The sequence below is a fragment of the Ensifer sp. KUDG1 genome (assembly GCF_050434285.1).
Taxonomy (GTDB): Bacteria; Pseudomonadota; Alphaproteobacteria; order Rhizobiales; family Rhizobiaceae; genus Ensifer.
Genome location: NZ_JBNDIG010000009.1, coordinates 170,767 through 227,189, shown reverse-complemented (window position 1 = coordinate 227,189; position 56,423 = coordinate 170,767). Strand labels below are relative to the sequence as shown.

Genomic DNA, 56,423 nt, shown 5'->3' with positions numbered 1-56,423 from the left:
ATGCGGTGATCGTAGGAGAGCGCGAGGTACATCATCGGACGGATGACGACCTGGCCGCCGATGGCGACCGGACGCTCCTGGATCTTGTGCATGCCGAGGATGCCCGACTGCGGTGCGTTGAGGATCGGCGAGGACATCAGCGAGCCGTAGACGCCACCGTTGGAGATGGTGAAGGTGCCGCCCTGCATGTCGGCCATCGACAGTGCGCCGTCACGGGCAGCCTTGCCGAGGCGGCCGATGTCCTTTTCGACCTCGGCGATCGACATCTGGTCGGCATCGCGAACGATCGGAACGACAAGACCCTTGTCCGTGCCGACGGCGACGCCGATGTGGCAGTAGTTCTTGTAGATGATGTCGGTGCCGTCGATCTCGGCGTTGACAGCCGGGATTTCCTTCAGCGCGTGGGTCACGGCCTTGGTGAAGAAGCCCATGAAGCCGAGCTTCACGCCATGCTTCTTTTCAAAGATGTCCTTGTACTTGTTGCGCAGCGACATGACGGCGCTCATGTCCACCTCGTTGTAGGTGGTGAGCATGGCGGCGGTGTTCTGCGCGTCCTTGAGACGACGGGCGATCGTCTGGCGCAGGCGGGTCATCTTGACGCGCTCTTCGCGAACGACGTCTTCCGCCGTCGACGGTGCACGGGCCTGGACCTTGGCCGGCTCGGACGCGGCCGGGGTCGAGATGCCCTTGGCAACGGCAGCAAGCACGTCGCCCTTCAGCACCTGGCCACGCTTGCCGGAGCCGTCGACCTGGTCGGCCGAGAGGTTGTTTTCGGCAAGCAGCTTGCCGGCCGACGGTGCCGGCGGCATCGACGAGGCGGCAGGTGCTGCAACAGCAGCCGGGGCAGCCGGAGCGGCGGCAGCCGGCTCGGCCTTCTTTTCAGCGGCAGCAGCCGGAGCGGCTGCAGCAGCGCCGGCGGCACCAGCAGCGATCTGGCCGAGCAGCGCGCCGAGACCGACGGTCTCGCCGGCCTGCGCGACGATTTCCGACAGCGTGCCTGCGGCCGGCGCCGGAACTTCGATCGTCACCTTGTCGGTTTCGAGTTCGAGCAGGGGTTCATCGGCCTTGATGGCGTCGCCGACCTTCTTGAACCAGGTGCCGACGGTCGCTTCGCTGACGGATTCGCCAAGGGTGGGAACGCGGATTTCTGTTGCCATGATTTTTGTTCCGTTGATCAGATATCTGTTTCTATTGGCTCAGAGCGAGGGGAGCATCAGCCCCCCAGCGCGTCCTCGAGGAAGGCGGCAAGCTGCGCCTGGTGCTTCGACATCAGGCCCGTCGCCGGCGATGCAGCGGCCGGACGGCCGGTGTAGCGCACGCGCTGATACTTGGCGTCGATATGGGCGAGAACCCATTCCAGGTACGGGTCGATGAACGACCAGCCGCCCATGTTCTTCGGCTCTTCCTGGCACCAGACCATCTCCGCGTTGCGGAAGCGGCTGAGCTCGTTGATGAGCGCCTTGGCCGGGAACGGATAGAGCTGTTCGACGCGCAGCAGGTAGATGTCGTCGATGCCACGCTTTTCGCGTTCTTCGAGCAGGTCGTAGTAGACCTTGCCCGAGCAGAGCACGACGCGACGAATCTTGGAATCCTTCTGCAGCTTGATCGGGCCGTCCTTGATCACCTCGGCGTCGTCCCACAGCAGGCGGTGGAACGAGCTCTCGCCGGCCATTTCCGACAGGCTGGAGACCGCACGCTTGTGACGCAGCAACGACTTCGGCGTCATCAGGATCAGCGGCTTGCGGAAGTCGCGCTTCACCTGGCGGCGCAGGATGTGGAAGTAGTTCGCCGGCGTCGTGACGTTGGCGACCTGCATGTTGTCTTCGGCGCAAAGCTGCAGGAAGCGCTCGAGGCGGGCCGACGAGTGCTCCGGACCCTGGCCCTCATAGCCGTGCGGCAGCAGGCAGACGAGACCCGACATGCGCAGCCACTTGCGTTCGCCCGACGAGATGAACTGGTCGAAGACGACCTGCGCACCGTTGGCGAAGTCGCCGAACTGGGCTTCCCAGAGGGTCAGCGCGTTCGGACGGGCCAGCGAGTAGCCGTATTCGAAGCCGAGAACCGCCTCTTCCGAAAGCATCGAGTTGATGACTTCGTAACGCGCCTGGGTCGGCGACAGGTTGGCGAGCGGGATGTAGCGCTCTTCGGACTGCTGATCGTAGAGAACCGAGTGGCGCTGCGAGAAGGTACCGCGTTCGCAGTCCTGGCCCGACAGGCGGATCTTGGTGCCCTCGACGCAGAGCGTGCCGAAAGCGAGCGCTTCAGCCATGGCCCAGTCGACGCCTTCGCCGGTCTGGATCATGTTGGCGCGGTTTTCCATGAAGCGCTGGATCGTGCGGTGCGCGTTGAAGCCTGCCGGGATCTCGGAGATCTTGCGGCCGACTTCCTTCAGCTGCTTCATCGGTACCGAGGTCTTGCCGCGGCGCTGTTCGTCCTGGTTGTCGGCCGAGCGCAGACCAGACCAGGCACCATCGAGCCAGTCGGCCTTGTTCGGCTTGTAGGACTGGCCGGCCTCGAACTCCTGCTCGAGGTGGGCGCGCCAGTCGGCCTTCATCTTTTCGACTTCGCCTTCGGAGATCAGGCCTTCGGCGATCAGTCGGTCCGAATAGAGTTGGACGACCGTCTTGTGGCCGCGGATGACCTTGTACATCTTCGGCTGCGTGAACGCCGGCTCGTCGCCTTCGTTGTGGCCGAAGCGGCGGTAGCAGAACATGTCGATGACGACAGGCTTGTGGAACTTCATCCGGAATTCGGTGGCGATCTTGGCCGCGTAGACGACCGCTTCCGGATCGTCGCCGTTGACGTGGAAGATCGGCGCTTCGATCATCTTGGCGACGTCGGACGGATAGGGCGACGAGCGCGAGAAGGCCGGATTGGTGGTGAAGCCGATCTGGTTGTTGATGATGAAGTGAACCGTACCGGCAACGCGGTGGCCGCGCAGACCGGAAAGGCCGAGGATTTCGGCAATGACGCCCTGGCCGGCAAACGCCGCGTCACCGTGCAGCAGCAGCGGCATGACCTTGGAGCGTTCGCGCAGCGGAATGATGTCGCCTTCGAACACGGTCGCCATCTGGTCCTGCTTGGCGCGGGCCTTGCCCATCACCACAGGGTTGACGATTTCCAGGTGCGACGGGTTCGCCGTCAGCGACAGGTGAACCTTGTTGCCGTCGAATTCGCGGTCCGAGGACGCACCGAGGTGGTACTTCACGTCGCCCGAACCTTCGACGTCGTCAGGTGCGTAGGAGCCGCCCTTGAACTCGTGGAAGATGGCGCGGTGGGGCTTTGCCATGACCTGGGAAAGCACGTTCAGACGGCCGCGGTGAGCCATGCCGAGAACGATTTCCTTGAGGCCTTCCTGGCCGCCACGCTTGATGATCTGCTCGAGCGCCGGGATGAGCGATTCGCCGCCGTCGAGACCAAAGCGCTTGGTGCCCTTGTACTTGACGTCGATGAACTGCTCGAAGCCTTCCGACTCGATCAGCTTCTGCAGGATCGCCTTCTTGCCTTCGGGGGTGAAGTCGACGCCCTTGTCCGGACCTTCGATGCGCTCCTGGATCCAGCCCTTCTCTTCCGGGTTGGACATGTGCATGAACTCGACGCCGATCGTCGAGCAGTAGGTGCGCTCGAGGATTTCCACCATCTCGCGAACGGTCGCGTATTCGAGGCCGAGCACGTTGTCGATGAAGATCTTGCGGTCGAGATCCTTGTCCTCGAAACCGTAGTTCGACGGCGACAGCTCATTGTAGTCCTCAACCGCGGCAGCGAGGCCGAGCGGGTCAAGCTTGGCATGCAGGTGGCCGCGGGCGCGGTAGGCGCGGATCATCATGATGGCGCGGACGGAATCGCGCGTCGCCTGGTGGATGTCGGCGGCGCTGGCAACGGTACCGGCGGCGGCAGCCGTTTCCTCAACCTTCGCCTTGACCTTTTTCTCGATGACCTTTTCGACCGTGCCCCAGTCGCCATCCAGCGCCGAGACCAGTTCGCCATTGGCCGGGATCGGCCAGTTGTTCTTTTTCCAGGAGGCGCCCTTGGCTGCCTTCACCACATCTTCCGGCCGGTCGGCGAGCGCCTTGAAGAAGGCCTGCCATTCGGCCGACACGGACGCCGGGTCCGCCTCGTAGCGTGCATGGAGCTGCTCGATATAGGCGGCGTTGGCGCCGTCCAGAAACGAAGTGAGCTGGAATTGCTCGTTGGCCTCTTGCCTTGTCATGGTCTCACGCGGACTGATCTGTCCGCCTCCTGACTGAAGTTGGGTTGCCGGGTATCCCGGTCGTTCATGTTCGTTCGGCGCGTCCGGGCGCCGGGCCTTTTTCCTACGATGCCGCGCATCCTCGAGGACGCGCCGGGTCACCGTGGCACTTCATTGCCGCGTATCCTGATCTTCAATCAGCCAAGGAAACACGCGGGCTGCAGATTGACCGGGCCGGATCGCTCCGCCCCGGTCAGAAGTCTTGCGATCAGCCCTTGAGGACTTCGACGAGCGTCTTGCCGAGACGAGCCGGCGAAGGCGACACGCGGATGCCTGCCTGCTCCATCGCTGCAATCTTGGATTCCGCATCGCCCTTGCCGCCGGAAACGACAGCGCCGGCGTGACCCATGGTGCGGCCCTTCGGCGCGGTACGGCCCGCGATGAAGCCGGCCATCGGCTTCTTGCGGCCCTTCTTGGCTTCGTCGATGAGGAACTGTGCAGCATCCTCTTCGGCCGAGCCGCCGATTTCGCCGATCATGATGATCGAGGTCGTGGCTTCGTCGGCCAGGAACATCTCGAGCACGTCGATGAACTCGGTGCCCTTGACCGGGTCGCCGCCGATGCCGACAGCCGTCGTCTGGCCGAGGCCCTCGTTGGAGGTCTGGAACACGGCTTCATAGGTCAGTGTGCCGGAGCGCGAGACGATACCGACCGAACCCTTGCGGAAGATCGAGCCCGGCATGATGCCGATCTTGCATTCTTCCGGCGTCAGGATACCGGGGCAGTTCGGGCCGAGCAGGCGCGACTTGGAGCGGTCGAGGCGAGCCTTGACGCGCACCATGTCGGCGACCGGGATGCCTTCGGTGATGCAAGTGATGAACGGGATTTCCGCGTCGATCGCCTCGATGATCGCGTCCGCGGCGCCTGCCGGCGGAACGTAGATCACGGATGCGTCCGCACCGGTCTTCTCACGGCCTTCGGCAACCGAGGCGAAGATCGGCAGGGTTTCGCCCTTGGAACCGGTCCAGGTTTCGCCGCCCTTCTTCGGGTGGATACCGCCGACCATCTGCGTGCCGTAATAGGCAAGCGCCTGTTCGGTATGGAAGGTGCCGGTCTTGCCGGTCAGGCCCTGAACGAGGACCTTGGTGTTCTTGTTAACGAGAATCGACATGAGGTGGTCCTTCAGTTAGCCGTTGATCGCGGCGACGATCTTCTTGGCAGCATCGTCCAGATCGTCGGCGGCGGTGATCGCCAGGCCGGATTCGTTCAGGATCTTCTTGCCAAGCTCGACATTCGTGCCTTCGAGACGAACAACCAGCGGAACCTTGAGGCCGACTTCCTGCACGGCCGCAACGACGCCTTCAGCGATGACATCGCACTTCATGATGCCGCCGAAGATGTTGACGAGGATGCCCTCGACCTTCGGGTCGGCCGTGATGATCTTGAAGGCAGCCGCAACCTTCTCCTTGCCGGCGCCGCCGCCGACGTCGCAGAAGTTCGCCGGCTCCTTGCCGTAGAGCTTGATGATGTCCATCGTCGCCATGGCGAGGCCGGCGCCGTTGACCATGCAGCCGATGTTGCCGTCGAGCGCGACATAGGCGAGATCCCACTTCGAGGCCTCGATTTCCTTGGCGTCTTCTTCGGTTTCGTCGCGCAGCGCCTTGATGTCGTCGTGGCGGAACAGCGCGTTGCCGTCGAACGAAACCTTGGCGTCGAGAACGCGCATGCGGCCATTCTTCATGACGATCAGCGGGTTGATCTCGAGCAGGCTCATGTCCTTCTCGACAAAGGCCCTGTAAAGGATCGGGAAGAGCTTTTCGGCGTCAGCCTTGGCTTCGCCTTCGAGCTTCAGGGCCGCCGTGAGCTTGGAAAGATCAGCGGCAGTGACGCCGGCTTCCGGGTTGATCGCGACGTTGACGATCTTTTCCGGCGTGTCGTGCGCAACAGCCTCGATGTCCATGCCGCCTTCCGTCGAAACGACGAAGGCAACCTGGCCGACCGAGCGGTCGACGAGCAGCGACAGATAGAGTTCGCGTTCGATGTCGGCGCCGTCCTCGATGTAGAGGCGGTTCACCTGCTTGCCGGCCGGGCCGGTCTGGGCGGTGACGAGCGTGTTGCCGAGCATTTCCTTGGCATGAGCCTTGGCTTCGTCGATCGAGAAGGCAAGACGAACGCCGCCCTTGGCGTCGGCGGACAGTTCCTTGAACTTGCCCTTACCGCGGCCGCCGGCATGGATCTGGCTCTTGACCACGTAGAGCGGGCCCGGGAGCGACTTTGCAGCGGCTTCAGCTTCGTCAGCCGAGAAGATCGCGACACCTTCCGCGACCGGTGCGCCGTAGCTCTTCAGGAGAGCCTTGGCCTGGTATTCATGAATGTTCATGGTGTTTTTCCTGTCTGGAGCATTGTGCGGGCAGGTGGGGGCACCTACCCGCACCAATGCGGCAAAAACAAAGAGGCCGAGCGGCGACGGAGCGTCCGCTCAGCGGGACGCGATTACTGCTTCAGGCTCGGCGCAATGCCGATGCAGGCTTCGCAAAGACCGGCGACCGAAGCGACGGACTTGTCGAACGCTTCCTTCTCGGCCTTGTTGAGATCGATTTCGATGATGCGCTCGACGCCGCCGGCACCGATGACGGTCGGAACGCCGACATACATGTCCTTGACGCCGTACTGGCCGGTCAGGTGCGCAGCGCAAGGCAGAACGCGCTTCTTGTCCTTCAGGTAGGCCTCGGCCATTTCGATCGCCGAAGCGGCCGGTGCGTAGTAGGCCGAACCGGTCTTGAGCAGACCGACGATTTCGGCGCCGCCGTCACGGGTGCGCTGGATGATTTCTTCCAGGCGCTCCTTGGTGACCCAACCCATCTGCACGAGGTCGGTCAGCGGAATGCCGGCAACCGTCGAGTAACGGGCGAGCGGTACCATGGTGTCGCCGTGGCCGCCAAGAACGAAGGCGGTGACGTCCTGGACCGAAACGTTGAATTCCTGGGACAGGAACAGGCGGAAGCGCGAGCTGTCGAGAACGCCGGCCATGCCGACGACCTTGTTCTTCGGCAGGCCCGAGAACTTCTGCAGCGCCCACACCATGGCGTCGAGCGGGTTGGTGATGCAGATGACGAAGGCGTTCGGGGCATACTTCTTGATGCCGGCGCCGACCTGCTCCATGACCTTGAGGTTGATGCCGAGCAGGTCGTCGCGGCTCATGCCCGGCTTGCGGGCAACGCCGGCGGTGACGATGCAAACGTCGGCGCCTTCGATGGCGGAGTAGTCGCTGGCACCGGTCAGGTTCACGTCGAAGCCTTCGACCGGGGAGGACTGACCGATGTCGAGACCCTTGCCCTGCGGAATGCCGTCGGCGATGTCGAAGAGGACGATGTCGCCCAGTTCCTTCAGGCCGGCGAGATGTGCCAGCGTACCACCAATCATCCCTGAACCGATAAGTGCGATCTTGTTGCGCGCCATGAAAGTGCTTCCTTTGTGATCCCAAATCTGATCGAGGCCTGGAACGCGGCAAACGCCAAACCTTCGCCGCAAGCCATTAAACGGCAAACGTTAAAATATCAATCGATACTTTTTGGCGAAGTAATTTCAATCGGTTAGATCATAAAATTCTTACGTAAACGTAAGAGTTTTCGCCACGATCACGTCACGAAACAGCAATATTGGCGGGGTGCGCGGCGGCATATTCCTCGCTTTGCATCTCGATCAGCCGCGAAACCGTACGGTCGAATTCGAAGCCTTCCGTGCCCTTCTTCTGGGTCAGCAGATCCTGCGGTTGCGCCGCGGCCGAGGCAAAGAGCCGGGCACCGTTGTCGTAGAGCGTGTCGACCAAGAGGATGAACCGCTTGGTCTCGTTGCGCATGTGCGGACCGAGATGCGGCACATGGTCGACGAAGATCGTCGAATAGCGCTCGAGGATCGCCAGATAGTCCGCAGCCCCAAGCGGTTGCTGGCAGAGGTCGGCGAAATTGAAGCGCGCACTCTTTCCGGACGCGGCCGGCACGGGGATCTTGCGCCCCTTGCGCGGCACCTCCGCCGGAGCGGCCGGTGCATTGGCGGTCTCATGGGCCCAGGCCTTCGCCATCGCCGCATCGGCCTCGGGCCCGAGCGGCGAGAGCCACACCGGGCTGCCATCGGTCTTCGTCAGCCGGTAGTCGGTGTCCGTGTCCAGCGAGATGACCTCGGCATTCGCCTTCAGGAGATCGATGAAGGGCAGGAACAAGCCGCGGTTGAGGCCGTCGCGATAGAGATCGTCGGGCGCGACGTTCGAGGTCGCGACCAGCACGCAGCCCTTGGCGAAGAGTTCGCCGAACAGGCGGCCGAGGATCATCGCATCGGCGATATCGGTTACGGTGAACTCGTCGAAGCAGAGCAGCCGCGCTTCACCGAAGAGTTCCGAGGCGACCGGCGGGATCGGGTCGGCCTGCTTGGTCTCGCCGTTCTTCAGCTTTTGCCGGTGCTTGTAGATGCGCTCGTGCACATCGGCCATGAACTCGTGGAAATGCGCCCGGCGCTTGCGCTGGATCGGCACCGCGTCGAAGAACATGTCCATCAGCATGGTCTTGCCGCGCCCGACACCCCCGTGGATGTAGAGACCCTTGACCGGCGGATGGTCCTTCTTGCGCGAGGCAAACAGCCAGCCGAGCGCATTGGTCTTGCGCGACGGACGGCTGGCGAGCAGCTCGGCGGAGAGGTGATCGAACCGCCGGGCGATCGTAAACTGCGCGGGGTCACGCTTGCGCTCGCCGCTCGCGACGAGCGCTTCGAGCTTGCGGTAAATGCTGTCGTCAGGATTGAGCACGTCTCACCCGAGATGGGACGGAAAACAAAAGCCCGGCACGAGACCGGGCTGGAGAGGCCTCAGCGGCTGAGGCTGACCGGCTGGCCGCCATTGGTCGAGCCGTCGAAACGGGCGTCGGCCGTCTTGTAGAGGCGAGCGATGGCATTGCCGTTGCGATCCTTGAGGACCACCTGCTTGCCGGCCACTTCCCAGGAGCCCATGGTCGTCAGCTCGCCGGCGCAGCCGCGAGTGCCGCCGCGCGAACCGGAACCGAGATTGGTGAGCGTCAGGAACATGTCGCAGGAGCTGCCGGCGCTCGAAACACGCCAGTTGCCGACCATCGATTCCTTGGTGACGTCAAGTCCGCCGCCCGCCGCCGCAGCGACCTGCGTGCCGGGCTGCTGAACCGTACCGGGCATCGCCGTGCCGCTCGTCGGTGCAGCCGGGAATTGTGAGGTGTTTCCGGTCGGCGCCGGAAGCTGGTTCGACGAAACCGACGGAACCGGTGCTGCCTGGATGGGAGCGGGCGAGGCGTCCTGGGAGCTGAAACCGCCCATCGACGTCCGTTGGCATCCGGTCAGCGCAAGCACAACCGCCAGCCCCGCCGCCGCATGAATTACCCGCATATCCCTACTCCTGTTCGTGTCCGCGAACCATGATGCAACGCGATAATATAGGCCGAAATACAGCAAATCCACCTGACAAATCAAGGGACGACGATTCCTGGCGACCTGTTGCAGGATTGAAACGTCCGAACGGCCGGATCGCGCGGCCACGGCCTCGTCAGGTATCCTCACCTCCGACCGGCAACCCACCTCTCCCGCGCCGGCACAATCACGAATTGTCCGCCGCCCTGGAGAGGGGCAAAACAGAAAACGGCGAGCCATGGCCCGCCGTTTCCAAAACTTCATCTCCGGTCCGACCGATCAGACGCGACGCTCGACCAGCATCTTCTTGATCTCGCCGATCGCCTTGGCCGGGTTCAGGCCCTTCGGACAGGCCTGGGCGCAGTTCATGATCGTGTGGCAACGATAGAGGCGGAAGGGATCCTCGAGGTTGTCGAGGCGCTCACCGGTCGCTTCGTCGCGGCTATCGATCAGCCAGCGATAGGCCTGCAGCAGAACCGCCGGACCGAGGTAACGGTCGCCGTTCCACCAATAGCTCGGACAGGAAGTCGAGCAGCAGGCGCACAGAATGCACTCGTAGAGGCCGTCGAGCTTGAGGCGGTCCTCGTGGCTCTGCTTCCATTCCTTGGCCGGCGTCGGCGATACCGTCTTCAGCCAGGGCTCGATCGAGCGGTGCTGGGCGTAGAAGTTGGTGAGGTCGGGAACCAGGTCCTTCACAACCGGCATGTGCGGCAGCGGATAGACCTTCACTGCGCCCTTCACCTCGTCCATGCCCTTGGTGCAGGCGAGCGTGTTGGTGCCGTCGATGTTCATGGCGCAGGAGCCGCAGATGCCTTCGCGGCAGGAGCGGCGCAAGGTCAGCGTCGGGTCGATCTTGTTCTTGATGTAGAGCAGACCGTCGAGCACCATCGGGCCGCAATCGTCAACATCGATATAGAAGGTATCGATGCGCGGATTGGCGCCGTCATCCGGGTTCCAGCGATAGATGCGATATTCGCGAACGTTGGTCGCGCCGGCAGGCTTCGGCCAGACCTTGCCTTCCGTCATCTGCGAGTTCTTGGGGAGAGCGAGTTCAACCATGTGGCTTGTTCCTCAAGATCAATAGACGCGGGCCTTCGGCTCGATCTTCTTGGGATCGATGCCGTCGGCGATCAGGTCGGTATGGACGGGGCGGTAGTCGAGCTTGACGTCGCCGGCCTCGTTGACCCAGGCGAGCGTGTGCTTGCGCCAGTTGACGTCGTCGCGGCCGCCGAGCGGACCCTCGGTGTAGTCCTCGCGGGCGTGCGAACCACGGCTCTCCTTGCGCGCTTCGGCGCCGTAGATCGTCGTGATGGCGTTGGCCATGAGGTTTTCGAGTTCCAGCGTCTCGACGAGGTCCGAGTTCCAGATCATCGAGCGGTCGGTGACCTTGATGTCGGGCATCTCTTTCCAGATCGCCGAAATGCGCTTGCAGCCCGATTCCAGCGATTCCTGGGTACGGAACACGGCCGCGTCTTCCTGCATGGCGCGCTGCATCTTTTCGCGCAGCACTGCCGTCGGCGTCGAGCCGTTGGCGTTACGCAGGCGGTCGAAGCGGTCCATGATCCGGTCGCAGGCGGCCTTGTTGAGTTCCGGCACCGGCTCGTTGCGGTCGATGACCTGGCCGGCGCGGATGGCGGCGGCACGGCCGAAGACCACAAGGTCGATCAGCGAGTTGGAGCCGAGGCGATTGGCGCCGTGCACCGAGGCGCAGCCGGCTTCGCCGACGGCCATCAGGCCGGGCGCGATGCGCTCCGGGTTCTGGGCGTCGGCGTTGAGCACTTCGCCCCAGTAGTTGGTCGGCACGCCGCCCATGTTGTAGTGCACGGTCGGCAGAACCGGGATCGGCTCGCGGGTCACGTCGACACCGGCGAAGATCTTCGCCGATTCCGAGATGCCCGGCAGGCGCTCGTGCAGAACGGCCGGATCGAGGTGATCGAGGTGCAGGAAGATGTGGTCCTTGTTCTTGCCGACGCCGCGGCCTTCGCGGATTTCCATCGTCATGCAGCGCGAGACGACGTCGCGCGAGGCAAGGTCCTTGGCGGACGGCGCGTAGCGCTCCATGAAGCGCTCGCCTTCGGAGTTGACGAGATAGCCGCCTTCGCCGCGTGCGCCTTCGGTGATCAGGCAGCCCGCACCGTAGATGCCGGTCGGGTGGAACTGGACGAACTCCATGTCCTGCAGCGGCAGGCCGGCGCGTGCGATCATGCCGCCGCCGTCACCGGTGCAGGTGTGCGCCGAGGTCGCCGAGAAGTAGGCGCGGCCGTAGCCGCCGGTCGCAAGCACCACCATCTTGGCGGAGAAGCGATGGATCGTACCGTCGTCGAGGTTCCAGGCGACGACGCCGGTGCAGCGGCCGTCATCCGACATGATCAGGTCGAGCGCGAAATACTCGATGAAGAACTCGGCGTTGTTGCGCAGAGACTGACCATAGAGCGTGTGCAGGATGGCGTGGCCGGTACGGTCGGCAGCAGCACAGGTGCGCTGGACCGGCGGACCTTCGCCGTAGTTCTGCATGTGGCCGCCGAACGGCCGCTGGTAGATCTTGCCTTCGGCGTTACGCGAGAACGGCACGCCATAGTGCTCGAGCTCATAGACCGCCTTCGGCGCTTCCATGGCGAGATACTGCATGGCGTCGACGTCGCCGAGCCAGTCGGAGCCCTTGACGGTGTCGTAGAGGTGCCACTGCCAGCTGTCCGGCGTCATGTTCTGCAGCGAGGCGGCAATACCACCCTGGGCGGCAACCGTGTGCGAGCGGGTCGGGAAGACCTTGGTGATGCAGGCGGTCTTCAGACCCTGCTCGGCCATGCCGAGGGTCGCGCGCAAGCCCGCGCCGCCGGCGCCGACGACGACCACGTCGAAGGCGTGGTCGACATATTGATAGGCCTTGCCGTTTGCAGCGGGTGAACTGTTCGATGCCATGGCGAAATTACCCTGCAAAAGCGATCTTCAGGATGGCGAAGAGACAGAGCCCGCCAACCGCGATCGTGAAAAATGTATTGAGCATGAGAAGCACGATCTTCATGCCTTCGCCATGCACGTAGTCTTCGATGATCACCTGCATGCCGAGCCGCATGTGAACGAGACCCGAGAGCACGACGAGCGCCATGACGACGGCGACGAAGGGGTTCGCCAGCGCGGCAAGGACATCCGCGTAAGGGGCGCCTGCGTAGCGAACGAGGAAGATGACGAAGAAGATCAACAGCGGAACGTTGGCGACGGCCGTCAGGCGCTGGCGCCAGAAATGATCCGTGCCTTCCTTGGCCGAGCCAAGACCGCGAACCTTGCCGAGAGGAGTGCGCATATCCATAAGAATTCTCCCCTCAGTCAGCGAACGAGATAGCCGACCACCCAGATCAGCAGCGTCAGCGCCACCGAACCGATGATCGTTGCCTTGGCCATCTTGGTGGCGAAGTGCTTCTCGTAGCCGTAGCCGAGATCCCAGGCGAAGTGGCGCAAGCCACCGAGCATGTGGTGCACCAATGCCCAGGTATAGCCGAACAGCACAAGCTTGCCGATCAGCGTACCGAACAGCCAGCTGACCCAGTCGTAATAGGCAGCGCCCGACGCGGCGGCGATCAGCCACCAGGCAACGAGGATAGTCCCGAAGTAGAGCGCGCCACCAGTGATGCGGTGCACAATGGACATAACCATTGTCGGGATAGGTTTATAGATTTGAAGATGCGGCGAGAGTGGCCGGCTTCTTGTGACATTCGTCATCGGAACCTCACGGAATGCCCGGATTTCCGCCCAAAAAACTGGACGATTTTAGTCCGGTATCGCACCTGATTGTGCGCAATTCAGTCATTCGGACCTTTAATCACCATAAAGCTTAACGACAAGTGTGTTTGCGGTGCAAAATCAATTTAATCGATTAGACGAATTGCGCCATTTTCCTGCCAGCCGGAGACATGGGCCGGCGTTAACGATAGCGACAAAAAGCCAAGCAATTCCGTGACTTTCCCGCCGATGTGGCCCAGAGTGCCCTTAACGATTTGTTAAGCGTCACCCGGAGGGCGGGCAGAATGATTCTGTTCAGGGCAATCCATGCGACCAAAGTGCTAGCGCTTGCCGGCCTGGTCATCGCCACCAGCTACATTCCGATGGAAGCTCGAGACCGGGGCGGACTGCCGGAGGCGCAGACGCGAACACGCCATGTCAGGATGAATGCCGATCGTTTCTATCCTCGTCACGATTTCGATCGCATGGGTTATCGCAACGACTGGGACCGCCATCGCGGACCGCGCCGAGACTGGGCGTCCAACGGTGGCCCGCCGGAAGTGAACACGCGCACCCGGCACGTTCGCCTGCCGCGCTACCGCCCCTACCCCGGCGCTTATGCCGGACGGTCGGAGCAGCGTGGCGGATGGGTGCGCGACGGAGCCGGTCGCGACTACTGGACATCCGACGCCCGCAGGCACGACGGTCGCCCAGGCATCTATGACGTGCCGCCGCAAGTCTCGACCCGCACCCGCCATGTCCCCTTGCCGCAATATCGGGCCTATCCCGAGCGTTGGGGCAACGGCGGCGGATGGATGCGCGATCAGGCCGGGCGGGAGATCTGGACATCGAACAACCAGGGCCGTGACTATCGCCCGAACTATTACGGCGGCGATGAATATCCGGATGTCATTCCCGGTATCGGCACTTATGTCGGCGGGATTTCCGCCTATGTCGATGTCGGCAACGGCATCTATTTCAGCCAGGAAGGCGACTACGGCTATGCGGATGAGGCAGACTTTGCGCCTCAGCCCGAGGCGAGACGCGGCAAGATCATCGACGTCACGCCACAGACGATGAACAGCTCCTGCACCTACGAACACGGCGTCTGCGTCATCCGCCGGTAATCGCGGCGACGGGCCTTGTCAGGCTGTCAGGTCAGCGGCTTCGAAGATCGGGTGTATCGTCGGAGATGCGGGCACGATTATCATGTACGCCTGTGCCGAAGCGCCAGACGGTGGTGCGCTTGACCTCGCTGTCCTCCAGCGCCCGGGTGACGGGAACCTCGTAGGTGGCAAGGGACGTCATCATTTCGCGCGGGCAGTAGGAACGTCCGGGATCGCCGACGATCACGGAGGCGCCACTTGCGGCAAGCCCCGAAAACCACGGCTTCAACCGGTCGGCAAAAGCCTTGTCGTAAAAGACGTCGCCGGCGAGATAGACCTCGGCTTCAAGGTCGCGGCCGGTGATATCGTCGCCTGTATAGGAAAGGGTGACGTCGTTGAGTGCGGCATTGAGCCGGACGGCCGTTTCCGCCCAGGGGTCGATATCGGCGGCGAGCACCGATGCTGCGCCCGCCTTCATCGCCGCGATCGCCACCAGACCCGAACCGGAGGCAAAGTCGACGACACGGCGGCCGCGCACGACCTCGGGATGATCGAGGATGTAGCGGGAAAGCCCCTGCCCGCCAGCCCAGGCAAAGGCCCAGAACGGCGGCGGCAGGCCGATCTCCTGCAACTCTTCCTCGGTCTTCAGCCAGAGTTCATGCGCCTCCGTCGCCAGGTGCAGGCGGATCTCCGGCACATGCGGCGGCGTGAGCACGTCGGTGTTTTCGAGGATGAAGCTTTCCGGATCGGTCTTCACGAAACTCTCCGCGCCTGCCCGAGCGTCCCGGACAGGCGGAAAACAGGACTAGCGCGGCGGATTGTCGAGCCCGCCCATGCGGCAGACCTCGATCCACTCGTCCTCGGTCACCGGCTGCACCGACAGGCGCATGGAGGTGACGAGCGACATATTGGCGAGCTTCGGATTGTCCTTGATCTCCTTCAGCGTCACCGGCCGCGGCATGTCCATCACGGCGCGGATATCGACGCAGTCCCAGCGGGCGTCGCCCTCGGCAGTCGAATCCGGATGCGATAGCGCGCAGACTTCGGAGATGCCGACGATCTCCAACCCCTCATTCGAGTGGTAGAAGAAGCCTTTGTCGCCGATCTGCATCGCCCGCATGTTGTTGCGCGCCTGGTAGTTGCGCACGCCGGTCCATTCGGTGCCCTTGGCGCCTGCATCCTTCTGCATCTGCCAGGACCACTTGAAGGGTTCGGATTTGTAGAGCCAATGGGCCATCTTGGTCTCAAGCCTCCGGATTGTTGAAGACCCAGTTGAAGGCCTTGATCTCGACATTGGAAAAGAGCCCGGCCTTGGCATAGGGATCGGCTTCGGCAAGCGCACGGGCTTCATCGATCGTCTCGGCCTTGACGAGCACCAGGCTGCCGGTCGGCTTGCCGTCGTCGCCGAGGAAGGGGCCGGCCATTTTCAGGATACCCTTGGCATTGAGATCGTTGAGATAGGCGACGTGATCGGGACGGGTGTCGAGCCGAAGCTGCAGCGCGCCCGGCTTGTCGGTGCAATGAAGTGCGAAGAGCATGCTTCCTCCTAGAGTTTTCGTTGGCGCGGGTGCGAGCGAAAGTCCGCCGCTCCCTTCATTCCTGGGTGATCGGGCGGGTCATCAACTGTTCGAGCGCGGTGCGGACATCGAGCTTGCCGTCGATGATCGCCGCCACCGCTTCGGTGATCGGCATTTCGACGCCAAGATCATGGGCAACGCGGGCGGCGACCGATGCGGCGAACGCGCCTTCGACCAGCTCGCCCTTGCGCCCGCTGGCCCGACCATCCTTACCGAGCGCGATGCCGAAACGCAGGTTGCGCGACTGGTGGCTGGTCGCCGTCAACACGAGATCGCCAAGCCCGGAAAGACCACGCACCGTATCGGCCTCGCCGCCCTCGGCAGCAATGAAGCGCGACATCTCGGCAAGGCCGCGCGAGATCAGCGCGGCACGGGCGCTGTCGCCAAGGCCCGCGCCCTCGACGATGCCGCAGGCGATCGCCAGCACATTCTTCAGCGCGCCGCCGAGCTGCACGCCGATGCGATCCTCGGACGGATAAAGCCGGAAGGTCGGCCCCGAGAGTACCTCGGCCAGCATCGTCGCCGTCGCTGCATCGGCCGCTGCGATCACCATGGCGGTCGGCAGGCCTTTGGCGATATCAGCGGCAAAACCGGGACCGGAGAGCACGCCGATCGAGCGGCCGGGCAGTTCCTCCGCCAGCACGTCGGTCAGCAAGCGGCCGGTCGCCTGCTCCATGCCCTTGGCACAGGTGACGATCGTGGCTGCAGCGTTGATCTGAGGGCCATACTGCCGTGCCGCATCCCGGTGCGCCTGCGACGGCATGACGAAGAGCACGACTTCGGCGTCCGCGAGCACGGAGATATCGGCCGTATGCTTCAACGCCGCCGGCAGGTCGATACCCGGCAGGGCATCCTCATTGCGGCCGGTGTCGCGGCAGGCTTCGGCAATCTCCGGACGACGGGCCAGCAGCGTCACGTCGCTGCCTTCAGCCGAGGCGGCAACCGCGGCGAGCGCGGTGCCAAAGGCGCCAGCGCCGACCACGACGATCTTCGGCCCGTTCTTGGAAATGTCGTTCATGCTCTATCCGTATGCTCTAAATCTTGTCACGCCTTGGCGCCGCGTTTGCCGGAACCGAGCAGCGCCTGCGCCTGGGCGTCGAGCGGCCAGCGCGAGCGCGGCGCGACATCAAGGCCGTCGGCTGCGATGCCTGCCGCCAGCCGTTCGGCACCGGCCCAGGCGATCATCGCCGCGTTGTCGGTGCAGAGAGAAAGCGGCGGCGCGATGAACTCGAAGCCGTTCTTGTCACAAAGTTCCTGCAGTGTCGTCCGCAGCACCTGGTTGGCGGCAACGCCGCCGGCCACCACCAGCGCCGGGCGCGCAACACCGCCATGTTCCGCCTTGAAGCGCTTCAGGCCGCGACCGACGCGATCCTTGAGCGTGCGCGAGATCGCCCGCTGGAAAGAGGCGCAGATATCGGCGATGTCCTGCTCCGTGACCGGCTCCAGCGATTGCGCCGCCTGGCGCACTGCCGTCTTCAAACCGGAGAAGGAGAAGTCGAGCCTGGCATCGCCGACGAGCGGGCGCGGAAAATCGAAACGCTGCGGATCGCCCGCAAGCGCTGCCCTCTCCACCGCCGGACCACCCGGGTAGGGAAGGCCGAGCAGCTTGGCCGTCTTGTCGAACGCCTCGCCGAGTGCATCGTCGATCGTCGTGCCCCAGCGCTCGTAGTCGCCGACACCCTTGACGAGGATGAGCTGGGTGTGGCCGCCGGAGACGAGCAGCATCAGGTAGGGGAAGGAAAGCTCATCGGTCAGCCGCGCCGTCAGCGCATGGCCCTCGAGATGGTTGACGGCATAGAGCGGCTTGCCGGTTGCCCGCGCGATCGCCTTGCCGGTCATCAGCCCGACGATCAGGCCGCCGATCAGACCGGGACCACTTGTCGCAGCAATGGCGTCGATGTCGGAAAGCGTGACACCGGCCCTGAGCAGCGCTTCCTCGATCAGCGTGTCCAGCGCCTCCACATGGGCGCGCGCGGCGATCTCCGGAACCACGCCGCCATAGGCGCTGTGCTCTTCCAGCTGGCTTAAGACCACGTCGCCGAGGATATGGCCCTTGCCGTCGGAATCGCGCAAAATGACGGAAGCGGCGGTTTCGTCGCAGCTTGTTTCTATGCCGAGGATGCGCAGGGGCGGAGACATCAGGAACTACTCAAAGATTGCGGTCGCACCGAAAGGTGGGTACACGGAACTCCGGTAACAATGGATAGCCTTTGATGCAAACAAAACCTTTCCGGATCGGCACGCGCGGCAGCCCGCTGGCGCTCGCTCAAGCCCATGAAACGCGCGATCGCCTCGCAGCGGCGCATGGTCTTTCGCCGGAAATGTTCGAGGTCGTCATCCTCTCGACCAAGGGTGACCGGATCACCGACCGCTCGCTCGCCGAGATCGGCGGCAAGGGCCTGTTCACCGAAGAGATCGAGCAGCAATTGCTGTCGGGCGAACTCGATTTCGCCGTGCATTCGTCCAAGGACATGCCGACGAAACTGCCTGACGGGCTCTGTCTTTCCGCCTTCCTGCCGCGTGAGGACATTCGCGATGCCTTCATCGGCCGGACGGCAAAAAAACTGATGGAACTGCCACAGGGCGTGACCGTCGGCTCCTCGTCGCTGCGCCGCCAGGCGCTGATCCGCCGGCTGCGCCCGGATATCAATGTCATCACCTATCGCGGCCAGGTGGAGACGCGGCTGCGGAAGCTTGCCGAGGGCCAGGTCGACGCGACGCTGCTTGCCTATGCGGGCCTCAAGCGGCTCGGCATGACCGACGTTCCGACCGAACTTCTCGACCCCGACGATTTCCCGCCGGCCCCGGCGCAAGGCGCGATCTGCATCGAGAGCCGCATCGGCGACAGCCGCATCAATGACCTGCTCGCAGCCATCGACGATGCCCGCACCCATGAGGCCGTCGCCTGCGAGCGTGGCTTCCTTGCGACGCTCGACGGCTCCTGCCGCACACCGATCGCCGGTCTCGCCACCTCGGACGGCAGCCATCTGAGCTTCTCCGGCATGATCCTCACGCCCGACGGCCAGACACATCACCGGGTCACGATCGAGGGCAAGGCCACCGACGCCGAAGCGCTCGGGCAAAAGGCCGGCGAAGAGATCCGCACCAAGGCCGGCCCCGGCTTCTTTGCAAGCTGGACCTGAAGCCATGCGCGTGCTCGTCACCCGGCCGCTCCCGGCCGCCGAGGCGACGGTACGCCGGCTGGAGGCCGCCGGACACCGGCCGATCCTGCTGCCCTTGATGCAGGCCACCCATCTTGCTGCCGCCGCCGTCACCGCGCTTGAAGTGCCGCATGCGGCGATCGTGCTCACCAGCGCCGAAGCGATCCGGGTGCTCGTCTCGTCCGATGCAGACCTGTCACAACATCTGGCGACCCCGTGCTTCTGCGTCGGCGCTGCCACGGCGCAGGCGGCAGCCGGGCTCAGTTTCACCGATCTGCGCATAGCGCAGGGAACCGGCCAGTCCCTGGCGGAACTGATCGGCGCGACCATCGACACGCTGCCGCCGCTTCCCCTGCTCTATCTCGCAGGAACGCCGCGCTCCGAAGGGCTGGAAATGGGCCTGAGGCAAAACGGCATCGAGCACCGGACGGTCGAGTGCTACCGCATGGAGCCGATCGCCCATCCGCGCGCCGCGATCGAAGATCTTCGGCAAAGCAACCGTCCCGACGCCGTGCTTTTATACTCGCGGGAGACCGCGCGACAGTTCGTTCGCCTGCTTTCCGAAGCCGGTGCCGATGCCGCTTCCTTTGCGCCGCGCTACCTCTGCCTCAGCCCCGTGGTGGCCGAGGCGCTGCCGGGTAACGTCGTGGCAGAGACCGCCGCAAAGCCCGATGAAGACAGCCTTTTCAGTCTTCTCTAACATCGAATTCATCCAAAAACGGAACGGAGGGGCTTTCCCTCACCGTTCCGGCTGACTAGGTTTGAAGGAAGAGCCAACAGGCACCAACGGTAAGAGGTCACCATGGTATCGGAAAACCCGCCGCGCCGCTCGAAGTCCGAGAAGGAACCGCTGACGATCGACCTCGAAGCGGAGAAAACCGTTGCGGAACCGGCCGGCCCGGAAGCAACCGGCGAGACGCTGGCAGATGCTGCGACCGAAAGCGCATCGAACAAGACCGAGACGGATGAACCGGTAACGGACAGCAGCGACAACAGCGCCGCCGGATCCCGCCTGGACGAAGAAATCGAGGAGCAGCGCGCCGATGCCGCCGCCGACGCGGCCGCGGCCGTCTTCGCCGAAGAGCCGCCGCATGTGGCCCGCGAGCCGGAACCGGCACCGCCACAGAAACCGGTATCGAACTCCGGTGCGCTTGCCGCCGGCATCGTCGGCGGTCTCGTGACGCTGCTTGGCTTTGGCGGCCTGCAATATGCCGGCATCGTCCCCGGGCTTGGGCCGACCCGCGGCGTCGAGCAGAACATTTCCGGCGAGCTGCAGGCCCTGCGCGACGAGATCGCAGCGCTGCCCACGCCCGCAGCCGTCGTCGACAACACCGCGCTCGAAGGTCGTATCGCCGCGCTCGAGCAGTCCGCCTCCCAGCCGGCCACGAACGGCGCACCCAGCGCCGAGGTCGAGACGCTGAAGGCGGAAGTCGACAATCTCACCAAGGAGCTTGCAGGCCTGAAGACGGCGCTCGCCGACGCGCAGCAGGCGGCAACCGCCGAGAAAGCGGAACTGACGAGCCGCATCGAGACCGCCGAGCAGAAGCTCAACGAGCCGGTCAACGATATCCAGATGGCGAAGGCCGTTGCGGTCACCGCACTGAAGTCGGCGATCGATCGCGGCGGGCCCTTCCTCGCCGAACTCGACGCGCTGCGCAGCATCGCGCCGGACGAACAGGCCGTCGCCGCGCTCGCCCAGGATGCCCAGGTCGGCGCGCCGACCCGCACGGATCTGCGCCGCGAATTCCCGAAAACCGCCGACGCCATGCTCGACGCTCTCAACCAGCCCGATCCGAACGAGGGCATCTTCGACCGGCTGGTGTCCAGCGCCATGTCCGGCATCCGCGTGCGTCCCGTCGGCAGCGTCGAGGGCGAAACGCCCGAAGCCGTCATCGCCCGGATCGAGGACAAGCTGAACAATGGCGACCTCAAGGGCGCCGCTTTGGAATGGGATGGGCTGCCGGACGCCGCCAAACCTGTGGGCGAGGCCTACAAGGCCAAGCTCGACCAGCGTTTGCGGGTCGAAGCCGCGATTGATGCCGCCGTCGCTGCGACGATGGCTAAACCAGGCACGGAAGGCTGAGGGAACCAGATATGATCCGCATTCTGATTTTCATCCTGATCGTGCTTGGTCTCGGCCTCGGCTTCGCCTGGCTCGCCGACCGGCCGGGTGAACTCTCGGTCGTCTGGCAGGGCCAGTTGATCGAGATGAGCCTGATGCGTGCCGCATCGCTGCTGATCTCGCTGATTGCCGCAGTGCTGATCGTCGTCTGGCTGGTGCGCACCATCTGGCTTTCGCCGCACACGGTCACCCGCTATTTCCGCGCCCGCAAGCGCGACCGCGGCTACCAGGCCCTCTCGACCGGCCTGATCGCCGCCGGCGCCGGCGACGCCAATCTTGCCCGCAAGATGACTGCCCGCACCCGCGGCCTGATCAGCGCCGACCAGGAACCGCTGATCCACCTGCTCGAAGCCCAGACAGCCCTGATCGAAGGCAAGTACGACGACGCCCGACGCAAGTTCGAGCTGATGGCCGACGATCCGGAGACGCGCGAACTCGGGCTCCGCGGCCTCTATCTAGAAGCCAAGCGACTCGGCGCCCATGAGGCCGCCCGGCAATATGCCGAGCGCGCTGCCGAAAAATCGCCGCACCTGCCCTGGGCAGCACTTGCGACCCTCGACAGCCAGAGCCAGGCCGGACAGTGGGACGATGCGCTGCGCCTGCTCGACCAGAGCCGTGTCGCCCATGTGGTCGATCGCAAGGAGGCCGACCGCAAGAAGGCGGTGCTCTTGACCGCCCGGGCCATCAGCAAGCTCGACGGCGACATGAAGGCGGCGCGCGACGACGCGCTTGCCGCGCTGAAGCTCGACGAACATCTGGTGCCGGCGGCGCTGACGGCCGCCAAGGCGCTGTTTCGCGAGGACAACCTGCGCAAGGGCACCGCGATCCTCGAGAAGAACTGGAAGCACGAGCCGCATCCGGACGTGGCACGGCTCTACGTGCGCGCCCGCGGCGGCGACACCGCCGTCGACCGGTTGAAACGGGCACGCAAGCTCGAAGCCTTGAAGCCCAACAATGCCGTGGCGATGGCTGCCGTCGCCGAGGCAGCACTCGAAGCGCGCGAGCTGCTTCTGGCCCGCACCAAGGCGGAAGCCGCCGCCCGGCTCGACCCGACCGAGAGCATCTTCCTGCTGCTTGCCGACATCGAAGAGGCCGACACCGGCGACGAGGGCCGCATCCGTCACTGGATGGCGCAGGCGCTGAAGAGCCCGCGCGATCCCGCCTGGACCGCCGATGGCGTGACCTCGCCGACCTGGCTGCCCGTCTCGCCGGTCAGTGGCCGTCTCGATGCCTTCGAATGGAAGGCACCGCCGCATACGCTTTCGGCCACGGTCGACCACGACCAGTCGAACGCCGACGAGGCGATCCGCAGCCTGCCCGCCGTGGTGGAGGCGCATGTGCACGAGCCGGCACCCGCAGCCCGGCGCAGCGAGGCGCCGGTGATCCTGGAGGCCGAGCGCGAGGAACCGCGTCCGGCGCCGCAGCCGATCAAGGTCGCCGAGCGCAGGGCGCCGGAACCGGTCGCCGACAAGCCTCCGGTCAAGGCGGAAAAGGAAGAGGGCGCGAATGGCGAGCACATGCCCGATCCCTTCTTCGGCCGTCCGCCGGATGACCCCGGCGTGCGCGATCCGGCCGCCGGCGAGAAGGCGCCGGAAAAGACGACTTTCCGATTGTTCTGAATTCTCAAGGGGCTGTGGCAAAATACATGTTTGAACGCTTACGGACGTTTCTCGATGGCCTGACCGGCCCGGCGAAGCGGATAGAGCATGGCGATCCGCGCGTGGCGGTCATCGCTCTCTGTTTCCAGGTGATGGAGGCCGACGGCCGGATCCTCGCGTCCGAGCGGCGCAAGATGCGCAAGGTCGTCAAGGAGCACTACAAGCTCGACGATGCCTCGCTCTCGGCCTTGATCGAAGCCGGCGAGACTGCCGAAAGCGAGGCGATCGACTTCTATCAATTCACCGCCGAACTCAAGCGCCACCTCTCCGAGGAGCAACGCGTCGAACTCGTGGGCATGCTCTGGGACGTCGTCTATGCCGACGGCGAGCGCAGCGAGATGGAAGATCACGTGATCTGGCGTATCGCCGATCTGCTCGGCGTTTCCGGTCGCGACAGGGTGCTGCAGCGCCAGGAGGCGGCGGCAAGAAGCGACACGGTCGAGAAAGCCGAGTCACAACAGGATAACTGAAATGCCAATGCCCGACGACAGCGCGCGAAAACCCGTCCTGATCATCCTGCATCAGGAGCGATCGAGCGCCGGCCGCGTCGGCCAGATACTCGAGCAGAAGGGTTTCGGGCTCGACATCCGTCGCCCGGCGCTTGGTGACGACCTGCCGGAAACGCTGGAACGGCACAGCGGCACGATCGTGTTCGGCGGTCCGATGAGCGCCAATGACGAGGAAGAGTTCGTCCGCCGCGAGATCGACTGGCTTTCCGTGCCGCTCAAGGAAAACAAGCCTTATCTCGGCATCTGCCTCGGCGCGCAGATGTTGGCGCGCAATCTCGGCGGCTCGGTGGCGCCGCATCACGAGGGCATGACCGAAATCGGCTGGTATCCGCTGGTTGCGACCGAGGCGGGCAAGGCGCTGATGGACTGGCCGGCCATGGTCTACCATTTCCATCGCGAGGGCTTCGACCTGCCCTCCGGCGCCGAGCTGCTTGCAACCGGCGACACCTATCCCAACCAGGCCTTCCGCTATGGCGAAAATGCCTGGGGCATCCAGTTCCACGGCGAGCTTACCCGCGCCATGATGCACCGCTGGGTCGTGCACGGCGCCCACCGTTTCGAGATGCCCGGCGCGCAGGTGGGCAAGGCCCATCTCGACGGCCGCATGCAGCACGACGGGCCGCTACGTACCTGGATGGAAAACTTCCTGGAACTGATCTTCCTGCGCAATGAACGAAAGGCGGAAAGCGCTTAACGCGCCGTCCGCCCCACCGTCTACTTGTGGTGATCGGGCACGTCGAGCGTGTCGATCTTGCGCAACTGCGGGAAACCGAGCGCCCAAAGCCCTGAGACGAGCAGGGTGCCCATGCCGCCGAAGACGACGGCAAAGACCCCGCCGAAGCCGGACGCCATCATGCCGGCGCGGAATTCGCCCAGCTCGTTCGACGCGCCGATGAAGACCATGTTGACGGCGTTGACCCGCCCGCGCAGCTCGTCCGGCGTCCAGAGCGTGATCAGCGTCTCGCGCACATAGACCGAGACCATGTCCGCAGCGCCCATGACGACGAGGGCGGCAATCGACACCCAGGGGGTTGCCGAAAGGCCGAAGATAACGGTGCCGAGGCCGAAGAGCGCCACGCCGACGAACATGTAGAAGCCGGCCCGGTGGCGGATCGGGTGGGCCGCCAGCCAGATGGCCATGCTGACCGCACCGATACCGGGTGCCGCCCGCAGAAGGCCGAGCCCCCAGGGGCCGAGGTCGAGGATATCGCGGGCAAAGACCGGCATCAGCGCCACGGCGCCACCAAGCAGCACCGCAAAGAGGTCGAGCGATATGGCGCCGAGCACCACCTTCTCCGCCTTGATGTAGCGGAAGCCGGCGGTGATCGTTTCCCAGCTCTGGGCGGATGGCGCGGTGCGCGTCGCCGGCTTCGGAATGGCAAAGACCATGAATGCGGAGGCGAGGAAGAAGCCGAAGCCGATGGCATAGGGAAAGACCGCACCGAGCGCATAGATGAGACCGCCCGCGACGGGGCCGACGATCATCGCCGTCTGCCAGGAGGTGGAGTTCCAGGCGATCGCATTGGGTAAGTCCTCCGGTGGAACGAGGTTCGGCGCCAGCGATTGCGATGCCGGCGCAAGAAACGCGCGTTCGATGCCGAAGACCACGAGAACCGCATAGACCGGCCAGGGCGAAAACAGCCCGGTAACCGTGAGTGCGAGCAGCGCCGCCGCGCAAAGCGTGCTGACGATCATGCAGACACCCATGATCATGCGCCGGTTGTAGCGGTCGGCCACGGATCCGGTGACGAGGATCAGCACCAATGACGGCAAAAACTGGAAGAGACCGATCAGGCCGAGATCGAAAGGATCGCGCGTCAGATCATAGATCTGCCAGCCGACGGCGACAGAGATGATCTGGATCGCGAAGTAAGCGAGGAAGCGGGAAAAGAAATAGCGGCGATAGCCGACATGCCGAAAAGCGGCAAACCGATGCGAGGCATGAACGGCAGACATGCGGAAGGAACTCCTGCTGAGGGCCGGTCATCACGCCTTCTCACGTTAAACATGATCGCGCCCGATAAACCGGCGTACTTGCTCGTTTAGGTCTCAATGTCTACATGTCTGTCAATAACGATTTGGAGACCGGCATGCTTGCTGTCATCGGCACCTTGAACTTCATCATCAACATCGCGTGGTTTCTGGTCATCGCGTCGGCCATCTTTTCCTGGCTCTACGCGTTCAACGTCATCAACGTGAACAACCAGGCGATCAACATGATCGGCCGTTCGCTCTACCAGCTGACCGAGCCGCTCTACCGCCCGATCCGCCGCGTGCTGCCGGACATGGGTGGCGTCGACCTGTCGCCGCTGGTCGTGCTGGTGATCCTCTATTTCATCCAGCTCTTCCTCAACACCACGATCGCGCCGGCCCTGCTCGGCTGACGATGGCCAATCCGGCCGTAACCGCGCACGGCGACCACGTTCGCCTGACGGTGCGCCTGACGCCGAACGGCGGCCGCGACGCCATTGATGGCCTGGAAGCGGCTGCCGATGGAGAAGAACATCTGAAAGTGCGTGTCAGCGCGGTTCCGGAGAAAGGCAAGGCCAACCAGGCGCTGGTTGCCTTTCTCGCGAAGAAGCTCGGGCTTGCCAAGAGCAAGCTCTCCCTCATCTCAGGCGATACGCAGCGTAAAAAAATCCTCCGGATCGAGGGCGACCCGGAGGATTTGATGAGGCAACTTGCCGAGCTGGTCGGCAAGTAAAAGATTACTTGGCGCCCTTGGCGCGTTCGACAGCTTCGGCGATCAACTGCTTGGCGACGGAAGCATCCTTCCAGCCGAAGATCTTTACCCACTTGCCGGGCTCCAGATCCTTGTAGTGCTCGAAGAAGTGCTCGATCTGCTTCAGCGTGATTTCCGGCAGGTCGGTGTATTCGTGCACCTTGTCGTAGCGCTGCGTCAGGTGACCCGACGGAACGGCAATGATCTTTTCGTCCTTGCCGGAATTGTCTTCCATCATCATCACGCCGATCGGGCGCACGTTGATGACGCAGCCCGGAACCAGCGGACGGGTGTTGCAGATCAGAACGTCGATCGGGTCGCCGTCGTCCGAGAGCGTGTGCGGGACGAAGCCGTAGTTGCCCGGATAGGTCATCGGCGTATAGAGGAAGCGGTCGACAACCAGCGTGCCGGCTTCCTTGTCCATCTCGTACTTGATCGGATGGCCGCCGACGGGAACTTCAACGATCACGTTGACATCTTCTGGTGGATTCTTTCCGATGGAAATCGCGTCGATGCGCATGGATCTACTCCAGGGTCGGTTTGAGAAGTTTGCCCGTCGGATAAAGGGAAACATGCCGCGATGCAACATAACTTTCGTCCGTAGCGCAGATTCAACCGGTCGTTTCGCGCCTGTCGATCGATCGCCAAGGGTCTGCCAATCGCGTTTGAGGGAGTTTCGCATGAACGGAAGGGTTGCATGCCTGACGCTGGTGCTTTTGTCCGCCGGCCCCGTCTTGGCCAATGAGAGCGTCTATACCGACCTAGGCCGCGACACGTGCAAGACGATCGCCGAAGAAGAGGGCATGTACGCGCTGATGACCTGCCCCGGTCATGCGGACTACCCCGTTCGCTTCAAGGAGGCCGACATCCGCCAGAGCGTCTCGTTCGGTCACCTGAACCAACGCTATGCCGACGATGCTTTCGAGAGTTTCATTCCGTTCAACCACGCCGGCACGACCGTGGAGTGGCGAGTTGCCAAGGATGGCAAGGCCGTCGCGACGATCCTGCGCTGGTTCATCGAGAACACCGACGCGTCCGGCGCTTCGGTTCCCGCACTTCAAGGGCAGGTACTCGTCATCTCCAAGGTGGCCGAAAAGGACGACGGCAAGGGCTGCGTCGCCGGCTATGTCGATGCGCTTGCCAATCCCGATCCGAATGCGCTCGCCCGCAAGATCGCCGACGAGGTGGCACCGACCTTCCGCTGCGGCATCGACAAGCCCGCCTATCACGGCACGCGGGGCGACAAGGCGGCCGCCCCCAACAACCAACTGCCTGAATAACTCTTTGATTTCAGTGTTGCGAAGGCATCGCGCCTAGTTCCAGGCGAAGCCGACCTTCTTCAGGTGCTTGTCGCCGAAATCTTCCATGCCTTCGGCGATGTCGGTACCGCCGGCACCCTGGAAGAACTGGTAGGCATGCTCGCTGTCCTCGAGGCACCAGACGACGAGGCCACGGCAGCCGAGCGAGCGCAGCAGGCTCTTGGCCTCGCCGAAGAGGATACGCCCGAGGCCGATGCCCTGGTATTCCGGCCGAAGGTAGATCTCGTAGATCTCGCCTTCCTGCGGCAGCGCCTTGGCGCGGCTGAGGCCGAGCGTTGCATAGCCGGCAATGGTTCCGGCCACATCGACGACGAGCAGCGTGGCAGGCCCGCGGGTCGCCTTGCGCCACCAAGTCTCGTCGCGGCGATTGACCATCTGAACGAGCGGACGATGGGGGATGAGACCGCCATAGGTCTGCAGCCACGAAACGCGGTGCACATCGGCAATTGCCGACGCTTCCTGCGGCTCCCCGGGCCGAATCTCTATTGAAACAGTCTTCATGACTCGCGACTCTAAACACACACAAGGCGAACAGGAATCCCGCCCGGTTGCCGGCCTGCGTTAACCCACAGGCAACTTTAACGGCACCCAATGGAAGGTTAACGCCTTTTTAACTTTATCCGCAAGTCGCCCATCGGTGGCACACACAGCAAAAAACCCCGGATCGCTCCGGGGTTTTCTGAAAGTTATGGGATCGGTCAGGATCGATCAGGCAGCGCCGGCCGTGCGGGCCTTTTCGAAGCGCTTGCGATCGTTCGGGTCGAGGTGCAGCTTGCGCAGACGGATCGACTTCGGCGTCACTTCGACGAGCTCGTCGTCCTGGATCCACGAGAGCGCGCGCTCGAGCGTCATGCGGATCGGCGGCGTCAGGCGAACAGCTTCGTCCTTGCCGGCGGCGCGCATGTTGGTGAGCTTCTTGCCCTTGAGAACGTTCACTTCGAGGTCGTTGTCGCGGGTGTGGATGCCGATGATCATGCCTGCATAGACCTTCTCGCCGGCGTCGATGATCATCGGGCCACGGTCTTCCAGGTTGAACATCGCGTAGGCAACCGATTCACCGGCGTCGTTCGACAAGAGAACGCCGTTGACGCGACCACCGATCTCACCCTTGTAGGGCTGGTAGGCGTGGAACAGGCGGTTCATGATCGCCGTGCCGCGGGTGTCGGTCAGAAGTTCCGACTGGTAGCCGATGAGGCCGCGGGTCGGAGCGAAGAACACCAGACGGACGCGGTTGCCGCCGGACGGACGCAGCTCGACCATTTCGGCCTTGCGCTCCGACATCTTCTGCACGACGACGCCCGAATGCTCTTCGTCGACGTCGATGACGACTTCTTCGATCGGCTCGAGCAGCTGGCCGTTGTCATCCTTGTGCATGACCACGCGCGGACGCGAAACGGCAAGTTCGAAGCCTTCGCGGCGCATGGTTTCGATCAGAACCGCAAGCTGCAGTTCACCGCGGCCCGATACGAAGAAGGAGTCCTTTTCCGAGGATTCTTCGATCTTCAGCGCAACGTTGCCTTCGGCTTCCTTGAACAGGCGGTCGCGGATAACGCGGCTCGTGACCTTGTCGCCTTCGGTGCCGGCGAGCGGACTATCGTTGACGATGAAGGACATGGTGACGGTCGGCGGGTCGATCGGCTGCGCGGTCAGCGCTTCGGCGACCGACGGGTCGCAGAAGGTGTCGGCGACGGTGCCCTTGGTAAGGCCGGCAATCGCGACGATGTCGCCCGCATGCGCTTCCTCGATCGGCTGACGCTCGATGCCGCGGAAGGCGAGGATCTTCGAGATGCGGCCATTTTCGAGCAGCTTGCCGTCCTGACCCAGAACCTTGACGGCCTGGTTCGGCTTCAACGTGCCGGAATGGACGCGGCCGGTGATAATGCGGCCGAGGAAGGGGTTGGCTTCAAGGATCGTGCCGATCATGCGGAACGGGCCTTCGGCAACCGTCGGCTCCGGCACGTGCTTGAGCACCAGGTCGAGCAACGGCGCCATGCCCTGGTCCTTCGGACCTTCCGGGTTGACGTTCATCCAGCCGTCGCGACCCGAACCGTAGAGGATCGGGAAGTCGAGCTGCTCGTCGGAAGCGTCGAGGTTGGCGAAGAGGTCGAAGACTTCGTTGATGACTTCTTCGTGGCGACCATCCGGGCGGTCGATCTTGTTGATCGCGACGATCGGCTTCAGGCCGACTTTCAGCGCCTTGCCGACGACGAACTTCGTCTGCGGCATCGGGCCTTCGGAAGCGTCGACGAGAACGATGGCGCCGTCCACCATCGACAGGATGCGCTCGACTTCACCGCCGAAGTCGGCGTGGCCGGGGGTGTCGACGATGTTGATGCGCGTTCCCTTCCATTCGACCGAGGTCGCCTTGGCGAGAATGGTGATGCCGCGTTCTTTTTCGATGTCGTTGGAGTCCATGACGCGTTCGGCAACGCGCTGGTTTTCGCGGAACGAGCCCGACTGCTTCAGGAGCTCGTCAACAAGGGTCGTTTTCCCATGGTCGACGTGCGCGATAATCGCGATGTTACGAATGCTCATTTTTCGTCTCGGAAGGTTCAGGGCAAGCCCCGATGGGCCACGCCGCTTTTTCAATGGTCGCGCTCATACAGGTTTTTTTGCGATTGCGAAAGGGGGGCGCACGCATGAGCGTCGTGGTCAAATGCCGGTAGGCCATGGGTTTGCACTCGCCGGGGGTCTCGCGAACGCCGTTTGGAAAGCTGTTGGCCGCAACCGAATTCCTCATGCAATTGCGGCCGGATCGAGCGTCACGCGCCAGAGTTCCTGGTCCTGCCGGTCCATCAGCCGCACCGTCATTTGCTGCGTCTGGCCGTTGATATCGACGATGCCAAAGAACTGCAGGCCGGCCGACGGCGGCAGGTTGCTGTCGATGCCGCCGCCGGACGCCTTGATGAAGCGAACCTCCGGCCCGAAGGTCATGTCGAGCTCCTTCGGCCCGTAGGTGCCGGAATGCAGCGGCCCGGACACGAACTCCCAGAACGGCGTGAAATCCTTGAAGGCGGCGCGCGCCGGATCGTAGTGATGCGCGGCCGTGTAGTGCACGTCCGCGGTCAGCCAGACGAGATTGTCGATGCCGTTGTCGCGGATGAAGCGCAGAAGATCGGCAAACTCGCGCTCGCGCCCCGTGGGCGGACCGTTGTCGCCATTGGCGATCGCGTCCGAACCGCGCCGGTTGGTGTAATCGTCCCAAACGACGAGACCGATCGGCATATCGCAGGCAATCACCTTCCACGTGGCCCGCGAGGCAGCCAGCTCGCGCTTCAGCCAGTCGACCTGCCGCCAGCCGAACAGCGCGCCGCCGCCGTCTTCCTGGTTGGCGCCGCGATAGGATCTGAGATCGACGAAAAACACGTCGAGCAATGGGCCATAGGCGATCTTCCGGAAAATGCGGCCGGGCTGCGTCGCGACGTTGCGGATCGGCGTCATCTCGTTGAACGCTCGTGCCGCGCGCTCGGCATAGACGGCGACATCCTTCTCCGGATAGCGGGCATCGTCGCGAAGGTCGGTGGAGGCCGACCAATTGTTAAGCACCTCGTGGTCGTCCCACTGGTAGAATGTGGGGCACACGGCGTTCAGCTGCCGGACATGATCGTCGAGCAGATTGTATTTCCATTGCCCGCGATATTCTTCGAGCGTGCGCGCCACGTCACGTTTCTCGTGCGTCACCACCCGGTTCTTCCAGATGCCGCCATCGCGAAGCTTGATCTCGTCGGGGATAGGGTTGTCGGCATAGATCGTATCGCCGGAGTGAACGAAGAAGTCCGGCTCGTGCTGGCGCATCGTCGAATAGGTCTTCATGCCGACATCGTCGATGCCCCAGCCCTGCCCGGCGGTATCGCCAGACCAGACGAAGCGGATCGAGCGCTTGCGCAAGGGGGCCGTGCGGAACCGGCCGGTGACCGGCTCCGAGACGCGGTTCACGTCGTAGAGATCCGTGGCGATGAAGCGATAGAAGATGTCCTGGTTCGGCAACAACCCATCGAGCGAGCACTTGACCGCACAGTCGGTCTGCGGCGTCGCGGTCAGATCGGCAAGGCGAAAGGGATTGGTGAAGCTCTCTGTCGTCGAATATTCGACCGACACCTTCGACAGGCGATCCACTCGCGTCCAGATCATGCCGGAGGATGTGTCGACATCGCCCGATTGCACGCCATGAATGAATTCCGGCCGCCCGTAGCCGCGCGCATAGAAGGGAGTCGCGAGACCGGATGAGGCCACGAAGCCCGCGGCACCGGCGGAAAGCAGGAAAGAACGCCTTGAAAGCGTCTTGAGGATATCGCCCAAACAGACCTCCGATTCGGCAGCGCCACCGCGCGTGCCGGACCTTTGGTCATCTGGGTGTCAGCGACGTAACAGGGCCATGAAACTATTTGAACGGTTTGGCGACAGTTCGGTGAAGGTCGGCGCCGGCTGCGGCGACAATGGCACGATGGCAATCGCCAACAATGCTGCTATCAAGGTGACCGTCGTTGACCTCGGCGAACCCAGGCAACGACCCCGCCCCTGCCGCCGATGGCGGCGCCCTATTCGACAGGTGATCATCGTGCCCCACGCCGCCAACGTCTCCGTCCGCGACCGCCTGGAACAGATCCTGAGCCGGCTCAACGATCGCCGGCACGAGGAAAAGGCTTTCGTCCGCCTCTATGAAGAGAGCGCGCGCCGCGAGGCCGACGCAGCCGACCGTCGCCGGCAGGCGGGGGACAGCCTTGGGCCGCTCGACGGCAAGATCATCTCGATCAAGGACCTGCTGGATGTCGCCGGCGAACCGACGCTTGCCGGCTCCATCATCCGCCGCGGCGCGCCGCCGGCCCAAGAAGACGCGCTCGTTGTCCAGCGGCTGCGTGCCGCCGGCGCCGTGATTATCGGCAAGACGCATATGACAGAGTTCGCCTTCACGGCGGTCGGGCTCAATCCGCACTACCCCGTGCCCGGCAATGCCACCGACGAAAGCCTGATCCCCGGGGGATCGTCTTCGGGCGCCGGTGTCTCGGCGGCCGAGGGCACCTGCGACATCGCCATCGGCTCCGATACCGGCGGCTCCATCCGCATCCCCGCGGCGCTGAACGGCATCGTCGGCTTCAAGCCGACGGCGAACCGCATCCCGCTCGACGGCGCCTTTCCGCTCTCGCCGGTTCTCGATTCGCTCGGACCGCTCGCCCGGACCGTTGCCGATTGCGTTGCAGCTGACGCCGTGATGGCCGGCGAGCAGCCAAAACCGCCCGTCGGCCGTTCGATCGCAGGCCTACGGATCGGCATCCCCCGCGGCAGGTTGTTTGAAGACCTCTCCCCCGAAGTCGCCGATGTCTTCGCCGCAAGCCTCGACCGGTTGGAGAAAGCGGGTGCTGAGATCGTCGACTGCACCATCGATGACTTGATCGCGAAACTCGGCGAAGCGACGCGGATCGGCTCGATCGCAGGCCTGGAGGCAAGCCGCGTCCACGCCGGCTGGCTGAACGATGAGACAGCCCCCGTCGATGACAGGGTCCAAGTCTCGCTTCGCCGCCGCATTTTGGTGCCCGATGCGGCAATCTCGGCCCTGCTGCAAACCCGGCTTGCGCTTGCAGCCGCCATGGACGAGCGGCTCTCGCCCTATGACCTCATCGCACTGCCGACGACGCCGATTGCCGCCGTGTCGATTGCCAGCGTCGACAACGACGCCAAAGAATACGACCGCGTGGAAAGTCTGCTGCTGCGCAACTGCCAGGTCGCCAACCAGTTCGATCTCACCGCCATTACCCTGCCGATGCCGGGCCTCATGCGTCCGGCTGGACTGATGCTGGTGGGGAGAAACGGAACCGATGCGACGGTTCTATCCGTCGCTCTTTCGGCGGAAGCGTTGCTGCAGGAAAGCTGAGCAGCAGCCGGCGGTCATGCCACGGATCGTCGGCCCGTAAGCAGGCCGGGGCGGCAGTCGTTATGGACAAGGGTGCCGGAGCGACGACGGGGCCGTCCAAACAGGATCCGCAAAGCCTTGTCCTCTGCCGCCGTGCGCCCGCCTGCGGGCGCATCGCGTCAACGCTTCAGGGCGCGAAGGATCAGCCAGACGGGCACACCGATGACCAGCAAAATCACCACCCAATGCCAGATAGAAATTGTCATTATGCGCCTCCACCTCTTGTGCTAGCGACGCGCATTCCGAGCTCTCTCGAAAGGTCGACACGCCGCCGGTTAGAATCGGGCGAAGATAGGATGTTTCCTCGCCGATTCGCAACCGATGGTGGATCAGCCCGGAGGGGTAGCCCGCCGGGGAGACGCGCGCTGCTTCAATGCATCGTTTCGCCGGAGATCTCGTCGCTCAGGATGCGGAAGGCATCTTCAAGGGCAGCGACCAGCACGTCGGTCAGTTCGTCGCCGTCATTGTTCGCGAGATAGAGGGCAACCATCGAATCGGATGGATCGCGGTAGTGCTCGATATCGTTTGACATATCATTGTCCTTTATTCGCCGTGTCACATCCCGGCCATTGAGGTGACGATAGGCGAAGGGACTTGCGTAAAGCTGGATGCATGATGTCCGGCAAAGGGCATTCTGCACGCAACGTCGCGTTACTCTCCCTGCGTTCCCTAACGAGGCCGGCCGACAAAGGATAGAGGATAGCGACCTATTTCGCTCGCGCCGGGCGGCCGAGCACGCTAGAGCATGTCGCGGACGAACGGCGCGGGAATGAGCATGTCGAAGAAAACCAAGAGCGACGAAACCGCGGACGTGCAGCGCCTGAAGCTCGATTTCCCTGATATCCATGCGGATCTTATCGCCGGGCGCATCCCATCGCTGCGCAAGGCGCTTATCGTGGCAGGGCTCAAGGACGAGCGCACGCGCCTCGACAAGCTCAAGAATTCCTGGACCAAGGCAAGCCCGGCCGAGCGTGAAACGTTCCTCAATTGGCTGAGCAGCAACGGCGCCGCGGACGGGCTTGGTCCGCGCGCTCAAATCGATCCACCGCTTGCATCGCCCCCGGCGATTGCCAGCGGTCGCTACCTGCTTCCCGAAACGATCGCCGAAATCCGCACGATCATGAACCGCCGCCGGATGCGGGCGAACGACATCATGGCCGAGATGGGATTTGCCGGCGACGACCTGTCCCTCACCCGCGCCCTGTCGAAAGGCGCGAGCCTGCGGCTCTCGGTGATTGCCGCGCTGGAAACCTGGCTGCGCAACAACGCGGCGGAATAAACCCACAGGTCAATCGTCCGCTTTCGACGCCCCATTTCTCCGTCGCTGCAACCCGTATTGCCGGCGCCGCGACCGGTGCGCACGTTCAGCAATAGAAAATTGCAACTTAAACCTGAGTAGATCCTTGAAAGCACGAAAGCGGTGCTTTATGTTATTGCTCATGGCTCAGAGCAACCACACGTCGATCTTGTGCTACGACCTCGCGCCGGACGCGGACGCCAGACACGCGCTGGAAGAAACCTTCGTGGCCTACGCCGACATGCTGGCGATGCTCGATGAACTCGCCGGCGAAAAGGCCGGCGCCAACCTCGTAACGCTGCATGAACTTGCCTACGAAACGGTCCGGGAGCGCACCGGGCTTCCGGCACGCATGGTCACGCTCGGATTGCGTGACTTCGCCGCAAATCGCGGACAGCAGGCCAATGCCGGCCGGCTGCCGCTCGACGACAAGCTTTTTGCAATCAAGGGACCGTCGGACCTGACCGTCGCCACCGTGCGCGGTCGCGTCGCGATCCCATACGACGTCGCCGGTTATACGTCCGGCACCCTGAATATCTTCGCCGCCCAACTCGTTGCGCAGGACGGCGGCTATCAGATCCACATCGGCGTCACCCCGCATTCCGACCGAACGGAGAAGAAAATGATGACGAATGAAGGCATCCTATCCCGCATGGGCCGCTTGATCGCCGGTCTCGCCAATGCCGCCGTCGACAAGGCGGAAGGCAGCAACAAGATCGTGATCGTCGAGCAGGCACTCCGAGAAATCGACGTGGCCGCCGAAGAGGCCCGGGTCGATATCGGCCAGGCGCGCGCCGAGGAGTATCGCATCCTCAGCCGCCGCGACGAAATCGGCGCCGATCTCGAAAAGCTGGACGAGAAGATCCGCACCGCAATCTCCGCCGCTCGAGAAGACCTCGCCAAGGCCGGCGTCGCCCGCCAGATCGACCTGGAATCGCAGCTGGCCGCACTGGACAAGGCGCTTGCCGGCGCCCGCACCGATCTCGAAGAGGGCCAGCAGGCGCTGCAGGCGGTGCTGGCCACCCGCCGCGAGGCCGAGGCGCGGCTTGCCGATCTCAAGCGCAGCATCGCCCAATTCCCCGACATCAAGGTTTCGGGCCTGGCGAAGCCCAGCCCGGTGGACGGTGCGGCCCGCGCCGCAGCCGCCGTCTCCCGCGCCACGGGGGTACCGGGCGGAGAACACAGCAACAGCGCCGAGCTGGACGAACTCGACCGCCTGCATCGCGACCAGGCGATCGAGGCAAGGCTGGCCGCGCTCAAGGCAAAGCAGCACTAACGCCCATGCTGTTCTTCCTCGCCCCGGAATCCCTACCCTTCGCGGTTGCGGCGGTGATGTTGGCCGCCTTCACCGGCATCGAGCTCCTTTGCCTGCTGCTCGGCTTCTCGCTGGGCGAGGCGATCGACAAGGCCTGGCTGGACGACCACAACGCATTGGGCGGACTGATGTCCTGGTTCAATGTCGGCGGCGTGCCGCTGCTGGTCCTCCTGATGCTTTTCCTCGGCCTCTTCGCGATGACCGGCTTCGTCATCCAGGCGGTGGCCGGGGCCCTGTGGGCGCCGTTGCCGGCCCTTGTCGCGGCGCTGCCGGCCCTCGCCGTCTCGCTGCCTGCGGTTCGGATGTCGAGCCGATGGGTGGCAAAGATCGTGCCGCGTGACGAAAGCTATGCCGTCGATCTCGGTGATTTCGTCGGCCGCAGCGGCGAAGTCACCGTCGGCCCGCTGGACCAGGGCCTGCCTGGACGCATCCGCCTCAAGGACCGCCACGGCAACTGGCATGTGCTGCGCGCACGCGCCGCCCGCAACGAGCAACCGATCGCCATCGGCGCGCAGGTGCTCGTCGTCGATCGCGTTTCCAACATTTTCATTGCGATATCGGCGCCGGCAGACCTGCTGACGCCGCCCAATCCTTAATATTCCCTCGTCTTAAAGTCTCACGGAGCAACCATGTTTTATGAACTCTTGGTGCCGGCCGGCATCGGCATCGTCCTGATCCTCGGCATCGGCTTTGTTCTTGCATCGCTCTATACCCGCTCGAGCCGCGACGAAGCCTATGTGCGCACCGGCCTCGGCGGCCAGAAGGTGGTCCTCGACGGCGGCTCCATCGTGCTGCCGATCTTCCACTCGATCGCCCGCGTCAACCTCAAGACGCTGCGCCTCGAAGTCCGGCGCGGCGAAGGCGACGCGCTGATTACCAAGGACCGCATGCGCGTCGATATCGGCGCGGAATTCTACGTCCGCGTGAAGCCCGATGCCTCCTCGATCGCACTGGCAGCCCAGACGCTCGGCGACCGTACCAACGATGCCGAACAGCTGCGCGTGTTGATCGAGGCCAAGTTCGTCGACGGCCTGCGCTCGGTTGCCGCCACGATGAGCCTCGACGCGCTGCAGGAACAGCGCATGGATTTCGTCAAGGCAGTGCAGGAAGCGGTCGGCGCCGACCTGCAGTCGAACGGTCTCGAACTCGAATCCGTTTCGCTGACACGGCTCGACCAGACGGATATCAAGCACTTCAACGCCAACAACTTCTTCGACGCCCATGGTCTCGCAGCGCTGACCCGCATCACCGAGGGCCGCAAGAAGGAGCGCAACGAGATCGTCCGCGATACCGAAGTCGCAATCGCCCAGAAGGACCTGGAAGCCCGCCAGCAATCGCTGACGATCGAGCGCACCAAGCGCGAGGCGGAACTGAACCAGGAACGCGACATCGCCAACAAATCGGCCGCCACGCGCGCCGAAACCGCGCAGCAGGAACAGGCGGCCAAGCGCGCCGAGGAAGAGGCCCGCATCGCCGCAGAACAGGCGATCGCGGAGCGCGAAGCGCTTGCCAAGCAGGCGCGCGAAAGCGCCAACATCGACGCCACCCGCGCCGTGCAGCAGCGTGACACCGAAGCCCGCCGCGACCTGCAGATCGTTTCGCAGGAAAGCGCGATTGCGGTTGCCAACAAGAGCCGGGAAGAGTCCGAAGCCAAGGCCCAGGCTGAAACGGCCCGCGCGCTCGCCATTGCCGCGGAAGAAAAGGTGGAGACGGCAAAGGCCGTTGAAATCGCCGAACGCGAACGCCAGATCGCCGTCATCGACGCCCGCAAGAACGCGGAAACCGAAGCGACGGCCGTGACCGTCGGCGCGGAAGCCGAAAAGCAGGCGGCCCTCGACCAGGCCGATGCGATCAAGACGCTTGCCACCGCTGAGGCCGACGCCGCCATCATCAAGGCCAAGGGCGTGCTCGAAACCGGCAAGGCCGCGGCCGAAAGCGAGGCGCTGCTCAACGACGCCCGCAACAAGCTGAGCTCCGCCATCATCGAATTCGAGATCCTGCGCGAACGCATCCGCATCATTCCCGAAGCACTCGCCGAAGCGGTCAAGCCGATCGAGAAGATCTCCGACATCCGCATCTTCGACACCGGCGGCATGCTCGGCCGCAACGGCGGCGGCGACGGTGCTGCGAACGGCATCGGCCTTGGCGACGGGCTGGCGGGCCAGCTCCTGTCCTACCAGGCCAACAAGCCGATCGTCGACCAACTGCTGAAGGAAGCAGGCTTCAACGGCGAAAACGCGATCTCGTCGCTTCTCGGCAACCTGCAGGCCCCGGCAGCACCGGCGGAGAAGACACCGAAGAAATGATGTGACCTGGCCTTCCCTGATCGATCTGACGGTCGGGGGGCAAAGCCGAACGGCCCGATCCTTTGGCAAAATTGCAGGAAGGCGGCAATCGCCGCCTTCCTCCTCGACATCTGATGCTAGCGGCGCTTCTTGCGCCAGGGCGCATCCTTCTGCCAGTCGCCCGCCATGATGCATCCGTAAGGGATGACCTCGTCGACGATGTCGGCAAGGCCGTACTCGGCGATCTGCTCCCGAACGGCCGCCGCGTTCTTGTAGGCGCTCGGCAACTCGGAAACGTCGGGGTGGCCGGAAAAGAAGCGTGCGTCGAGGCCGCCGGTCTCGCGCTCCATGACGGCAGCGATGTTGTTCGGGCTGAGCCCGCGACCATCTGCACCGAAATCGTCGCCGAGCCGGCGCATATGTGCCGTACGCGAAAAATTCCGGCCGGCCCCGTGCGGCGAAAACCCGAGCCCGTGAGCCGCATTGGACCCACGCACGATCAGGATCGGCTCCGCCATGTTCAGCGGAATGATCGTCAGATCGGTCGCATCGCCAGCCCATCCGTCAAAGGCGGGCGTTGCCCCCTTGCCGTGATAGAACAGGCCGTCGGACTTTCTGAAAACGAAGTTATGCTCGTTCCAGAAGCGATCGCCGACACGCGTAGCCAAGCGTTCCGCCGTCATGTCATGGATCGCGTAGTGGTTCTCCTTCGTCCACTGGCGGATCGTCTGCAATGCCGACCAGTACATTTCCCCCTCGTCGCTGTCGGCCGGAATCCAGGCATTGTCGCGGAGCGTTTCGGGCGACAGCTCCTCACGGAACCGGTTGGCGATCTTCATGCCGCGATCGTAGAGCCGCGCGCCGGGGGCACGCGATCCGTGATGCGTGACGAGCGCCGTCTCGCCGGTCGACTTCATCTGTCCGACATAGGCAAAGTGGTTGCCGTCACCCTGGGTGGCGAAGTGGTCGATGCCGATGCTGATGAAATCCTTCAACAACGGGTTTTGCTCGAACGCCGACAGGGTCGCTTCCGAAGGCTTGATCTGGGAGCCGCGCGGACGACCACCCGGACCGAAATGCGTCACCGCATGCACGGCATCGAGCAACGCCTTCGGGGCCACGCCCGGAAAGATGGAGATCGCCATCGAGCAGCAGATATCGGCCGAATGCATGCCCGGATGGATCGCTTCGGACGCAACCACGCCGCCAACCGGGATCGTTCCGACCGGCCCGGACGGGCAGGCGTCAGGCATGATCGCCGCCGACCGCACGACCGGTGTGCGGGCGAGCTCGCGCATGGTCGCGCGCACCTTTTCGATATTCTCCTGTTCGTAGGCGTTCTCGGCGCGGATGTTCATGTGGATCGGCACGTCGTTGGCGGCCTTCAGCGGCAGGGTCGGCCCCGGCTGATAGCCGCGAGCGATTTCCAGCGCATCGGTCATGGAGCTGCCGGCGCTAAGCGCCCTGTTGGCGGCGTCCAGCGCATCGCGAAACCACTTGCCCTGGCTCATGCCGGCATCGATCAAATCCTGTCCGCTCATTATCTCGGTCATCTTCTTTTCTGCGTTCGCAGTCCTTCTGTGCTCTGTGTTTCATCTTGTCCCCAACCGACAAGCGTAGGCCGGAGACATTGCCGCTCGCATTCCACGGTCGTGGCGCGATGCGACCCCAATGGTGTCTCAAGCGGCATTCGCCGTGGGTCGTCTCCCGGCGACGAGTTTTGGCAGGACGGTTTGCTGAGCTACGCTCCGCCTTTCGGGGAAGCGGGATGACTTGAACATCCGACCTGCCCGCCGAAACCGGCGAGCCGCTCTACCTGTAGTCCTGCCGGCATTCGCCGAGCATTTCACGCCCGCCAGGCGGACGTCATTGAAAGCCATGCAGCGGCGACGAGGGTGGACGAAACCGGATGGCCCCGCTCGTGCCAGAGAGCGTATGCCGAGGAGGAGTCGAACCTGCCAGGCCATCCAGCTATGGTGGCGATGTAGTTCCGTCCGGCATTCGCCGCTGCATTCGGCTATGGCGACAAGTGATTGAGAAACGCCCCGCTACCGAAGGGATGCGTGATCCCTTGCAGGATTCGAACCTGCCGCGGCCATGTAGTTCCTCTTGCATTCGCCATGTCTGTGGTCCGTGACGACGAGGTGTGGTGAAACGTCCTGCTCTATCCGCTGAGCTACGGGTCCACAAAGTGGGGAACCCGGCGGGATTTGAACCCGCGACCTGGAGATTAACGATCTGTAGTTTCAACCGGCATTCGTCACGGTCCCCCGCGCCGTTCACGGCGGCGCGAGGGTATTGCCTTGTTTTTAGAGTTCGGTCGCCTCGATGGTTTTCACCCAGCCGTCCGCTCCGTTGGCGCCGGCGGCAAAGGACGCGATGACCCCATAGACGGCATCCGAGAAGCCGCCGATGTTGAGAACGTCGTCCCGTGTCGCCGCCTGCGTCGTGGCATAGGGCTGGATGTCGAGGCAGACCAGCTTCGCAGCCGGGTTGACCCGCTTGATCCTTGCCCATTCCTCCATGACCGCCGTGGCGTGACCGCCCCGGGTCGCATCCACCCAGGATTCGTTGTCCGAAATGAAAACGACGAGATCGACCTTGGCCTTCTCATTTGCGAGCGCCCTCAACGGTGCGGAGCAGTTCGTTCCGCCACCGCCGACGGCAACCAGTTTCTCGGCATTGGTCATGACGGTGTCTCGCCGGTTGAGGCTGACGTTCACCACGTTGTTCGCGAACGGCAACACGCGTGCTTGCGGGTTGCGCTGCAGGAATGCGGCCGTCATCAGCGCGGCAACGTCGATGCAACGAACCGCGGATGTGGCGCCCTGGCGGTAGCCGGTCACGGACGAACCCATCGAGCCGGAAACATCCGGGCACAACACCACATGGCCGGCGAGCGACGGCACATTGCCGATGGCAATATCCATCGCATCCTGCAATGCGTCTCGCACGACTTCCGGCACCTGACCGTCGACCATCTTCCACGCCATCATCAACTGATAGGGAAAGACCTTCGACCTATGGATCTCGTCTGGATCCGCCAGGCGCCGAGCGATCGCCTCGGCGACCCCTTCCACCTCGAACACGCCGTTGCGCGCGAAGGTGTTGAGGTTCTGCCGCAGCATCTGCCAGCCGCCCTTGGCTGCGATCTCGACCCAATGCTCCCGCGTCAGGGCAAGAGACGTCAGCAACTGGAACGGAACGTCCGGCAGCGGCTGTGTCTGGTCGCGCCTGAAGGCCTGCAGAGCTTTCACCACGTCCGGCAGCGCCGCGTAATCGTGCGGCTTGCCGAGCGCCCAGGCATAGAACGCCTGTCGCTCCGGCGTGGCCGGCCGCGGGTGAACCATACGGATCACATCGGCCAAAGATGGATCGTTGCCCACCATCGCCCTGAGGACCTGCATCGTGCTGGCGTGCTCCAGCCAGGCCTGCACCGCCTTCTTCGGCCGCGTGCCGAGCGACTTGCGCCCTGCCGCACCCGAACGCATCACCTGAACGAAGCCGCGCAGCATCTTGCCGCTCTTGACCACACGCGGGAATGCGCGGGCAAAGACGTCGCTTTGTAGGCTCGAAAGCAGGGCCAGCAGCATCACCGGCATATCCTTCATGTGACCACGCTCGGCGGCATAGACTGCCACCTTGGTCACGAATTCCGGCTCGACCTCGACTGCCAGCGCCCTGACCGCCTCGAGCTGTTCTGCGCCGTCTGCGTAAAACGTGCCGTTGAAGGTTCCCGTCACCGCATACTGCGCCAGCGCTTCGCGCGGAGTCAGCCTATAGGCCGGCGCGGCTGCGTGGTTTTTCGTGTCCGTGCCCGGAAGCAATTTTCCGAGATAGGTTTTGAAGATCGCCTTGTTGACCATGACGGCACCTCTTGTTCGTTTCATGCCAGATACAATTCAAGAGGCGTGCCAGTTTCCAAAACTCCGCAGAAAAATCGATCTCTGCTCGTTCATGATATTGTTTTAAAACGATAAAAATTTTCGACGACGAATTTCGACGAAAATTTGCGAAACGACGCAACGCAAGATATCTTATCCATAAATATACAATCTTATGATTTTGGATAATCATGAAACGTCGTGTCGTCATCAGCATACTGGGAACCACGCTCGACGTGGGCAAATGGGAGGACCGCTGGAACCGCTGGCGGCCCAATGTCGGGCTATGCCAACAGCCCGGGCTTTTCGTCGACCGGCTGGAACTGATCCACGACAATCACGCCTCGCCGCTGGCCCGGCGGATCATCGGCGACATCGAAACCGTATCGCCGGCCACGCAAGTGCGCAGCAACACTATCAATTTCCGCGATCCCTGGGATTTCTCGGAGGTCTATACCAGCCTCAGGGACTTTGCCCGCAGCTATGCCTTCGACCCAGATGCCGAAGACTATCTCATCAACATCACCACCGGCACGCATGTGGCACAGATCTGCTGGTTCCTGCTCACCGAGGCCCGCATCATTCCCGCCCGACTGCTTCAACTGTCGCCACCGCGCGACCGCGAGCCGGGCCAGGATTTCGCCGGCACGCACCGGATCATCGACCTGGACCTGTCGCGCTACGACGAGATCGCCAAACGCTTTGCCTCGGAACGTGAGGACGCCGCCTCTTTCCTGAAATCGGGCATCTCGACCCGCAACGTCGCCTTCAACCGGATGATCGACGAAATCGAACGCGTGGCGATCCGCTCGACCGCGCCCGTTTTGCTGACCGGACCGACCGGCGCCGGAAAATCGCAGCTTGCCCGCCGTATCTATGAACTGAAGAAATCGGAGCGGAAGGCGAGCGGTGCCTTCGTCGAAGTCAATTGTGCGACACTCAGGGGCGATCAGGCGATGTCGACCCTGTTCGGGCACGTGAAAGGCGCCTTCACGGGGGCCGCCACCGAACGGGCCGGCCTGCTCAAATCGGCGGACCAGGGCGTGCTCTTCCTCGACGAAATCGGCGAACTCGGGCTCGACGAACAGGCCATGTGCCTGCGGGCGATCGAGGAGAAACGTTTCCTGCCGGTCGGGGCCGACCGGGAAGTTTCCGCGGACTTCCAGCTTCTCGCCGGCACGAACCGCGACCTCGGCGCGGAGGTCGCCAAAGGGAGATTCCGCGAAGACCTTTATGCGCGCCTCAATCTCTGGACATTTCGGCTACCGGCCCTGCGCGAACGCCGGGAGGACATAGAGCCTAATCTGGAGTTCGAACTGAAACGCTTTCTCGAACGCGAGGGTGAGAACATCACCTTCAACAAGGAAGCCCGCGAACGCTATCTGGCCTTTGCAACCGGGCCTCGGGGCGCCTGGAATGCCAATTTCCGCGACCTCTCGGCCTCCGTCACCCGGATGGCGACGCTGGCGCCGCACGGACGCATCACGACTGACGTCGTCGATGACGAAGTCCAACGCCTGAACGCGTTCTGGCACACGTCGTCGGTCAAGGACGCAGACGATGCGACCCTTCAGGACCTGCTCGGCACGGAAGCCGCCGCTCGCCTCGACCGCTTCGACGCCGTTCAGCTCTCCGCCGTCATCCGCGCCTGCCGCGACCACCCGACGCTCAGCGCCGCCGGCCGCGCCCTGTTCGCTCAGTCACGGCTGGAAAAGAAAAGCAGCAACGACGCCGACCGCCTGAGCAAATACCTGGCGCGCTTCGACATCAGGTTCGACGATATAAGAAGGCGGAACTAGGTGGTTGCGGAGGAAACGTCACGGCGCCCGCAGGCAAGCACGCGGCAGACCAGTGAGAACGACATCTTCAAGAACAAAGGAGATCGCCGCAGCGGCATAAAAGAACGCCGAAACCGGAGTTCAGCATGGCGGAGAGGGTGGTCGCCGTTGAGGCTGCCAGTGCATCGGGACAATTCGTCATCGGGCATGCTGACTACGTGGGCGGCCTTGAGTTCTCGGCGGTCATTCTTGTGGGCGTCGACAACGGGAGAGTACCGCCGTTGGGAGAAGATTTGGTGGAAAGCAGCAAACACTTTCTTTCGTACGCCGCTCACAATCGTCTTTACGTCGCTGTCAGCAGGGCAAAATACCGCGTCGAAATTTTGGGCGAAAAGGCGCGAGGACCGAGCAAGCTGCTACTTCCCGCGATAAACGCAAATCTTTTGCAGGTTCGTGACGCAAGTATGTAGCATCGGAGCCATGCTGCCGTGGCTACGTATTCTTTGTTTTTCGCGATGTATTGCTTGAGCCATTCATGTCGGAGCGTGATTGCAGCGCGGAGCGTACGCGTCCTACTGCGGCTTGTCGGGTCGCACACCACCCTTGCATGAAGGTGGTTCGAGAGGACGATGAGGCTTAGAACTTGATTCGATTGCAACAACGTACCCTCCTCGGATTGCTCATGAACCCCTTCGGCAGGGCTGTCCGGGTCATGGAGCTCGATGGGCACCAGCTGCGGGTTGTCAGGCGTGGGCAGACGTCGTTGTTGTCCTTAGGCTCCATCACCTCGTCACCTTCAGTGCGAAAGTCCGCGCTTGGTACGACGTTAACCGTCTCATCGGCAGAGCGCGGCAACATTGTCTTGCGCGGTGCCGGATATGTCGATGCGAATGCATTCGCCGACGAAGTTAGTAAGGCCTGGATTGAGTTCAATGTGTCCGCCCTCGACCGCGAGGCGGATCGCTTCTCCCGACTTCATGCTGCCGTTGCCAGCCTCTCTCGGCCGACCCGCTATCCCTCCGCCTGCCGAATTGCACCCCTCTTGAGAAGCGCTAGGGCCCTCGACGTCGCGCTTTTGTCGAAGCTGCAGCCGGAAGCTATTGGACCCGAGACAACTGAGCGCGTCGCACTTGTGAGGACATTCGTCGCCGATCCTCGGCCAGCGAAATCCAACGCTATCGCGGCCTTTGTGACGGCCGAACTGGACCGCTGGAACGATTTCTTCGATACGATCGAGAGCAAGCCGCTAACACAAGAACAGCGTCTTTCCGTCGTCGCTGACGAAGACGCAACGCTAGTCCTCGCCGGTGCGGGGTCCGGCAAGACCAGTGTGATCACCGCTAAGGCTGCTTATCTCGTCAAAGCAGGAATCCGCCAGCCTGAGGAAATCCTGCTGCTGGCTTTTGCGAAGAATGCCGCCGAGGAAATGTCGGAACGGGTGTTAGCGCGATCGGGTGTGCCGATTGTGGCGCGTACGTTTCACGCAGTAGCGTATGACATCATCGGAAGGGTCGAGGGAACAAAGCCCGCGCTGGCCGATCACGCAACCGATGATGTAGCATTCACCAACTTGATTAAGGAGATACTCAAGGACTTCGTTCTGACGCGGTCGGAAGTGTCCAAGGCGATCATTCGATGGTTCGCGCATTTTCTAGTCGAGCCTAAGACCGAATGGGATTTCAAAACTAAGCACGACTTTTACACTCACATGGAACAGCAGGATCTGCGTACGCTGCAAGGGGAAAAGGTCAAGAGCTACGAAGAGTTGCAGATCGCCAACTGGCTTTACGAAAACGGCATCGAGTACGAATACGAACCCGTTTACGAGCACGAAATCCATCGCACTGGCCGTCGAGACTATTGTCCGGACTTTCGCCTGATCGAAAGCGGCATCTACATCGAGCATTTCGGGGTGCGGCGACAGAAAACACCCGATGGCAGCGAACGTCTAATCACCGCGCCGTTTGTCAAATGCGAAGAGTATCTGGCTGGCATGGACTGGAAGCGCGATATCCACGCTGCGCATGAAACCACCCTGATCGAGACCTATAGCTATGAGCGGCAAGAGGGGCGACTCCTGACAGGCTTGGCAGAAAAGCTTGCACCCCATGTGATCATGAATCCCCGTCCCGCCGACACGATCTATGATCGCGTTATCGAGTTGAAGCAGGTCGATGCATTCTCGCAGTTACTCGGGACATTCCTGCGCAAATTTAAGAGCGGTGGCTACAGCATCGCCGACTGCGACGCCAAGTCCGAGCGGATGAAGCTCGGCAATCGTGCCAAAGCGTTCCTTGCGGTGTTTGAGCCTGTCTTCCAAGCGTATCAAATGCGGCTCGGGAAACGGATCGACTTCGAAGACATGATCCTGAGGGCTGCGCGCTACGCTGAAACTGGCAGATATGCCAGCCCGTTCCGCCATATCCTTGTCGACGAGTTCCAAGATATCTCGCAGAGCCGCGCCCGGCTGGTGAAGGCATTGAAAGCCCAGCATCCTGACGCACGCGTTTTTGGGGTGGGTGATGACTGGCAATCAATCTTTCGCTTTGCTGGGTCCGACATCCATCTGATGCGCCACTTCGGCGATGAGTTCGGCGGGAACTTCGACGGGGAGACCGGTGTTCACAGGACAGTCGATCTCGGGCGCACCTTCCGTTCGGTCGACCAGATCGCATTCGCGGCCAGAACCTTCGTCCTGAAGAACCCGGCCCAGATCCAGAAGCAGATTGTCCCGGCCGGGTTCTCAGCCGAACCGGCCATCAAGGTCGTGATGACGTCAAAGGGGGAGGAGGAAAAAACGCTCTCCGAAGTGCTCGCGGCGATGTCCGAAAAATTGAATGCCGCGCACGACGCAAGTGTGCTGTTGCTGGGGCGTTATCGATTTCTCGAACCGGACGGGCGGGATCTGCAGCGTCGGTTCCCCCGACTGCGCATCAGTTTCAAGACCATCCACGCATCGAAAGGCCTCGAAGCCGATCATGTTGTGCTCATGAACGCAGACAGCGGTCGGATGGGCTTCCCATCGGAGATTGTCGATGATCCCTTGCTTACGTTGGTCTCGCCCGAGGAAGAGGCATTCCAGAATGCGGAAGAGCGGCGGGTGATGTATGTGGCGATGACCCGAGCCCGTCACACTCTGACGATCCTCGCCTCGAACTCGAGACCATCGTCCTTCGTTACTGAACTCAGCAAAGATCCCGCCTACGGCATTGCTGCTGCACCCACCGCGCAACAGAATGCTCACGAATGCGGAGAATGCGGCGGGCGGGTGCTGGACGTGCGCGGCCAAGATGGTCGGGTCTGGTATCGCTGCGAGCATGTAGAGCATTGCGGAAACCTGCTGCCTGCCTGTTCGGCCTGCGATACCGCACTCCCCGATCGTGCCGAAGGATCGGCCGATGTCCGGTGTAGCTGTGGTGCCAGCTACCCACCATGTCCCGACTGCAAAGATGGATGGCTAGTTGAACGAACCGGACCTTACGGTCGTTTCCTCGGCTGTGTTCGATATCCCACCTGTGCTGGAAAAGCTCAGATCTCGCCCGTTGCGAGGCGTACGCGGGGGGCAAGGTCAAGGCGCTAGGGTTTGTTTGCTTCGGTGGGTAACGCGCGGCGTATGGTCGAACGGCCGAATCGTCACATCAAGGCATACCCTGACGTGACAGATCGCGATGTGACATCGCAAGTGTAACATCTGGGTTGACGCCGCCTATTTGTGACAATGTAGCCTTGGGCCTAAAGTTTGAGGTTACATAATGGCCCGCATTGGTTACGCCCGTGTTAGTACCACCGACCAGGATTTACAGGTTCAGCTCGACCGGCTTCGATCCGAAGGCTGTGAAATCGTTCGCTCGGAGAAAGTGTCTGGAGGAACGCGCGAAGGTCGCGCCGAACTTGCGACGGTGATCGAATTCCTGCGGCAAGGCGACGAGCTAGTTGTTACCCGGCTGGACCGGCTCGGGCGCGACACTCGCGATGTCCTGAACATCGTTCATGAGTGCCAGCAACGCGGTGCGTTCGTAACCGTGCTTGACCCTCACGTTTCGCCCCGTGGAGAAGTCGGTCATGTGGTGCTAACGGTGCTTGGGATGGTGGCACAGATGGAGCGGCGATTCATCAAGGAACGTCAGCGCGAGGGTATTGCTCGCGCGAAAGCCGCACGTACCTACAAGGGCGGTACTTCACGTTTGGATCACAGTCTCATTCACAAGCTACATATAGAGGGCTTGGGGGCATCAGCTATCGCGAGACAAGCCGGTTGTTCGCGAATGCAGGTGTATCGCGTAGTAGCGAAGACTGTGGCGACCGCTACCTGACAATTTCCGGCCGAGCGAAGGCAGCAAACTGGGCGGTCGGCGTCTGAGGTCCAGACATAGCAAGTTGCGTGTTTTGTAAGATTCGAAATTCGGCGCTTCAAGCAAGAAAAGTGCTTCGATTCAACGTGCTCTGCATGGAGGCAAATTCCCCCTTCAGCAATCCTTCACGCTGGGATCCTACAATCGCGCCTCTATCATACCAATGAGTTTTACATGACGATTATACACGTTAGCGCAAAAGCATCCTTCCCGTCCCTTATCGCCGACTGCGCGTTATCCCAGAAAGGATTTTTTCTTCATCCGATAAACTTGCCAATGGATGGAAATCGGCAAGGACGCGCCGCATTCTTTGGATCCGCAGTGAAAATGATGCAGCAAAAAGCCGTGGAGATTAATTCCAACATCGTAGCCGCGTACGCCGGGGACACGAGCGCGGCGCGAACGTACCTTAAATACCTCAAAGCGAACGCAGATTCATTGACGGACCTTTCTCGCCTCAAAGATTTCTTCTTAGAACACCCGCAACACCCGGTGGTATCCAATGTAATTCATCGACAATTCGTAATTGTCGGTTTGTACGTCAATGGACAAACCCAGCGCGCGTTTAAGTTCACGTTTCCAGACTGCGAGTGGCTTGAAGATAGTGAAATAACTGTGGGGTCTGGCGCAGAAATCGTTGAGCGAATTATCGCCAATTCTCAGACGAAGGTGTTGAAGCCGTCAGAGGAATTCCGCGACGCAGAAATGAAATTCATTTCGCTGGTAGCGTACCTCTTGGGGCATGAGGGCTTCACTCCAGAACCACATCAAGAAAAATTCGGAGGAGCTTACACGGGGTTCATTCACGACGGCTCTAGATTCTGCAAGAACGCCCCGTTTGTCGCGATGCATTGGGGCGCAACTGTCTCGACTGAAGGCAAAATCGAGCGGCAGGCTCAACCCGTAATCTTGGACAGCCAGTGGATTGACGATTGGGTGCTTGTACGTCGCGCGCATGCCCATGGCGGCCGAAGGCAGCCTGATTTTACGCAGGATGAATGGCTCATTCCGCCGCTTATGTCCGATTTTGGCTATCCGAAAGAAGAAGCCTTCGACGATCTTCTTCTTGGATGCCTTGAAAAGGATTACTTCAGTAAGAATTTCTTGCTTGTGTCAGAGATAAGTTACCGCGGAAAAGCTGTACAAATGAGTGCGTGCCACACATTGTACGGTGAAGCGGACGATGCCGCTTCCCTAACGAAGTCAGGTGATCGCCATGTATTTAAGGTCCACAATGAAGTGCTAGAGCGAAACATTGACCTTGCCCTAGAACGGCTGAGGCAAGTGTCAGGTATATAGTCAAAAGCGGTTTCGCTTAAGCCGCGTACGATTTCTTATCTGCAGAGCAGCCTAAGACCCAAGTGGCGTTGATGAGCGAAGCTTTATTCACGGTTTCAACCTTTTGAAGGTAACCGGCCCGGCTGTATTCATTGCACGTCGCCACATTCGGGCAGTCCAAGCCAACCCAGACAGCTGATCCTTTGAGCCGTCATACTCAAGCCTCGCTGCGCCATAGAACTCGTTATCGTCTGACACGTTGTCAGTAGCGTTTACTTGTTTGTAAAAATAGCAAATACCGGGCGCTAGCAGCCCTTTTTTCGGAAAAGGGTCCACACTGATTGTGTCAGACCTGTCGATGGGCGTGTTGGCTTTCGGATTCCACATCTTCATTTCAAAGCTCCACCACGTCTGCGTGATTTCAGCCTCCAGAACGACCGGAGTAAGCGGGGCCAACTGGTCCGATGAGCATTGCCTCATGTCAACAACAACGCTCTTTGATGCCGCAGCATCGAGAAGTTGTTGTTGTCTGGGCCAATTTGATGCCAATTCAACCCGCCATCGGCCATTAAGATCCGGAAAGATGAGCTTTCCGAGAATGGGAAATTTGCGCCAAAACCACCGCCAGACCGGATTCCATAACAGTGCGTTCAGAAGCAGCCAAGCGACCCCTGGAATCGAGGAAGCCCTCAGTTCTACCGACGATATATTAGGCAGGCTGTACGCGAGGGAAAAAAGGCCGACGACCAGCCATCCAAATCCCACGAATATCATTTGTTTTGAAAGAATTCTGTACATTAGCGCCTCAGCCCACTTGAAACAGGAAGTTGCAAATCCCATTGTTGAACAAAACATGATCAAACTATAGGTGTTATGTGACTCTTGCAAATGCGCATGCGCTATTCTGTGGTCTTAAATCCCAACCTAGTTACCTTGCAAATCTCACTATCGAAGAGGACGAACGCACCGGCTTGATGAAAGCGCGGAGTGAGATTCGCGCCACCCTCAAAGCTGCCGCAGCCGGAATCATCACGCATGATGAATACTGGCAAGGTGCCTATTCCAGCCGAAACTGGCGCGCACGCCCGACCATTGAAGTAAAATTCATGACTCAGGGCAGTTTTGCCTACGGAACAATAAACGCACCCGCTCAAAAGCCGCATCAGGAAATCGACCTGGACGATGGTATGTACGTTCCGGTTGAATTCTTAAGTAATGGCGAACCGGCCCTTGCAGCGAAAGGGCTTTTTGGGTTCGTCGAAACCGCCCTCACGGACCTCTGCAAAAAGAATAACTGGAAGCTAGCGGAAAAGCCGAACTGCGTGCGTGTAAAGTTGTGGCCGGGGGCGCACATCGATATACCGATCTATTCCATTCCTCGGGAGCGCTTTGCAGCGATCAGGGAGGCTCTGGAAAAGAGTCACACTGCAACTTTTGCCGCAAGGGACTCCGTAACCACGTCTTGGCGTCTTCCTTCTGATAAAATTATGCTTGCGCAACGCGATGGCACATGGGTCCAGTCGGACCCGCAGCAACTTCACGACTGGGTTGTGAGCAGGTCAGACCGCTACGGCGCAGTGTATAAGCGTCTCTGCCGGTTCTTCAAAGGGTGGCGTGATTATATATGGTTAAAGTCACCGCTGTCTTCTCTTTGTATTATGTGCGCGGTCGATCAAGCTCTACAAAAGCTCAACGGCTTTCCAACGGAAGATCGCGATGATGCTCTTATTCTTAAAATCGCGAAGGAGCTGCCTGACCTGTTCAATGGCAAGATTCAGAACCCGGTTCTGAATCATCTTTGCATCAACGAGTGGTCTGAGGAAGATCGATACTCCATCGTGTCCGCGGCTCGGGAACTCCGTGACGAAATGAGCTCCGCGCTTGAGCGGACAGGCGATGCAGAATTAGTTGTCAAGAAGCTACGAAACAAGTTCGGACAGCGAATGCCCTACCGCCCTGATTCGGTAAAGATGGCCTCCAAGATTGCCGCCGTTCAAACCGCCATTCCTGCTACTGTGGCAGCACCACGCGTCATAGCCTCAACCTCCGGATAATGGATAAAAGGTCTGCTCTCCAGAATATCGACGCGACTCTTCAAAGGATTGGTTTTCAATATACCGGATCCGGGTTCGCTGACTACTCGGGTTCGATCAGTGTCCACGGCCAACCGATAGACATCTCACTTTCGATTCCAGATGTCAGCTTTGTACAAAAGCCGCGAGTATTCCTGAAAGATAGATCTCAGATTCCACTTGAAACCTTGGCCCATGTCGAGTCGGGAGACGGTATCTGTTATGCTTCCGGTGCCGGCTTGCCTATTGATCTCTACAGACCTGGCGAGGCAATCCTACGAATACTTGATGAAGTCAAGCGCACACTGGAGCTTTCATATCGCGGCCGCGCAAAGCTCGAGGTTGTAGATGAGTATCAGCAGTACTGGTACCCTAAACTTGGCGTACAGGTCCTATTGCCCAAACAGCAGTCTGCGGGTGCAACCGATGGCTTCGTGTACTTCGCGAGTAAGAATGGTCAAGTCGAGTTTCTGTGCCTAGATAAGACGCCGACACTGCGTGGGTACGATGTTAGTTTTCCCGAGCCAGCGCGCCTGCGGTGCGTAAACGAAAAGCTCGGACCCGGGGGTGGCGTTAGAGCGCCGAAGACACTCGAAGATTTACGGCGTTGGGTCGATGGCCAACCGGCACTTGGTGTTAACTGGCAAATAATCTTCAATGAACTTTGCCAAGGGCTAACCGTGTTCTTCGCTGGTCCCAATGCGTTTGTTGGCGTCAAGATGGAAGTGCCTAAGGAGATCGCGACAGCTATCCTTCGCAAGTCCATCCGCAAACAATCGCTTACGAAGCTGTTAGCCAACAGGATGGATAAAGTGAGTGTGGAACGATACGCAGGCAATTGGTCCAGCCTAGACCACGTCAGTTCACGCAATATTCCCGAACGCGACAATTTTAAGAATGTTTCAATTGCTTTAATCGGCGGCGGAACAATTGGCGGCTACTTGTCGCGTCTGCTTGTTCAAAGCGGCGCGGGAACGGATGGACGCCTGTCTATCTTCGACAATCAGTTACTGAGCGAGGGGAATATAGGACGTCACGTGCTGGGGTTCGAATACATCGGCAAACCTAAAGCGCTTGCGCTCAAGACTGAGTTAGAGCGGTTTCACCCGCAAGTAAGTGTACGAGCATTCAACGAAAACGCGCTGGACTGCTGGAGCCAAATCTCAAATTGTGACCTTATCATCGACGCGACCGGTGAATGGAATGTGCAATCAGCCTTGAACGATCGATTTCTTGCAGGGCGTGATTTTCGGGCAGCGGCACTCCTGCATACTTGGATATTCATGAATGGAGCAGGCGTCCAAAGCTTCCTCAACCTTCGAGACGGCCTTGCCTGCTTTCGCTGCCTCAAGACAAGCTTTGATGGTCGGTGGCGATATCCTGCAGGGGATGAACGACATGTGCTCAATCTTCAGCCAGCCAGTTGTGGCGATGGCTCTTATGTGCCGTTTTCGGCTGACGCTGCGGTAATGGCTGCAAGCTTGGCAAACCGAGCCTCGTTGGATTGGGTATCAGCTAAGCCGGGTGCTCGCTTGCGGACAATTGCAGTTGATTTGGAGCGGGGAAGATATCACAAGCCGGTCTCGCCCACTGCACTAAAAGGCTGTCCTGCTTGCCTAGGTAATTCGAGTTCGCTTTGACAAAGGTCTTGCTTCCCAATCACATAGTACAAGAGATCCGAAGTTATCTCGGCAATAGTTGTGGAAACAATGAACATGGTGGGCTGTTGCTCGGCTTCCGTAAGCCTTCAGCAGTCCAGGTCCATTTGGTTACTTTTCCCGATCAATGGGATCGGTCGACGCCAACGCGTTTTCATAGATCTCATCGCGGTCACGAGGACAGGGCAATCAAGGAATGGTTGTCGTCCGGAAAGACCGTCGATTGGGTTGGAGAGTGGCACTCTCATCCTTTCGGAACCAGCCTTCCGTCATCCATTGATCGCGATAGCTGGAAAAGAATTGTGTCGGGTGTTGCGAGGCCAATGGTGTTCATAATATTCGGTCGACTAGATATGTATGTCGGCCTGCAAACCGCTCTCGCCGGATCCGCGTTACGTCTTGTTGTTGAAGAAAAGTCCGACAGCGCCGCCCTTTATGGATAACCGAGGCCGATAAACGTTGTCCGACCACGTACGAATCACGCCATCAAAATCCGGCTGCAAATGTGGGGTACAAAGTGGGACGTAGGTGCTTGCGTTAAAAAACACTAGGAATTTCAATCGCTTGCAAAGCGCACTGGCGGAGAGGGTGGGATTCGAACCCACGGTACGGTTGCCCGTACGCCGCATTTCGAGTGCGGTGCTTTCGACCACTCAGCCACCTCTCCGCTTTGCTGGTCGGCGCTTGTTCGGCGCGGTCGGGTTCATAGCGGCAGATTCGGGTGCTGGCAAGGGCCTTGTTTGAAGAATATGTAACGGTCCCGTTGCTTTCGCCTTGACACACCTGTGCAAATCCTTGTAATCCGCGCAATGAAGTGGTGTGGCCTAGCTCACCGCATCGGGTGTGATTTGCGCCCATTCACCGGTGGATATCCGAAAAGGAGATCCACTCAACTGTCGACTGAGAAAAAGACGGCCTTGCCTTCGGGCAGAGAGCCGGATCGAACATGAAAGGATAAAAAATGTTCGCAGTCATCAAGACCGGCGGTAAGCAGTACCGCGTGGCCGCCAACGACGTCCTCACCATCGAAAAGCTGGAAGGCGTTGCAGGCGACAAGATCGAATTCACCGAGATCCTGATGGTCGGCGTCGGCGCCGATGCAACCATCGGTGCTCCGTTCGTTGAAGGCGCCGTAGTCAGCGCTGAAGTTGTTGAGCAGGGTCGCGCCAAGAAGGTCATCGCCTTCAAGAAGCGTCGCCGCCAGAACTCCAAGCGCTCGCGCGGTCACCGCCAGCACCAGACGACCGTCCGCATCCTGGACATCGCTGCTGCCGGTGGCAAGGCAAAGAAGGCTTCGAAGAAGTCTGAAGCTGCCGCTGAAGCCGCTGCAAACTGAGTTCCTGGATCTAAGGTTTAAAGGAGAACACCAATGGCACACAAAAAAGCTGGCGGTTCGTCGCGTAACGGTCGCGATTCTGAGTCCAAGCGCCTTGGCGTGAAGAAGTTCGGCGGCGAGCAGGTCATCGCCGGCAACATTATTCTGCGTCAGCGCGGCACCAAGTGGCATCCGGGCGCCAATGTCGGCCTCGGTAAGGACCACACGATTTTTGCACTTACGGCCGGCAACGTGAACTTCCGTACGAAGGCCAATGGCCGCGTGTACGTGTCTGTAATGCCGAAAGCCGAAGCAGCGGAATAAGCCGGTAGCGCTCTAAAACAGCCGGCGTCTCATCGACCCGGCTGACGCACCTGATGGTTCCAAGCCAGACTTCAAAGGGGAGATGGGGCAATACCCAACTCCCCTTTTTCGTTTCTGGAGGAAACCATGCAAACCGAGTTGTTGAGGGAAGACCAATCCCGGTCTCCCGAGCAGAGGCTGCGGCCCCAACGGTCAAGGACCGATTGCCCGATATTGTTGTCACCCCGGCTCGTTCTGCGCGCGCCCCATGAAGACGATATCGACGCCCTTGCCCATCTTGCCAACAATGCCAATGTCGCGACCATGGTCTCGCGCATGCCGCACCCGTATACGACGGCCGACGCCGCCGACTTCGTGCGACGCGCGAAAGCCGGCACGATTGGCAAGTGCGTCTACGCGATTACCAAAGCGGACAATGGCGCATTTCTCGGTTGCTGCGGTATCGAGCCGCATCCCGATGGCAAGACGGCGGAACTCGGCTACTGGCTGGGCGAGCCTTACTGGAACCAGGGTTATGCCACCGAGGCGGCCCAGGTCCTGACCGACATGGCCTTCCGCACCCGCGACATCGACCAGATCGATGCGCGCTGCCGCGTCATGAACCTGGCATCGCGCCGGGTCATCCAGAAGTGCGGCTTCCAGTTCCAGGGAAGCGGCATGGTCGGCAGCCTGGCACTCGGCGGCTCGATATCAGTCGAATGGTACCGGCTCGACCGCAAGACCTGGGTCTCCTTGAGAAGCTGGGGAGGCATGCGATGAACGCGCTCGCTTCCGAACGCCAGCGGGTCGTTGCCCGCCCCGGTCCCGGCCCCTGCCCGGTCATCGAGACCAAGCGCCTGGTCCTGCGCCCGCACCGACGGAACGACGCCGAGGCGATCGCCCAGTCGCTCGACGATTTCCAGGTGGCGCGCATGCTGGCGCGCGTTCCGGCACCCTACGATCAGCAGGACGCACTCGACTGGTTGACGGCGCAGACTTCAGGGCTGACGCCCGACTGGACCTTCGCCGTCACCACCGGTGACGACGTGCATATCGGCTGCGTCGGCATCGAGCTCCGTCACGGCCAATGGCACGTCGGCTACTGGCTGAACCGCTTCTACTGGGGCAAGGGCTTTGCCTCTGAGGCGGCCTATGCGGCCGTCGAGCGCTTCTTCCGTCGCATGCCCGAAACGACCCTGCATTCCGGCGTTTTTGCCGACAATCCGGGATCGCTGAAGGTGCAGGAGAAGATCGGCTTCCAGATCACCGGCTGCACCCAGGTCTATGCGCTCGCGCGCAACGCCATGGTCGCCCATATCGAGACGCGGCTGACCGCCGCCGATCTGCGCCAACCGCACTGAAGAACATCCCCGCGAAGCTCGGGCTTCGCGGGGACTTTTTCTGTCATGCGAGCGTGAAACCAACGGGCAGGTGGTCGGAACCCTTGGCCTCATAGTCGGTCCAGGCATCGGAG

General features: G+C 61.7%; 53 protein-coding genes and 1 tRNA gene (2 of these 54 only partly in view). 27 read left to right on the top strand and 27 right to left on the bottom strand.

Translation table 11 applies throughout. The annotated features are described in order from the left end of the window. The 11 genes from odhB to sdhC form a co-directional block, all read right to left on the bottom strand. Positions 1-1,157: the 5' portion of a 2-oxoglutarate dehydrogenase complex dihydrolipoyllysine-residue succinyltransferase gene (odhB, locus tag M2267_RS22190; protein WP_429117161.1), read on the bottom strand. 85 nt of this gene lie to the left of the window's left edge; only the first 1,157 of its 1,242 coding nucleotides appear in the window; its start codon is at positions 1,155-1,157; its stop codon lies off the left edge, out of view. 56 nt (positions 1,158-1,213) lie between these two features. After that, on the bottom strand, positions 1,214-4,210 hold the full coding sequence (locus M2267_RS22185) for a 2-oxoglutarate dehydrogenase E1 component (protein WP_429117159.1): 2,997 nt from the start codon (positions 4,208-4,210) through the stop codon (positions 1,214-1,216). A gap of 247 nt (positions 4,211-4,457) precedes the next feature. Beyond that, positions 4,458-5,360: a succinate--CoA ligase subunit alpha gene (gene sucD, locus M2267_RS22180; RefSeq protein ID WP_058321727.1), complete on the bottom strand. Its 903-nt coding sequence runs from the start codon at positions 5,358-5,360 to the stop codon at positions 4,458-4,460. A gap of 15 nt (positions 5,361-5,375) precedes the next feature. After that, positions 5,376-6,569 carry an ADP-forming succinate--CoA ligase subunit beta gene (sucC, locus tag M2267_RS22175; protein WP_043613962.1) on the bottom strand — a complete coding sequence of 398 codons (1,194 nt, stop codon included), beginning with the start codon at positions 6,567-6,569 and terminating at the stop codon, positions 5,376-5,378. A gap of 113 nt (positions 6,570-6,682) precedes the next feature. Then, on the bottom strand, positions 6,683-7,648 hold the full coding sequence (gene mdh / locus M2267_RS22170) for a malate dehydrogenase (RefSeq protein ID WP_034802565.1): 966 nt from the start codon (positions 7,646-7,648) through the stop codon (positions 6,683-6,685). Positions 7,649-7,832: 184 nt separating this feature from the next. Next, a complete protein-coding gene (gene zapE / locus M2267_RS22165) occupies positions 7,833-8,987 on the bottom strand; it encodes a cell division protein ZapE (RefSeq protein ID WP_043613964.1) in 1,155 nt (384 codons plus the stop codon). Positions 8,988-9,046: 59 nt separating this feature from the next. Continuing rightward, a complete protein-coding gene (locus tag M2267_RS22160; RefSeq protein ID WP_043613967.1) occupies positions 9,047-9,592 on the bottom strand; it encodes a protease inhibitor Inh/omp19 family protein in 546 nt (181 codons plus the stop codon). A gap of 300 nt (positions 9,593-9,892) precedes the next feature. Beyond that, positions 9,893-10,672 carry a succinate dehydrogenase iron-sulfur subunit gene (locus M2267_RS22155; RefSeq protein WP_034802573.1) on the bottom strand — a complete coding sequence of 260 codons (780 nt, stop codon included), beginning with the start codon at positions 10,670-10,672 and terminating at the stop codon, positions 9,893-9,895. Positions 10,673-10,690: 18 nt separating this feature from the next. After that, the gene (gene sdhA / locus M2267_RS22150) at positions 10,691-12,532 is read right to left on the bottom strand and encodes a succinate dehydrogenase flavoprotein subunit (RefSeq protein ID WP_043613970.1); all 1,842 of its coding nucleotides are present in this window, start codon (positions 12,530-12,532) and stop codon (positions 10,691-10,693) included. 7 nt (positions 12,533-12,539) lie between these two features. Further along, on the bottom strand, positions 12,540-12,920 hold the full coding sequence (sdhD, locus tag M2267_RS22145) for a succinate dehydrogenase, hydrophobic membrane anchor protein (protein WP_043613972.1): 381 nt from the start codon (positions 12,918-12,920) through the stop codon (positions 12,540-12,542). Positions 12,921-12,937: 17 nt separating this feature from the next. Then, the gene (sdhC, locus tag M2267_RS22140; RefSeq protein ID WP_034802580.1) at positions 12,938-13,330 is read right to left on the bottom strand and encodes a succinate dehydrogenase, cytochrome b556 subunit; all 393 of its coding nucleotides are present in this window, start codon (positions 13,328-13,330) and stop codon (positions 12,938-12,940) included. A gap of 305 nt (positions 13,331-13,635) precedes the next feature. On the opposite strand from sdhC, the gene M2267_RS22135 reads away from it, so the two are divergent. Continuing rightward, on the top strand, positions 13,636-14,457 hold the full coding sequence (locus M2267_RS22135; RefSeq protein WP_052201673.1) for a hypothetical protein: 822 nt from the start codon (positions 13,636-13,638) through the stop codon (positions 14,455-14,457). Between the two features lie 31 nt (positions 14,458-14,488). On the opposite strand, the gene M2267_RS22130 is transcribed toward M2267_RS22135, so the two are convergent. The 5 genes from M2267_RS22130 to tsaD are packed head-to-tail and all read right to left on the bottom strand — an operon-like array spanning position 14,489 to position 18,152. After that, complete coding sequence (locus M2267_RS22130) at positions 14,489-15,193, bottom strand: class I SAM-dependent methyltransferase (protein ID WP_429117151.1); 705 nt, start codon at positions 15,191-15,193, stop codon at positions 14,489-14,491. 48 nt (positions 15,194-15,241) lie between these two features. After that, positions 15,242-15,673 (bottom strand): EVE domain-containing protein, encoded by a 432-nt coding sequence (locus tag M2267_RS22125; protein WP_043613977.1) that lies wholly within the window; start codon positions 15,671-15,673, stop codon positions 15,242-15,244. Between the two features lie 7 nt (positions 15,674-15,680). Further along, a complete protein-coding gene (locus M2267_RS22120) occupies positions 15,681-15,974 on the bottom strand; it encodes a YciI-like protein (protein ID WP_429117149.1) in 294 nt (97 codons plus the stop codon). A 55-nt stretch (positions 15,975-16,029) separates the two neighbouring features. Then, positions 16,030-17,031: an NAD(P)H-dependent glycerol-3-phosphate dehydrogenase gene (locus M2267_RS22115; RefSeq protein WP_429117146.1), complete on the bottom strand. Its 1,002-nt coding sequence runs from the start codon at positions 17,029-17,031 to the stop codon at positions 16,030-16,032. Between the two features lie 26 nt (positions 17,032-17,057). Beyond that, a complete protein-coding gene (gene tsaD / locus M2267_RS22110) occupies positions 17,058-18,152 on the bottom strand; it encodes a tRNA (adenosine(37)-N6)-threonylcarbamoyltransferase complex transferase subunit TsaD (protein WP_429117144.1) in 1,095 nt (364 codons plus the stop codon). Between the two features lie 74 nt (positions 18,153-18,226). Between tsaD and hemC the strand changes: the two genes are divergently transcribed. The 6 genes from hemC (at position 18,227) to M2267_RS22080 (ending at position 24,157) form a co-directional block, all read left to right on the top strand. Continuing rightward, a complete protein-coding gene (gene hemC, locus M2267_RS22105; protein WP_429117142.1) occupies positions 18,227-19,156 on the top strand; it encodes a hydroxymethylbilane synthase in 930 nt (309 codons plus the stop codon). A gap of 4 nt (positions 19,157-19,160) precedes the next feature. Next, a complete protein-coding gene (locus M2267_RS22100) occupies positions 19,161-19,874 on the top strand; it encodes a uroporphyrinogen-III synthase (protein ID WP_429117140.1) in 714 nt (237 codons plus the stop codon). Between the two features lie 102 nt (positions 19,875-19,976). Continuing rightward, positions 19,977-21,257: a COG4223 family protein gene (locus M2267_RS22095; RefSeq protein ID WP_429117138.1), complete on the top strand. Its 1,281-nt coding sequence runs from the start codon at positions 19,977-19,979 to the stop codon at positions 21,255-21,257. An 11-nt stretch (positions 21,258-21,268) separates the two neighbouring features. Continuing rightward, on the top strand, positions 21,269-22,915 hold the full coding sequence (locus M2267_RS22090; RefSeq protein WP_429117136.1) for a heme biosynthesis protein HemY: 1,647 nt from the start codon (positions 21,269-21,271) through the stop codon (positions 22,913-22,915). 26 nt (positions 22,916-22,941) lie between these two features. Continuing rightward, the gene (locus tag M2267_RS22085) at positions 22,942-23,424 is read left to right on the top strand and encodes a TerB family tellurite resistance protein (protein WP_402325810.1); all 483 of its coding nucleotides are present in this window, start codon (positions 22,942-22,944) and stop codon (positions 23,422-23,424) included. Position 23,425: 1 nt separating this feature from the next. Beyond that, positions 23,426-24,157: a glutamine amidotransferase gene (locus M2267_RS22080; protein ID WP_429117134.1), complete on the top strand. Its 732-nt coding sequence runs from the start codon at positions 23,426-23,428 to the stop codon at positions 24,155-24,157. Positions 24,158-24,177: 20 nt separating this feature from the next. On the opposite strand, the gene M2267_RS22075 is transcribed toward M2267_RS22080, so the two are convergent. Then, on the bottom strand, positions 24,178-25,419 hold the full coding sequence (locus M2267_RS22075; protein ID WP_429117131.1) for an MFS transporter: 1,242 nt from the start codon (positions 25,417-25,419) through the stop codon (positions 24,178-24,180). A gap of 134 nt (positions 25,420-25,553) precedes the next feature. On the opposite strand from M2267_RS22075, the gene M2267_RS22070 reads away from it, so the two are divergent. Together M2267_RS22070 and M2267_RS22065 are read left to right on the top strand one after the other, a co-directional pair. After that, complete coding sequence (locus tag M2267_RS22070; RefSeq protein WP_139108271.1) at positions 25,554-25,847, top strand: YggT family protein; 294 nt, start codon at positions 25,554-25,556, stop codon at positions 25,845-25,847. Positions 25,848-25,849: 2 nt separating this feature from the next. Continuing rightward, positions 25,850-26,167 (top strand): DUF167 domain-containing protein, encoded by a 318-nt coding sequence (locus M2267_RS22065; protein ID WP_429117129.1) that lies wholly within the window; start codon positions 25,850-25,852, stop codon positions 26,165-26,167. 4 nt (positions 26,168-26,171) lie between these two features. Here the strand turns inward: M2267_RS22065 and ppa are convergent, their stop codons facing one another. Then, positions 26,172-26,705, bottom strand: a complete 534-nt coding sequence (gene ppa, locus M2267_RS22060) for an inorganic diphosphatase (protein WP_429117127.1) — start codon at positions 26,703-26,705, stop codon at positions 26,172-26,174. A gap of 160 nt (positions 26,706-26,865) precedes the next feature. Here ppa and M2267_RS22055 point away from each other — a divergent pair, with 160 nt between their 5' ends. Beyond that, positions 26,866-27,465, top strand: coding sequence for a hypothetical protein (locus tag M2267_RS22055; RefSeq protein ID WP_429117126.1), 600 nt, complete (start codon positions 26,866-26,868; stop codon positions 27,463-27,465). A 33-nt stretch (positions 27,466-27,498) separates the two neighbouring features. Here the strand turns inward: M2267_RS22055 and M2267_RS22050 are convergent, their stop codons facing one another. The 3 genes from M2267_RS22050 to M2267_RS22040 all read right to left on the bottom strand — a co-directional run bounded on the left by M2267_RS22050 (position 27,499) and on the right by M2267_RS22040 (position 31,803). After that, entirely contained in the window at positions 27,499-28,005 is a 507-nt protein-coding gene (locus tag M2267_RS22050; RefSeq protein ID WP_034802619.1) for a GNAT family N-acetyltransferase, read from the bottom strand. A 207-nt stretch (positions 28,006-28,212) separates the two neighbouring features. Next, on the bottom strand, positions 28,213-30,039 hold the full coding sequence (typA, locus tag M2267_RS22045) for a translational GTPase TypA (RefSeq protein WP_043619962.1): 1,827 nt from the start codon (positions 30,037-30,039) through the stop codon (positions 28,213-28,215). A 201-nt stretch (positions 30,040-30,240) separates the two neighbouring features. Continuing rightward, on the bottom strand, positions 30,241-31,803 hold the full coding sequence (locus M2267_RS22040; protein WP_429117124.1) for an alkaline phosphatase D family protein: 1,563 nt from the start codon (positions 31,801-31,803) through the stop codon (positions 30,241-30,243). 76 nt (positions 31,804-31,879) lie between these two features. Between M2267_RS22040 and M2267_RS22035 the strand changes: the two genes are divergently transcribed. After that, a complete protein-coding gene (locus M2267_RS22035; RefSeq protein WP_429117122.1) occupies positions 31,880-33,373 on the top strand; it encodes an amidase in 1,494 nt (497 codons plus the stop codon). 409 nt (positions 33,374-33,782) lie between these two features. On the opposite strand, the gene M2267_RS22030 is transcribed toward M2267_RS22035, so the two are convergent. Beyond that, entirely contained in the window at positions 33,783-33,944 is a 162-nt protein-coding gene (locus tag M2267_RS22030; RefSeq protein WP_192450991.1) for a hypothetical protein, read from the bottom strand. 243 nt (positions 33,945-34,187) lie between these two features. Between M2267_RS22030 and M2267_RS22025 the strand changes: the two genes are divergently transcribed. From M2267_RS22025 to M2267_RS22010, 4 genes are all read left to right on the top strand, one after another. After that, complete coding sequence (locus M2267_RS22025) at positions 34,188-34,691, top strand: hypothetical protein (protein WP_429117120.1); 504 nt, start codon at positions 34,188-34,190, stop codon at positions 34,689-34,691. A 160-nt stretch (positions 34,692-34,851) separates the two neighbouring features. Continuing rightward, complete coding sequence (locus M2267_RS22020) at positions 34,852-35,985, top strand: PspA/IM30 family protein (protein WP_429117118.1); 1,134 nt, start codon at positions 34,852-34,854, stop codon at positions 35,983-35,985. Positions 35,986-35,990: 5 nt separating this feature from the next. Then, positions 35,991-36,620 carry an OB-fold-containig protein gene (locus tag M2267_RS22015; RefSeq protein ID WP_043619967.1) on the top strand — a complete coding sequence of 210 codons (630 nt, stop codon included), beginning with the start codon at positions 35,991-35,993 and terminating at the stop codon, positions 36,618-36,620. Positions 36,621-36,653: 33 nt separating this feature from the next. Then, entirely contained in the window at positions 36,654-38,330 is a 1,677-nt protein-coding gene (locus M2267_RS22010; protein WP_043619969.1) for a flotillin family protein, read from the top strand. Between the two features lie 116 nt (positions 38,331-38,446). Here M2267_RS22010 and M2267_RS22005 read toward each other — a convergent pair whose 3' ends face one another. Together M2267_RS22005 and M2267_RS22000 are read right to left on the bottom strand one after the other, a co-directional pair. Then, entirely contained in the window at positions 38,447-39,850 is a 1,404-nt protein-coding gene (locus M2267_RS22005) for an RtcB family protein (protein ID WP_429117311.1), read from the bottom strand. Positions 39,851-40,618: 768 nt separating this feature from the next. Beyond that, on the bottom strand, positions 40,619-42,175 hold the full coding sequence (locus M2267_RS22000; protein ID WP_429117309.1) for a vWA domain-containing protein: 1,557 nt from the start codon (positions 42,173-42,175) through the stop codon (positions 40,619-40,621). Between the two features lie 209 nt (positions 42,176-42,384). On the opposite strand from M2267_RS22000, the gene rtcR reads away from it, so the two are divergent. From rtcR to M2267_RS21975, 5 genes are all read left to right on the top strand, one after another. Continuing rightward, positions 42,385-43,992, top strand: coding sequence for an RNA repair transcriptional activator RtcR (rtcR, locus tag M2267_RS21995; RefSeq protein WP_429117116.1), 1,608 nt, complete (start codon positions 42,385-42,387; stop codon positions 43,990-43,992). A 125-nt stretch (positions 43,993-44,117) separates the two neighbouring features. Then, positions 44,118-44,441 (top strand): hypothetical protein, encoded by a 324-nt coding sequence (locus M2267_RS21990; RefSeq protein ID WP_429117114.1) that lies wholly within the window; start codon positions 44,118-44,120, stop codon positions 44,439-44,441. A gap of 212 nt (positions 44,442-44,653) precedes the next feature. Continuing rightward, positions 44,654-47,551: a UvrD-helicase domain-containing protein gene (locus tag M2267_RS21985; protein WP_429117112.1), complete on the top strand. Its 2,898-nt coding sequence runs from the start codon at positions 44,654-44,656 to the stop codon at positions 47,549-47,551. A gap of 172 nt (positions 47,552-47,723) precedes the next feature. Beyond that, complete coding sequence (locus M2267_RS21980) at positions 47,724-48,284, top strand: recombinase family protein (protein WP_429117110.1); 561 nt, start codon at positions 47,724-47,726, stop codon at positions 48,282-48,284. A 213-nt stretch (positions 48,285-48,497) separates the two neighbouring features. Further along, entirely contained in the window at positions 48,498-49,622 is a 1,125-nt protein-coding gene (locus tag M2267_RS21975; protein ID WP_429117108.1) for a hypothetical protein, read from the top strand. 87 nt (positions 49,623-49,709) lie between these two features. Here M2267_RS21975 and M2267_RS21970 read toward each other — a convergent pair whose 3' ends face one another. Then, a complete protein-coding gene (locus tag M2267_RS21970; protein WP_429117106.1) occupies positions 49,710-50,399 on the bottom strand; it encodes a hypothetical protein in 690 nt (229 codons plus the stop codon). Positions 50,400-50,476: 77 nt separating this feature from the next. Here M2267_RS21970 and M2267_RS21965 point away from each other — a divergent pair, with 77 nt between their 5' ends. Genes M2267_RS21965 through M2267_RS21955 form a run of 3 tightly spaced genes read left to right on the top strand, consistent with a single transcriptional unit; the run spans position 50,477 to position 53,774 of the window. Then, entirely contained in the window at positions 50,477-51,655 is a 1,179-nt protein-coding gene (locus tag M2267_RS21965; RefSeq protein WP_429117105.1) for a CBASS cGAMP synthase, read from the top strand. Next, positions 51,655-53,313 carry an E2/UBC family protein gene (locus tag M2267_RS21960; RefSeq protein WP_429117103.1) on the top strand — a complete coding sequence of 553 codons (1,659 nt, stop codon included), beginning with the start codon at positions 51,655-51,657 and terminating at the stop codon, positions 53,311-53,313. Before M2267_RS21965 ends, M2267_RS21960 begins: the two co-directional genes overlap by 1 nt. Continuing rightward, a complete protein-coding gene (locus M2267_RS21955) occupies positions 53,310-53,774 on the top strand; it encodes a Mov34/MPN/PAD-1 family protein (RefSeq protein ID WP_429117101.1) in 465 nt (154 codons plus the stop codon). The genes M2267_RS21960 and M2267_RS21955 overlap by 4 nt, the downstream gene beginning before the upstream one ends. Positions 53,775-53,908: 134 nt before the next feature. Here M2267_RS21955 and M2267_RS21950 read toward each other — a convergent pair. Next, positions 53,909-53,998, bottom strand: a tRNA-Ser gene (locus tag M2267_RS21950). A 294-nt stretch (positions 53,999-54,292) separates the two neighbouring features. Here M2267_RS21950 and rplU point away from each other — a divergent pair. The 4 genes from rplU to M2267_RS21930 all read left to right on the top strand — a co-directional run bounded on the left by rplU (position 54,293) and on the right by M2267_RS21930 (position 56,310). Further along, the gene (gene rplU, locus M2267_RS21945; protein ID WP_034802644.1) at positions 54,293-54,667 is read left to right on the top strand and encodes a 50S ribosomal protein L21; all 375 of its coding nucleotides are present in this window, start codon (positions 54,293-54,295) and stop codon (positions 54,665-54,667) included. A 33-nt stretch (positions 54,668-54,700) separates the two neighbouring features. Then, positions 54,701-54,970, top strand: a complete 270-nt coding sequence (rpmA, locus tag M2267_RS21940; RefSeq protein ID WP_043619976.1) for a 50S ribosomal protein L27 — start codon at positions 54,701-54,703, stop codon at positions 54,968-54,970. Between the two features lie 126 nt (positions 54,971-55,096). Next, complete coding sequence (locus M2267_RS21935; protein ID WP_043619979.1) at positions 55,097-55,729, top strand: GNAT family N-acetyltransferase; 633 nt, start codon at positions 55,097-55,099, stop codon at positions 55,727-55,729. Next, on the top strand, positions 55,726-56,310 hold the full coding sequence (locus M2267_RS21930; RefSeq protein ID WP_429117096.1) for a GNAT family N-acetyltransferase: 585 nt from the start codon (positions 55,726-55,728) through the stop codon (positions 56,308-56,310). The genes M2267_RS21935 and M2267_RS21930 overlap by 4 nt, the downstream gene beginning before the upstream one ends. Positions 56,311-56,353: 43 nt before the next feature. Here the strand turns inward: M2267_RS21930 and M2267_RS21925 are convergent, their stop codons facing one another. After that, positions 56,354-56,423, bottom strand: partial view of an endonuclease/exonuclease/phosphatase family protein gene (locus M2267_RS21925; RefSeq protein ID WP_429117094.1) — the 3' portion only. Its footprint extends 791 nt past the window's final position; only the last 70 of its 861 coding nucleotides appear in the window; the start codon falls outside the window, past its right edge; it ends in the stop codon at positions 56,354-56,356.

Bases quoted from the DNA above. Each gene is read 5' to 3' on its own strand.
- M2267_RS22030 (WP_192450991.1), bottom strand. From the start codon at position 33,944: ATGTCAAACGATATCGAGCACTACCGCGATCCATCCGATTCGATGGTT.
- typA (WP_043619962.1), bottom strand. From the start codon at position 30,039: ATGAGCATTCGTAACATCGCGATTATCGCGCACGTCGACCATGGGAAA.
- M2267_RS22000 (WP_429117309.1), bottom strand. From the start codon at position 42,175: ATGGTCAACAAGGCGATCTTCAAAACCTATCTCGGAAAATTGCTTCCG.
- M2267_RS22115 (WP_429117146.1), bottom strand. From the start codon at position 17,031: ATGAACGACATTTCCAAGAACGGGCCGAAGATCGTCGTGGTCGGCGCT.
- M2267_RS22035 (WP_429117122.1), top strand. From the start codon at position 31,880: ATGAAACTATTTGAACGGTTTGGCGACAGTTCGGTGAAGGTCGGCGCC.
- sdhD (WP_043613972.1), bottom strand. From the start codon at position 12,920: ATGGATATGCGCACTCCTCTCGGCAAGGTTCGCGGTCTTGGCTCGGCC.
- ppa (WP_429117127.1), bottom strand. From the start codon at position 26,705: ATGCGCATCGACGCGATTTCCATCGGAAAGAATCCACCAGAAGATGTC.
- M2267_RS22125 (WP_043613977.1), bottom strand. From the start codon at position 15,673: ATGGCCCATTGGCTCTACAAATCCGAACCCTTCAAGTGGTCCTGGCAG.
- sdhC (WP_034802580.1), bottom strand. From the start codon at position 13,330: ATGACGAATGTCACAAGAAGCCGGCCACTCTCGCCGCATCTTCAAATC.
- M2267_RS22090 (WP_429117136.1), top strand. From the start codon at position 21,269: ATGATCCGCATTCTGATTTTCATCCTGATCGTGCTTGGTCTCGGCCTC.
- M2267_RS21975 (WP_429117108.1), top strand. From the start codon at position 48,498: ATGACGATTATACACGTTAGCGCAAAAGCATCCTTCCCGTCCCTTATC.
- tsaD (WP_429117144.1), bottom strand. From the start codon at position 18,152: ATGTCTCCGCCCCTGCGCATCCTCGGCATAGAAACAAGCTGCGACGAA.
- M2267_RS21980 (WP_429117110.1), top strand. From the start codon at position 47,724: ATGGCCCGCATTGGTTACGCCCGTGTTAGTACCACCGACCAGGATTTA.
- M2267_RS22100 (WP_429117140.1), top strand. From the start codon at position 19,161: ATGCGCGTGCTCGTCACCCGGCCGCTCCCGGCCGCCGAGGCGACGGTA.
- M2267_RS22050 (WP_034802619.1), bottom strand. From the start codon at position 28,005: ATGAAGACTGTTTCAATAGAGATTCGGCCCGGGGAGCCGCAGGAAGCG.
- M2267_RS22075 (WP_429117131.1), bottom strand. From the start codon at position 25,419: ATGTCTGCCGTTCATGCCTCGCATCGGTTTGCCGCTTTTCGGCATGTC.
- M2267_RS22080 (WP_429117134.1), top strand. From the start codon at position 23,426: ATGCCAATGCCCGACGACAGCGCGCGAAAACCCGTCCTGATCATCCTG.
- M2267_RS22120 (WP_429117149.1), bottom strand. From the start codon at position 15,974: ATGCTCTTCGCACTTCATTGCACCGACAAGCCGGGCGCGCTGCAGCTT.
- M2267_RS22020 (WP_429117118.1), top strand. From the start codon at position 34,852: ATGGCTCAGAGCAACCACACGTCGATCTTGTGCTACGACCTCGCGCCG.
- M2267_RS22015 (WP_043619967.1), top strand. From the start codon at position 35,991: ATGCTGTTCTTCCTCGCCCCGGAATCCCTACCCTTCGCGGTTGCGGCG.
- M2267_RS22185 (WP_429117159.1), bottom strand. From the start codon at position 4,210: ATGACAAGGCAAGAGGCCAACGAGCAATTCCAGCTCACTTCGTTTCTG.
- M2267_RS21930 (WP_429117096.1), top strand. From the start codon at position 55,726: ATGAACGCGCTCGCTTCCGAACGCCAGCGGGTCGTTGCCCGCCCCGGT.
- M2267_RS22025 (WP_429117120.1), top strand. From the start codon at position 34,188: ATGTCGAAGAAAACCAAGAGCGACGAAACCGCGGACGTGCAGCGCCTG.
- M2267_RS22065 (WP_429117129.1), top strand. From the start codon at position 25,850: ATGGCCAATCCGGCCGTAACCGCGCACGGCGACCACGTTCGCCTGACG.
- rtcR (WP_429117116.1), top strand. From the start codon at position 42,385: ATGAAACGTCGTGTCGTCATCAGCATACTGGGAACCACGCTCGACGTG.
- mdh (WP_034802565.1), bottom strand. From the start codon at position 7,648: ATGGCGCGCAACAAGATCGCACTTATCGGTTCAGGGATGATTGGTGGT.
- M2267_RS21990 (WP_429117114.1), top strand. From the start codon at position 44,118: ATGGCGGAGAGGGTGGTCGCCGTTGAGGCTGCCAGTGCATCGGGACAA.
- M2267_RS22155 (WP_034802573.1), bottom strand. From the start codon at position 10,672: ATGGTTGAACTCGCTCTCCCCAAGAACTCGCAGATGACGGAAGGCAAG.
- M2267_RS22070 (WP_139108271.1), top strand. From the start codon at position 25,554: ATGCTTGCTGTCATCGGCACCTTGAACTTCATCATCAACATCGCGTGG.
- rpmA (WP_043619976.1), top strand. From the start codon at position 54,701: ATGGCACACAAAAAAGCTGGCGGTTCGTCGCGTAACGGTCGCGATTCT.
- sdhA (WP_043613970.1), bottom strand. From the start codon at position 12,532: ATGGCATCGAACAGTTCACCCGCTGCAAACGGCAAGGCCTATCAATAT.
- M2267_RS22055 (WP_429117126.1), top strand. From the start codon at position 26,866: ATGAACGGAAGGGTTGCATGCCTGACGCTGGTGCTTTTGTCCGCCGGC.
- rplU (WP_034802644.1), top strand. From the start codon at position 54,293: ATGTTCGCAGTCATCAAGACCGGCGGTAAGCAGTACCGCGTGGCCGCC.
- sucC (WP_043613962.1), bottom strand. From the start codon at position 6,569: ATGAACATTCATGAATACCAGGCCAAGGCTCTCCTGAAGAGCTACGGC.
- M2267_RS22095 (WP_429117138.1), top strand. From the start codon at position 19,977: ATGGTATCGGAAAACCCGCCGCGCCGCTCGAAGTCCGAGAAGGAACCG.
- M2267_RS22005 (WP_429117311.1), bottom strand. From the start codon at position 39,850: ATGAGCGGACAGGATTTGATCGATGCCGGCATGAGCCAGGGCAAGTGG.
- M2267_RS22085 (WP_402325810.1), top strand. From the start codon at position 22,942: ATGTTTGAACGCTTACGGACGTTTCTCGATGGCCTGACCGGCCCGGCG.
- sucD (WP_058321727.1), bottom strand. From the start codon at position 5,360: ATGTCGATTCTCGTTAACAAGAACACCAAGGTCCTCGTTCAGGGCCTG.
- M2267_RS22160 (WP_043613967.1), bottom strand. From the start codon at position 9,592: ATGCGGGTAATTCATGCGGCGGCGGGGCTGGCGGTTGTGCTTGCGCTG.
- M2267_RS21970 (WP_429117106.1), bottom strand. From the start codon at position 50,399: ATGTACAGAATTCTTTCAAAACAAATGATATTCGTGGGATTTGGATGG.
- M2267_RS21935 (WP_043619979.1), top strand. From the start codon at position 55,097: ATGCAAACCGAGTTGTTGAGGGAAGACCAATCCCGGTCTCCCGAGCAG.
- hemC (WP_429117142.1), top strand. From the start codon at position 18,227: ATGCAAACAAAACCTTTCCGGATCGGCACGCGCGGCAGCCCGCTGGCG.
- M2267_RS22010 (WP_043619969.1), top strand. From the start codon at position 36,654: ATGTTTTATGAACTCTTGGTGCCGGCCGGCATCGGCATCGTCCTGATC.
- M2267_RS22135 (WP_052201673.1), top strand. From the start codon at position 13,636: ATGATTCTGTTCAGGGCAATCCATGCGACCAAAGTGCTAGCGCTTGCC.
- M2267_RS21985 (WP_429117112.1), top strand. From the start codon at position 44,654: ATGAACCCCTTCGGCAGGGCTGTCCGGGTCATGGAGCTCGATGGGCAC.
- M2267_RS21960 (WP_429117103.1), top strand. From the start codon at position 51,655: ATGGATAAAAGGTCTGCTCTCCAGAATATCGACGCGACTCTTCAAAGG.